The organism is Mesorhizobium sp. ESP7-2, from assembly GCF_020164715.1.
Taxonomy (GTDB): Bacteria; Pseudomonadota; Alphaproteobacteria; order Rhizobiales; family Rhizobiaceae; genus Mesorhizobium.
The window spans coordinates 1-54903 of record NZ_JAIUGQ010000004.1; the positions used below are offsets into that span (position 1 = coordinate 1).

Below are 54903 nucleotides of genomic sequence, written 5' to 3' on the forward strand. Positions count from 1 at the left end.
CCGCGTCACACCGACAGAGTGCTCACACTACTTCGAAAACTCAGGCTATGACCAAAGCTAATCTCATCCCGCTCTAGTGCGAAAACAGCAACCGTGTCGCAATGGTCATTGCAGCTGCGTTATCCTGACTTGGAAGGGGGCTTCCGCAGAACCATTATTTATGGCCGTCGTTCTCGCTGCGCCTGTTGAACGACGGCTTCGCGCCTATCTTCGACGTAGAGGCCAGTTTTGCTGCTGCTCGGAAGCAGACATTTCCCGGGCGCTATCAGACGCAGGTAGAGACGCGGGGAGCTCTTTGGATTTTTCGCTCCCATGGTCTTCATCATACGGTCGCGCGCAGCCGGGTTGCGAAGTTCCGTGGCTATGATTGTGGGGGAAACTCCACCGCGTCAATCGAGAGGCAATCGGTGACGATTCACGGAACTGAGATACTTCGAATACATGGCGGCGGTTTCAATCAACTGCCAAATTGTTCGTGCATCCCGCCTGTTCACCAGGGTCGAATTCACCTTTGAACAAGATTGTCTCCATCGGCCCCGCCGGATTAGTGATTCTCCTCTCCAGCACTTCGACAAGTGTCCGCCCAACCGCGGCCATGTCGACGGAATGAACGCCGATCTTCGCCGGCAGGAAGCGCGCCAGACGTGTGTTGTCGCGGGCGACGATGTGGACGTCGCGGCCCGGCTCAAGGCCCCGCCGGCCGAGTGCGTGCAACGCTCCAAGAAGGCCCAGTTCATTGGCGCATGCCAGGCCAGTCGGCGGATCTGACGATGCCAGCAGGCGATCGAACCAAGCTGCGCTCGATTCTATCGTGAATGTGCCGTGGCCGATCAGCGATTGGTCGACCGCAATGCCGGCCTCGGCAATCGCTCTTTGATAGCCTGCCAGACGCTTGGCGCTCGCCTGGTCTTTCGGCACGAGAAGTTGCAGCGCAATACGTCGGCAGCCCTTGCCCATCAGCCGTCGGGTCGCCTCGTAGGCGATCTGCTCATTGTCGATATCGACATAGGGATAGGCGATGTCCAGATCGGTTCTGCCGAAGGTGACGAACGGCATGCCCCGGTCGAGCAGCAGCTTGACGCGCGGATCGCCCGAGACCATGCGCGTGATGACCAGTCCGTCCGCGCTGTGCGCCTGGAGCAGGCGCCGCATGCTTTCGACCGGATCGTCGTCTGGTGTGGTGGAATATATGGACAGGCTATAGCCCGTTTGCCGCGCCGCCAGCGTCATGCCCTCGATCAGGGGAAGCTTGGCCAGATCGGACAAGTAATCGCTCGTCTCCATCGGCAGCACTGCCGTCAGCGTCATGGTCCGTCCGGTTTTGAGCGCGCGACCGTGATGATCCGGCACGTAGCCGACGCGCTTGGCCACCTCCTTGACCCGCGCCACGGTCGAGGGATGCACTTCCGGCCCGTCCTTCAGAGCGCGCGATACGGTGGTTACCGAAAGAGAAAGTTCCGCCGCTATCTGTTTTAGATTGGCCATGTCGCCCGACTTGATTTGCGGAAGCGTCGGCTGATTTTGCCGAGCTTCGTAACGTTACCGGATTCGACCTGACGGTCAAATCCAACGCCACCACAACCGAATGGTCCATTTGAAAGCCGCTTGACTCCATTGCATTTCACTGCAATCGTAACGTTACGATTAATAAAAACCCCACCTAAGCGACATTTTGATGAATCCTGGAGGAGGAGAACCCATGTCCTGGCTACCACGCATTTCCCTGGCCTTGATCGCAGTCTCGGCTGCCTTGCCCGCCTATGCTCAAACGGTCACCATCACCACCGCCGGCGGCGACTACGGCAAGGCCATGAAGGAAGCCATGTGGGAACCCGCCGCCAAAGAGCTTGGCTATGATGTCCGCGAGGAGACGCAGAGCGACGGCCTTGCCGCGTTGAAGATGCAGGTCACCTCGGGTGCGGTCACCACCGACATCATCCATCTCGGTTCACCGGAAGGCGCGCAGGCGGCTGCACAGTCGCTGCTGGAGCCGCTTGACTACAAGATCATCGATCCCAAGTCCGTGCCGGCCGGCGCAAAGTCGGACTATTGCTATCCGTTCGACTCCTACGGCACCGTCATGTCTTGGAATACCAAGACCTTTGGCGAGAACCCGCCGAAGACCTGGGCGGAGTTCTGGGATGTCGCCAAGTTCCCGAACCGTCGCGCTCTGCGCGCCAATGCGCAGGACTTGATCGAGATCGCACTGCTCTCCGACGGCGTGACGCCGGCGGACGTCTATCCTGTGCTCAGCACGCCGGAAGGCCTGCAGCGCGCCATCAAGCGGCTTGAGGCGATCAAGCCAAGCGTCTCGGTATGGTGGACCTCGGGAGCTCAGTCGGCGCAGTTGCTGAAAGACGGCGAAGCGGATCTGGTCGTTACCTGGAATGGACGGGCCCAGACGGTCAAGGCAGATGGCGGCGCCGTCGACTACACGTTCAAGGGTTCCGTAATCGGCACGGACTGCCTTGGTGTGCCGAAGGGAGCCCAGAACAAGGATGCGGCCATGAAGCTCATTGCAGCGATGACGCAGCCCGCGCGCGTGGCAAAGCTCACCGACTTCATCGCCTATGGTCCGGTCAACCCTGCCGCATATGAAGGGGGCCTTATCCCAAAGGACCGCTTGAAGGCCCTGGCGACGGCGCCCGAAAATGCCGGCACTTCAGTGTTCTCGAACGCCGACTGGTGGGTCAAGAACGGCGAAGCCGCACAAAAGGCCTTCGATGAAATGATCAGCCGCTGACGCTCCAATGCATCAACTGCAGGGCCGGAGCGCATGATGAAATCGCTTCCGATCACCATCGACAGCGTGCGTAAGGCCTATGGGTCTTACGTCGCGCTGGACGATGTTTCGCTCGATATTAGGGCCGGCGAGTTCCTCACGCTGCTGGGCCCGTCCGGATCGGGCAAGACCACGTTGCTCATGGCTCTGGCCGGTTTTGTCCGGCCCGATGCCGGAAAGCTCCTGTTGGGTGATCGCAACATCACCCGCCTGGCCCCCAACAAGCGGGAGATCGGCATAGTATTCCAGAACTACGCCCTGTTTCCCCACATGAACGTCCTCGCCAACGTCGAGTATCCGCTGGCGCTGCGCAGGATACCGAAGGCGGAGGCGCGTCAGCGGGCGCTTGACACCTTGGCTCGCGTGAAACTGGAAGGTCTGTCGGAGCGCAGCGTCGCCGCCCTGTCCGGCGGCCAGCGGCAGCGGGTGGCATTGGCGCGGGCGATCGTCTTCGAACCTCGCGTGATGCTGATGGATGAGCCGTTGTCGGCGCTCGACAAGAATCTGCGCGAGACCATGCAATACGAGATCCGGCGCCTGCACGACGATCTGGGGATCACCACCATCTATGTGACCCATGACCAGCGCGAGGCATTGACCATGTCCGACCGGATCGCGGTGATGAATTCCGGCCGCATCCAGCAGATCGATGCGCCGCAGCGAATCTATGATCGTCCATCGACCCGCTTCGTCGCGGAGTTCATGGGCGAGGCCAATATCGTGGCGCCGGGCCTGGCGCGCAGGATCGACGGTGCCGAAGCGCAGCGCGAGACCCTGATGATCCGTGCGGAAAGCCTGCATCTCGATGCGAGTCTGGTCGGCCGGGACGGAGTGGCGCTCGAGGGGACGCTGCGCGCCAAGGCATTTCGCGGCGACAACTGGCTATTGACGCTCGCGCTTGACGGTGGGCAGGAAATCCTTGTGTGTATTCCGGCGGCACTGGCTGGCGGCTGCGCCGAGCTTGCGGCCGGTCAGCGGGTGACCGCCTATGCGCCAGCGGAGAAAGTTCACGCGCTTCCGGGAGCGATTGCGTGACCATCGCCGCCGATCCCGTTCTTGCCGCGGACGGCCGACGCGAGCGGCGGTTCTTCCTTTCGCTGTCGCTTCCGGCGCTTTTCATCGTTGGACTGGCGGCGATACTGCCGCTCCTTTGGATCATCCGGCAATCCTTCCTGACTACGGCTGGGGAATACACCGTCGGCAACTACGAGAAGGTCCTGTCGAGTGGGCTGACGTGGGCGGCGCTTGTCACAACCCTTGAACTGTCGCTGGGCACGCTGGCGGCCTGCATCCTTCTCGGCACTCCGCTGGCGCTGGCTCTGGCCAGTGCCAGACCAAGGGTGGCCAACGTGCTGATGGCCTTCGTCATGCTGCCTTTGTGGACCTCTATTCTTGTGCGCACATATGGCTGGCTCGTGCTGTTGCGGCGTGATGGCTTGATCAACGCGGCTTTGACGGGTTCAGGGCTGACCGCGGAGCCACTGCCGCTGGTCTACAATTTCACCGGCACGCTCATCGGCATGGTTCACTACATGCTGCCGCTGTTTCTGCTGCCCGTTTACGCCGCGATGCGCGATATCGACACAAACCTCATTCGCGCCGCTGCCAGCATGGGCGCTACGCTCGGGCAAGTGATCCGCACGGTCATTCTGCCGCTTTCGGCCGGCGGCATCTTCTCGGGTTCGATCATTGTTTTCATCTACACGATCGGTTTCTTCATCACGCCAGCGGTGCTTGGCGGCGGCAAGGTGAATCCGCTGTCCATCCGGATCGAACGCACGCTGTCGACTTTCCAGGATTGGGGCTCGGCGAGCGTCCTGGGCATTTTGCTCCTCGTGCTCATGGCGATGATCGCTGTGATGTTCCTGACGGCAAGACGGCTGATGGCACACAACAAGATGGGCACGGCCCATGCTTGAGGCCTATCTGGACAACAGGCTCGCTCGCGTCCTTCTATGGGGCTTTTCCGCGCTTGTCATGGCGTTCTTGATACTGCCGACGCTTGTCGTCGTGCCGCTCTCCTTTTCGGCGTCCGACCTTCTCGAGTTTCCGCCGCGCGCCTATTCGTTGCGCTGGTATGAGAACTTCTTCGGCTCAGCCACATGGATGGCCGCGCTGAGGACGAGCCTGATTCTTGGGACCTTGACGGCGGCGGTTGCGGTGCCGCTGGCGCTACTGGCCTGCATCTCGATGAACAGGCTCGGCGGCAAGGCCGCCGCGACCATTCAGGGCGTGCTGCTCACCCCCTCCATCGTGCCGGGAATCCTGCTTGCGATAGGCCTCTTCTTCGTGCTGGCGGCGCAAGGCCTGGTCGGAACGCTGTTCGGCGTGCTGGTCGGGCATGTGGTGCTGGCCGTCCCGGTCGCCTGCATTGTGTTGGCGCCCGCTCTTGCCCGCTTCGACTGGAACCAGGTTCAGGCGGCGCGCAGCCTGGGCGCCGACTGGACCAGATCCATTGGCGGCATCATCGTTCCGCAACTTCAAATCAGCCTGTTGTCGGCGACATTGATGGCCTTCCTGACCTCGCTCGATGAGTCTGTCATCTCGATCTTCGTCGCGAGTGGTCGAAACAGCACGCTGCCGAAACTCATGTTCCTGTCGCTGCGCGACCAGATCGATCCGACCATCGCGGCGATCTCGACATTGTGGACCGCCATTGTCGTGGCCGTCATCCTGATCGTTACCCTTCGCCAAAAATCCTGACTGAGACCGAAAACCATGCCAATCAATCCTATCGCAGCCGATCATTCGACAGACATACCCAAGGTGGGGCTGGCGATCATCACCGGCTCGGCAAACTGGGGACTGGCCTTTCCGGAGGATGTCGAAGTCGACGGCGTGCGCACCTTACAGCGCGATATGAGCTTTGAGACACCCTTTGGCCGCACCGACCACTGGAAGCTCATCGAGTTCGATGCCTCGATTACCGCCGAAGGCAAAACGAAACAGGCGCTATGTATGTATTCGCACGGCAACCCTCGCGACCATATCGACCATTCCTGCCATCGCCGCGCGTTCTGGGTGTTGATGCGAGCTGGTGTCCGGCAGGTTCTGTCCTGCTCGACCATTGGCGCCGTCAACAAGGCGATCAAGCCCGGCGACATGGTGGTGGCCGCCGATATCATCGAACTGACGCAGACGCCGTTTTCACTGCTTCCCGGGCGCCAGAGTTTCGACTGCTCGGGCAAGCAGATCGTATGCCCAAGGTGCGCGGCCGTTCTGGTGGAAACCGCCCGCCGTCATTGGCCGCGCGAATGCCGTGTTCATGGTATCGAACAGCAGTTGGTGGCTGCCCACTGTTACGGGCCGAGGCTGACAAGTCCGGCCGAAGCCCTGGCGTTTCGAAGCATGGGGGCTGATGTGCTCAACCATTCGATTGCCCCCGAAGCGACCTTGTCGCGCGAGATCGGTGCCTGTTTCGTGCCTTGTGCGTTCGTGACGGCGGGCTTCAACGATTATATGGACCGCAATCGCCAGGAATTGCTTCAGGACGACGTGTTGCCAAGCCTCTCTATGACAGCATCGCGAGTTGCGCTGGAAACTGCCGCAAGATTGCCGGCTGATCCGGAGTGCTCATGCCAGGGTTTGAAGTCGCCACAACCCGCAGAGCGCCTTACCCGGTTCTGAGGCAGCGAGGGAGTTTGACTGGTCACTCACGAGGAGCGCCTATATCGTCAAACCAGTTGCGTCTGCGGGCGACCGCACCAAAATTGAGAGCGCCCCAAACGGCTTTCCGCGATCGGGACGTGTTACCGACCTCTCAATGATAGCCTCGCGGGTAGCGCTTGAGACTGCGGCGCGGCTTCCTGCAAATCCTGAATCTTGCCAGGGCCTGAAGTCGCCTCAACCAGCAGAGCGTTCCAGCCGTTTCCGAAGCCAAGGTCCGGTTCGAGCTACAGCGCGCCGGTCTATAGCTGTTGGGTCAGGAGCCAATGTCGACTTTCAGTTGGAACATCATTGTTCGTCGTCGCGCGAGCGTCCGAACACCAATAGGCGACTTCGCGGCGGTCAGAACGCCTCCTTCGCACGGAACAGATGCCTACCGGCACCTGCCTGGCGTCACGCGGATCCGCGCACGACCAGTCGTCCGGGAATGATCACCGTCTTCTTGGGCTCGCGGCCCAAGATCATGGCAACGGTTGCCTTCACCATTGCCTCGACGGGTTGTTCGTATGTCGTTAGATCATAGGCCGGCGCGGCAGCGAACAGCGTGTTATCGAAGCCCGCCACGGCGATGTCCGCCGGCACCTTCAAGCCGAACTCGCTGCGGATGACGTCCATCGCCCCGAAGGCCAGGACATCGTTTTCGCACAGCAGGACGTCAACGCGATCAGCGGGCGATACCTCGTTCAGATAGCGCCGCACAGCCTCCGCGCCCGAGGCCGCGCTATAATGGTGCGCCACCAGTTCCGGCATCTCGGCGATGCCGTGAGCCTTCCAGAATGCCTTGAAGCCCCGATGCCGGCCAAGCGCGGTCGACAAAGTCTTTGGTCCGGCCATGAAGCCCGGGCGTCGGTATCCTTTTCCATGCAGATGCCTGCACAGGTCCTTGATGGCCAGGGTGGTGTCGCAGTTGATCGCAGGCACGCCGGGGATCTGGCTGTCGCGTGCCAGAACGAACATCGGGGCCGCTCCGTCCAGCCTGATATCCTGCAGCATTTCGGTTCTGAAAGCGGTGCCGCACATGATCACGGCATCCAGCTGGCGCTGATCGGCGTTGAGAAGCGCATGCACGTGGTCGAAATGCTCGTTGATGTTGATCAGGACGGCAACGAGACCTTCCGATTGAAGTTCGAGAGTTAGCCGCTCGAGGAACGACAGCTTGTAGGGATTTTCGAAGTCGTCGACGAGAACGGCCACTTGATGCGTAAGATTGGTCGCAAGGCTTCGGGCGAGCAGGTTGGGCCGGTAGTTCAGCCTTTCCGCGACAACCATGACCTTGGCACGGCTGCTCTCGGTGATCGACGCCCCCGGCGTGAAGGCGCGAATGACCGTCCATTTGGAGACGCCCGCCTGTTCCGCGACGTCTCTTGCAGTCGCCCTCTTAGCCATCACTCTTCCCGCCCGCGTCGTCATATGGAATGCCTATTTCATTTTACGGCAAAATGAAATGGACGTTGACATTCCTTCGCCCGCCGCTATGAATATGCACGTTTGCTACCGGTAGCAAAGAGGTAGCCAGACGGGAGCATCGGCGCGTGTGAATGCGCCGAAAGATGGAGGAGGGGCGCCGCTAAGCTGCGCCCATTTGGAGGAATCGAAATGAAATCGATAGTGAGGAAGCTTGCCTTTGGCGCGGCCGTGCTCGGCTGCCTTGTGACTGGTGCCCAGATCGCTTCGGCAAAGGACGTCAAGATCATCGTCGTCAGCCATGGCCAGGCCAACGACCCGTTCTGGTCGGTCGTAAAGAACGGCGTGACGGCGGGCGCCAAGGATGTCGGCGTCAAGGTCGACTATCGCGCGCCCGAGACGTTCGACATGGTGGCGATGAGCCAGCTGATTAACGCGGCGGTCAATCAGAAGCCGAACGGGCTGATCGTCTCGATTCCGGACGCTTCCGCGCTTGGGCCCTCGATCAAGAAGGCGGTCGCTGCCGGAATCCCGGTCATCTCGATAAATTCCGGCTCCGATGTTTCGCAGTCGCTCGGCGCTCTCCTGCATGTCGGCCAGGACGAGTATAGCGCCGGCAAGGCGGCGGGAATGAAGCTGAAGGAGATGGGCGGCAAGACGGCCATCTGCGTCAACCAGGAAGTCGGCAATGTCGCGCTCGACCAGCGCTGCAAGGGCTTCGGCGACGGCTTTGCAGGCAAAGTGAAGGTTCTGCCGGTTTCCAATGATCCCGCCGACGTCCGCGCCAAGGTGAAGGCGGCATTGAGCGCGAACGGGGACATCGACACGATCATGGCGCTCGGCGCCAGCACCGCCGGCGAACCGTCGCTGGCCGCCGTCAAGGATGTCGGCAAGCTCGGCAAGATCAATGTCGCCACCTTCGACCTTTCGGCGGACTTCCTGAAGGCGGTCGCGGCAGGCGACGCCGCCTTTGCCATCGACCAGCAGCAGTTCCTGCAGGGATATCTGCCGGTCGTCTTCCTGGCGAATTATGCGAAATACGGCCTGATCCCGGGCGGCAACGTGCCTTCCGGTCCGAACCTGATCACCAAGGACAAGGCGGCGCAGGTCGTCGAATTGTCGGCCAAGGGCATTCGCTGAATCAAGCATCCGATTGTCGACGGTCCCTCCCCGGTTTCGGGGAGGGCGCTCGACCGCCAGCCGCAAGTTCCGCAACACCGTCCGGACACGAGCACCTCGGCAACTTCGCACGCTATCGGGAGGAATCATGGCTCAGATCGAACAACAGAGCGCCGCTGCCGCGAAACCCGATGAGCGGATCAGGCAAGTCGGTTTTCTCACACATATGATGCGCCGGCCCGAGCTCGGCGCCGTCGCCGGGCTGGTCCTGGTGGTGGTGTTCTTCTTCTTCACCGCCGACCCCTCGATGTTTTCGCTTTCCGGCCTGATGACCATCCTGGCGCCGGCGTCGCAACTGGGGATCCTGGCCATCGCCGCCTCGCTCTTGATGATCGGCGGCGAGTTCGATCTTTCGATCGGCTCGATGGTGGCCTTCACCGGCCTGATCTTCGGCGCGCTGTTGACCAATTTCGGTCAGTCGCTTTGGATCTCCATCGTCTTCACGCTGCTGCTTGCGGCCGTCATGGGCGCGGTCAACGGGCAGATCGTCATCAGGACGCGGCTGCCCTCGTTCATCGTTACGCTTGCCTTCCTGTTCATCCTGCGTGGCCTGACCCTGGTCGGCCTCAAATGGGCGACTGGCGGCTCGACCCAACTGCGCGGGATAGAGGATGTCGTCGGCGACGGATTGCTGAAGCAGGTGTTTTCGGGCGTCGCCTTCCAACCCTTGTTCAACTGGCTGGCCGAGCATGATCTCATCGAGAAATTCGACAATGGCGTGCCCAAGGTGACGGGTGTGCCGGTCTCGGTTCTCTGGTTCGTCGGGATCACGGGGGTCGCCACCTGGATGCTACTGCGCACGCGCGTCGGCAACTGGATCTTCGCGGCAGGCGGCGATCCGGTCGCGGCGAGAAATTCCGGCGTGCCTGTCGACCGCGTGAAGACGGGGCTCTTCGCCCTGACGGCGTGCGCGGCGGCGCTCGTTGCCATCATCACTGTGCTGGATGCAGGCTCGACGGACGCGCGCCGCGGCTTTCAGAAGGAATTCGAGGCCATCATTGCGGCCGTCATCGGCGGCAGCCTGCTGACTGGCGGCTATGGCTCGGCGATCGGCGCCTTCTTCGGCGCCATCATCTTCGGCCTCGTCTCCATCGGCCTGACATACACCCAGTTCGACTCCGACTGGTTCCAGGTGTTCCTGGGCTCGATGTTGCTTCTGGCCGTCCTCTTCAACAACTTCATCCGCCGCAAGGTGACAGGGGAGCGCTGATCATGGCTGATGGCAAGACAGTGACCTCGCCGCCCGTCATCGAGGTCAACAACATCGTCAAGCACTATGGTTCCGTCATCGCGCTGTCGGGCGTTTCGATGAAGGTGTCGCAAGGCGAGGTGCTGTGCCTGCTGGGCGACAATGGCGCCGGCAAGTCGACGCTCATCAAGACGCTTTCCGGCGTTGTTCGTCCGACCAGCGGCGACATCCTCGTCGAGGGCAAAAGTGTCACCTTCAACAGCCCTCGCGACGCGCTCGATGCCGGCATTGCCACGGTCTATCAGGATCTGGCGATGATCCCGCTGATGTCGATCACCCGCAATTTTTTCATGGGCCGCGAGCCGCTCAAGGGCATCCCGCCATTCCGTCACATCGACTTCAAGCACTGCAATGCCGTGACGCATGAGGAGATGCGCAAGATTGGCATCGACATCCGCGACCCCAACCAGGCGGTCGGCACGCTCTCGGGCGGCGAGCGGCAATGCGTGGCCATCGCGCGCGCCGTCTACTTCGGGGCCAAGGTCCTGATTCTCGATGAACCGACTTCGGCGCTGGGCGTCGCCCAGACATCGATGGTGCTGAAATACATCCATCAGGTTCAGCAGAAGGGCCTAGGCGTGATCTTCATCACCCACAATGTCCGTCATGCCTATGCTGTCGGCAGCCGGTTCACCGTGCTCAACCGGGGCAAGACGCTTGGCACCTGCGCCAAAGGCGAGATCGGCATCGATGAACTGCAAAACATGATGGCCGGCGGCAAGGAACTGCAGACCCTGTCCGACGAGCTCGGCGGAACGATCTAACCTCGAACGGGATATTGATGATGACAACGGCCCTTGAGACCGCGGGACCCTTCACCTTGGCGGTTTGCGCGGAGATGGTGTTCCGCTCGCTACCTGTGCTCGATCGCCTCGCGCGGATCACCGAACTTGGCTTCGCCGCCGAGATCTGGGACTGGACGAAGCACGACATTGCCGCGCTTGCCAGGTCTGGAGCCTCGTTTTCCTCGATGACCGGCTATGTGACAGGCACGCTCGCCGATGACGCGGTTGCGGACGAGCTGATCAGGACGGCGAAACTCTCCATACCGGTCGCCAAGGAGCTGAATTGCCCGCGGCTCAACCTTCATGGCACGGGGCTCGACGGGCAGGGGCTGCCGGTCGTCAAGTCCGAAGTCGTGACCGGCCAAATGTGGCTCAAGGCCCGCGATACGCTCAATCGCATCGCCGACCTTGGCGAGCAGGAAGGCGTGACCTTCGTGCTCGAGAACCTCAACGAGGCTGTCGACCACCCGAAAACACCGTTCGCCAAGGCGGCCGACACGATCGCGCTCGTCGCGTCGGTCAACCGGCCGTCGCTCAAGCTCAACCTCGACCTCTACCATGCGCAGATCGGCGAAGGGAATCTGATCGAGCTCTGCCGCCTTGCGCTTCCCCACATCGGGGAGATCCAAGTGGCCGATGTTCCCGGCCGCAACGAACCGGGTACCGGAGAAATCAACTACCCCGCCATCGCCCGCGCCCTCTACCAGATGGGCTACCGCGGCGTCATCGGCATGGAGGCCTGGCCGTCGGGCGACGACGAGCTCGCGCTCAGTCGCTTCCGCCAGGCTTTCACCTGCTAGGCCACCCTTTTCTCGTCAATTGAATTTCGGAGTATCAAATGCCTGCCCAACGCCCCGTGAACATCGCCCTGATCGGGGCTGGCCGCATCGGTTCCTTCCACGCTGAAACCGTTGTGCGCCGGCTTGTCGACGCAAATCTGGTCGCGATCGCAGATCCGGCCGAGGGCGCGGCGCAGGCACTCGCCAGAAATCTGGACGTGCCAACCGCCGCGACCGACGTGTCGTCGGTGCTCGCCGATCCGGCGGTCGAAGCCGTCATCATTGCATCGCCGGCACGCTTCCACACCAGCCTCGCCGTTCAGGCGGCCGTGGCCGGCAAGGCCGTCTTCTGCGAAAAGCCTATGGCACTGACCCTCGAAGAGGCCGATCGCGCCATCGCCGCCGCGTCCAGCGCTCGCGTGCCGCTCCAGGTAGGCTTCAACCGCCGCTGGGATCAGGCTTTCGCCGAAGGACGCGCCGCGATCGATGCGGGCAAGGTGGGTACGCCGCAATTGATCCGGTCGCTGACGCGCGATCCCGGCCCTTATGGCGGCAATCCGGAAAAGACGCCACGGTGGACGATCTTCTACGAGACGTTGATCCACGACTTCGACACGCTTATCTGGCTCAACCCCGCAGCTCGGCCGGTCGAGGTCACGGCAATCGCCGATGCGCTCGTGCGCCCCGATGCCAAGGACAAAGGCTTCCACGACACGGCCGTCGTCACAATCCGCTTCGACAACGGGTCGATCGCCGTAGCCGAAGCCAATTTTTCCGCCCTGTACGGCTACGATATTCGTGGCGAAGTCTTCGGTTCGGGCGGCATGATCACCATGGGCGACGTGCGCCGCTCGAGCATGACCCTCTTCGACAAAAACGGCGTCTCCAGCGATACGTGGCGGCGCGACACCGATCATTTCGTGCACGGCTACACCGCGCAGCTTGCCTCCTTCGTAGGCGCGGTTCGCAGCGGCGTGGTCAAAGGGCCGACCGGTCAGGACGCGCGCACCGCGCTTGCGATCGCTCTGGCATGCATCAAGTCGGTGGAAGAGCGGCGCACCGTGTCGATTAGCGAGATCTGAAGGATTGCGCGAAGGTGGTGGGACATGTCGGTTTCAGATCACGGCACCAATCGGTCGGCGACCTTTGCGGATCTGAAAGGAGGGATTGCTTGTCGCGAGCTCGTTTTCCCGCCGCAAGTCGAAAAACTCGCCGCCGTCGCCTTTTCGCGTCCTGAACTTCTGGCTTTCGACAGTGCGCTCGAGATTGCTGCCAGCGCCGGCGTCTCGAAGACGACCGTCGCCAGGTTCGCCAGGCTTCTCGGCAAGCGCAGCCTGAAGGAGGCAAGAAGCGTTTTCCGCGAGGAACTCCGACGGCGTCACGAAGCGGACGCTAGGCGGGCAGGTCAGTAGCTGCCATAGCGACAGGTCGATCACTTCCTTTCAGCAATTTCAGGCTTCGGTGATCACGCAGTCACCGCCGGGGGTGACGATTTCGTCGTGCGTCAGTCTGCCGCCGGCTGCCATGAATTCCCTGAGGAGAGCGTCGCGATTGGCGCGAGGGTGTTCGGCCGACCGCAGCGCCGACTTTAGCTCATTCGCCGTCAGTTCCGTGCAATAGGCCGGGGTGCCGGGCTGCACCGCTGGCATCGGTGAACACGCGCCATTGATCCGGCACGAGATCTGCGCGTCAGCCGCATGGCTTGGGGTCGAGCTCGATGATGATTGGAATCGGAAAGGTGCACGGAGTGTCAGCGCGCGACATTCCCGCGTCGACATTCTCGTCGTTCCGGCTGACGAGGAACAGCCCGTGGCTCGCGCGCTGAACACCGTCTGAGTGGTCCGCAAGCTGCTGGGGCCGCTGCCGCACCTTACTTCGGCAACTTGGCGCCACGCTTGCGCTGGACCAGCACGAGTGTTGCGTCATCCGGGTCCGTCGTGATTGTGAAGCCCATCTCGCGCTCGAGCTCGATTGCTGCGTGGTTTTCCCGGTTTTCGATCGACTCGATCATGTCGAGACCCTGATCATCCGCATGGCGGGCAATGTGGGCGAGCAACTCCCAACTGACACCCAGGTGCTTGCGGTCGTCGCGAATGCAGATTGCGACCTCGCCACGCCGGTCGGCCGGATCGCTGGCGAGCGTCGCTACCGCGATCAACATTCCGTCTGGTGCAAATGCAAGGAAGTTATGGATATGAGCATCATCCGAGCGCGTCATGGCAACCAGCCGTTCGTGCGAAACTTCCCGCACGGCGCCGAGAAAGCGGAAGCGCAGATCTTCAGGCGTCACATGGGTGAAAAACTCGGCCAATGCCGGCTCGTCCTCGGGGCGCGCGCCGCGCACTTGGAAACGGAATCCCGTGTGGGTGGTGAGCGTCTTGTTCATTGCATCTGATCCTTGGTCTGTGGTCTGGCTTCATCGCAGCGGCGAGGGCGGTTATTCGCCCATGTCCAAAAGCACGTCCTGCTTGAGGATTTCGATGCTGCGCAGGCCGAGCAGGCGAATGACGCCTTTGTCCTTCAGGCGGGTGAAGACCCGCGACACGGTCTCGATGGTGAGGCCGAGATAGTCGCCAATATCCAGGCGCGACATCGGCAATTCGACCTGGCGCAAGCCGCCCTGACGTTCCGTCATGTCGACCAGGAATGCGGCGACCCGTTCGATGGCGTTCTGGCGGCCGAGGACCAGCAGATGCTCCTGGGCTCTGATCAAACCCTTGAGCGCCAGCGGCAGCAACTGGCGGGACATGTCCGCGGCCGCGGCGATCCGGACAACGCGGATACCGGTCGCGTTGATTGCCTCTGCGAAGAAATGATGCGTGGCGTCGGCCTCGAAGCCAAAAGTCTCTCCGGCCATATGAAAGGCGCTGATCTGCCGGCGGCCGTCAGCCAGCAGCCGGTACACACGCACGGCGCCGAACTCGACCTGGTAAAGAGGCCCGGCCTTTTCGCCCTGGGCGTAGATCTCCGTGCCGGCCGGGAAGAAGCTGACTGGTTGCGCCATAGCCCCGTCGAGGAGAGCGAAAGGGCTCGGCTGTGTCGGCAGTTCAATCTTGGCGATCTGTCGAGCGTACATGGCTGTCTCCCCGGTTGGTCCGTGACACAGCAATCGCGCGAATCCGCAGATCGCGAAATTCGGTTATGTCCCTAAGGGATACTACCTAGTCAGTTCAGCCCGATTCGATGCACTGGCGACTGCATGGCCTTCCAGGGCCGCCCAATTTTGCAGAACTTGACGCACACACCTTGTCGAGCGTCTTCGACCATGGCTAGTTCCGCGATGCCATGCAGCCGGCCGATTGAGGAAATCGGCGTAAGGCAGGGCAGGCTCCGACCCTCGCGCCAGCCGTGCTGGCGGACGTCACCCACGCTTGGCTTTGGCCGTTTTCGTCTCGGGGTCGCAGTAGATGCCGTAGAGCGTCTGGAGTATGCGTTCCACCTCCTCCGAAGCCAGGCGGTAGTAGACCTGCTGGGCGTCGCGGCGGGTGTCGACCAGCTTCAATGCCCTGAGCTTCGACAGTTGCTGCGACAGCGCCGACTGGTTCATCGCGACAAGGTCCGCCAGTTCGTTGACGGACGTCTCGCCGTCCAGCAGGTGGCACAGGATCATCAGCCGTTTTTCATTGGCCATTGCCGCGAGCAGTTCGGATGCCTCGCGCGCCCTCTTGTCCAATTCGGCGACTTTCTTATTGCGCATATGAACACATTAGAATATTAACAGTTGCGCATAATATTGGCCCGATGCTGTCGCCTGTCAAGCCGACGGGTCGATGACCCTGCGGGAAATCCACACTGGCAGGATCGTTTGACCCGCATCAAGTCGCAACCGGTCGCAAGGGCGCAAGATGAGCCAACGTCGCTGTCTGCGGGAGCGGCAAACATCGGCTCTGCACGCAAGCACCGCCGCAATGGGAGGATAGAGCATGGCGCATGTTGTGGTCCTGGGTGCCGGGCTGGGTGGTACCATCATGGCCTACGAGCTTCGCGACGAACTGGCGAGCGAACATCAGGTTTCCGTGGTCAACAATGGCAGCCACTATTCATTCGTGCCGTCCAACCCCTGGGTCGCCGTTGGCTGGCGCGACCGGCAAGCGATCGAAATCGACCTTGTTCCGGTGCTGGCGCGGCGCAACATCGGCTTTCATCCGCAAGGTGCCAGGCGCGTTCACCCGGTCGAGCGCACGGTGGAACTCAATGACGGCTCATCCGTCACCTACGACTATCTGGTGATCGCCACCGGCCCCGAACTGGCATTCGACGAGATCGAAGGCTTCGGGCCTGAGCACAACACCCAGTCGGTCTGCCACATCGATCACGCACTCAAGGCCAAGACGGCCTTCGACGCGCTCGTCGCCAAGCCCGGTCCGGTCGTCATCGGCGCGGTCCAGGGCGCGTCCTGCTTCGGGCCCGCCTATGAGTTCACCTTCATTCTCGACAAGGCGTTGCGCGACGCCAAGGTGCGCGATCGCGTCCCAATGACCTTCGTCACCTCGGAACCCTATATCGGCCATCTCGGCCTCGACGGCGTTGGCGACACCAAGGGCCTGCTCGAGAGCGAGATGCGCCAGCATCACATCAAGTGGATCTGCAACGCCAAGATCGACAGGGTCGAGCCGGGCAAGATGTTCGTCCAGGAAATCGCCGACGATGGGTCGGTCAGACAGGCGCATGAATTGCCGCATGCCTTCGCCATGATGCTGCCGGCGTTCCGTGGCGTGGCGGCGGTGCGCGGCATCGAAGGCCTCACCAATCCGCGCGGCTTCATCCTCGTCGACAAGCACCAGCGCAACCCAGCCTTCCCCGACATATTCGCGGTCGGCGTCTGCGTTGCCATCCCGCCGATCGGCAAGACGCCGGTTCCGGTAGGCGTGCCCAAGACCGGCTTCATGATCGAATCCATGGTCATCGCGACGGCCCGCAACATCGGCCGGCTGGTCAAAGGCATCGCGCCCGATGCCCAGGGCACATGGAATGCGGTTTGTCTCGCCGATTTCGGCGATTCCGGCGTGGCCTTCGTGGCGCAGCCGCAGATCCCGCCGCGCAACGTCAACTGGTCGTCTTCCGGCAAATGGGTGCACACCGCCAAGGTCGGCTTCGAGAAGTATTTCCTGCACAAGATCAGGACCGGCAAGGCCGAACCCTTCTACGAACGCCTGGTGCTGCAGGTGCTGGGCATCGACAAGCTCAAGCAGATCAAAGTCGAGGCATCCGTGGATGTCCCGGCTGACTGACCAAGGTAAGCCGGCGATGGGGCCGGTTGGCGGGCAAGCGACAACCAGCGGTCGCCTGCGGCAAATTCAACACGAGCCCTTGCAGTCAATGATAAGTATTCGTATATTAAAATATAATCATATACAAATGGAGATGACAATGTCCATCGACCGTTCCGTTCTGGCCTTCGCGGGCACCATGGTGCTTTTGTCCGTCGCGCTTACCGCTTTTGTCTCGCCGCTGTTCGTCTGGCTGACGGTCTTTGTCGGCCTCAACATGCTGCAATCGGCGTTCACCGGCTTCTGTCCGGCGGCGATGATCTTCCGCAAGCTCGGCGTCAAGCCTGGATGCGCGTTCTGAGGAAGGTCAAGATGCGCTCGTCTGTTCTATTCGCCGCGTTGCTGGCTACCTCTCCGGCGCTTGCCGGCACGCTGACGCTGGCGCCGACCACGGTGACCGAATGGAAGGCGGTCTATGGCCGTGTCGAGGCGCGCGACACCGTTCCGGCGCGCGCCCGCATCGGCGGCGTTGTCATGGAGCTGGCGATCACCGAGGGCGACATGGTCAAGGCGGGGCAGAAGATCGCCACCGTCCAGGACGACAAGATCGCCTTTCAGGTCGCCGCGCTCGATGCCGAGCTGCGCGCCCTGCGGGCACAGCTGGATACGGCTCAATCCGAACTCGAACGCGGCCAGACCCTGGTCGACAAGGGCGTTATTACCGCGCAGCGTCTCGATCAGCTGCGCACCGAGGTCGACGTCGCGCGCAACCAGCTTGCCGCGACCGAGGCGCAGCGTTCGGTGATCGTGCAGCAGGGCGCCGAGGGCGATGTCCTTGCTCCCGGCGATGGCCGCGTGCTGAACGTGCCGGTGACGCGCGGCGCCGTCATCATGGCCGGTGAAGTGGTGGCCACCATCGGTGGCGGTGGCGTGTTCCTGCGGCTGGCTGTTCCGGAGCGCTACGCGGGGTCGCTGAAGCAGGGAGCCGTCATCCGCATCAATGCCGGCGGCAAGGAGTCCGCCGGCCGGCTCGCCAAGATCTATCCGCAGATGGACAATGGCCGTGTTATCGCCGATGTCGAGGTCGACAATCTCGATACCAATTTCATCGATGCCCGGGTCCTGGTCGAGCTGCCGGTCGCCGAGCGCTCCGCGCTGCTGGTGCCGGCATCGGCGATCGAGACCCGTTCGGGGATCGATTTCGTGCGCGTCGCCGCCGGCGGCGGCGATGCCGAACGTGCGGTGGTCGCCGGCGAGCGGACCAAGCGCGCCGGCGGCGACTATGTCGAGATCCTGACAGGCCTCGCGGCCGGCGATGTCGTGATCACGCCATGAAAGATCCAGCATCGTTCGGTATTGCCGGCGCGCTGACGCGGGCCTTCATCGGCTCGCCGCTGACGCCACTGTTCCTGGTCGCGGCTTTCGCCTTCGGGCTGGTGGCGCTGCTGACGCTGCCGCGCGAGGAGGAGCCGCAGATTTCGGTGCCGATGGTCGACATCTTCGTGCGCGCGGACGGGCTGAAGGCCGACGATGCCGTCAAGCTGATCACCGAGCCGCTGGAGACGATCGTCAAGGGTATCGACGGCGTGGAGCATGTCTATTCCCAGACCCGCGACGATCAGGTGATGGTCACCGCCCGGTTCGTCGTCGGCACATCGTCGGACGCCGCGGTGCTGCGCGTCCACGACAAGGTGCGCGCCAACATGGATCGCATTCCCATCGGTGTGCCCGAGCCGCTGATCGTCGGCCGCGGCATCGACGACGTCGCCATCGTCACGCTGACACTGTCGCCGAAGCCGGAGGCGGCCGCGCGCATGACTGCCAACGACCTCACCCGCATCGCGCGCGAACTGCGCACCGAGATTGCCAAGATCGACAATGTCGGCCTTACCTATCTGGTCGGCGACACCGGCGAGATCATCCGCGTCGGCCCGAACCCGGAGAAGCTCGCTCTTTACGGCGTCACCCTGCAGCAGCTCGCGGCCAAGGTTTCCGGCGCCAACAAGGCTTTTCCGACTGGGCGCGTGCGCAATCAGGGCGAGCAGATCGATATCGTCGCCGGCGAGACGCTGGCTTCGCCCGACCAGATCGGCAACCTGCTCTTGACCTCGCGCGACAACCGGCCCGTCTATGTCCGCGACGTCGCCGACGTCGCCTTCGCCACCGACACCGGTGAAGCGCTGGTATCCACGGTCACCAGGGCCGGCGCCGGCGTGGAGCGCGTGCCGTCGGTCACGCTCGCCATTGCCAAGCGCGCCGGATCGAACGCGGTCGCCGTCGCTGATGCTATCCTGCATCGGGTCGCCCTGCTCCAGGGCGGACTGATCCCCGGCGATATCTCGATCGACGTGACGCGCAACTACGGTGAAACCGCCAACGACAAGGCCAACGAGCTCCTCTACCACCTCGGCCTGGCCACGATCTCGATCATCGTGCTGGTCTGGGTCGCCATCGGCCGCCGCGAAGCCATGGTCGTGGCCGTCGTCATTCCAGTGACCATCCTGCTCACGCTGTTTGCCTCGCGCGTCATGGGCTACACGCTGAACCGCGTCTCGCTGTTCGCGCTGATCTTTTCCATCGGCATCCTCGTCGACGACGCCATCGTGGTGATCGAGAACATTTCGCGCCACTGGGCCATGGGCGGCGGGCGCGATCGTCGGCAAGCGGCGATCGAGGCGGTGGCCGAAGTCGGCAACCCGACCATCGTCGCCACCTTGACCGTGGTCGCAGCCCTGCTGCCGATGCTGTTCGTCTCGGGAATGATGGGCCCCTATATGAGCCCGATCCCGGCCAATGCGTCGGCGGCGATGATCTTCTCCTTCTTCGTCGCGGTGATGGTGACGCCGTGGCTGATGCTCAAACTCGCCGAACGGGCGCCGGTGCACGCCCATCAAGACCATGGCAATGGCGGTCCGCTCGGCCGCGCCTACACAGCCGTCGCCCGGCCGATCCTGGCCTCGAAGAAGGCGAGCTGGGCTTTCCTCCTTGCCGTCGGCGTGCTGACGCTTGGCTCGCTTGCGCTGTTCTACACCGAGCACGTCACCGTCAAGCTCCTGCCCTTCGACAACAAGTCCGAACTGTCGGTCACCATCGACCTGCCGGAAGGGTCTTCCGTCGAGGCGACCGATGCGGTGGCGCAGGCCGTCGCCGCCAAGGTTCTCGAGCTGGAGGAGGTCCGAACGGTCCAGACACATGCCGGAACGGCGGCGCCCTTCAATTTCAACGGCCTCGTCCGCCATGCCGTCCTGCGCACCGAGCCGCAGCAGGGCGACGTTGCGCTCAACCTGCTGCCGAAAGCGAACCGTACCCGCTCCAGCCATGAGATCGCGCTCGATGTGCGCCAGCGCATCGCAACGATCCCGGTGCCGGAAGGTACCAGCCTGAAGGTCGTCGAGCCGCCGCCCGGCCCGCCGGTGATGGCGACCCTGCTGGCCGAGATCTACGGACCTGACGGCGAGACGCGCCGCAAGGTCGCCGCCAGGATCGAGACGGCGTTTCGCTCCGTGCCTTTCATCGTCGACGTCGACAATTCCTGGGGCCAGCCCGCGCGCCGACTGCGCGCCACGATTTCGACCGACGATGCGGAGTTCTTCCATGTCGAGGAAAGCGACGTCTTCGACACGCTCGCCATCCTCAATGGCGGGAGGACCGTCGGCTATTCGCATCGCGGCGGCGGCCGCCAGCCGATCCCGATCCGCATCGAGCGGCCGAAGGGCGAAAAGACGCTCGACGAGCGCTTCCTGACCACGCCAATTCCGTCGAATGTCCTGCCCGGCGACCGCGGCGTGGTCGAACTCGGCGATGTCGTGCGGGCGACGCCGGAGCGCGCTTCGTTCCCGGTGTTCAGGCACAATGGCCGCGCCGCCGAAATGGTGACGGCCGAGCTTGCCGGCAGCTTCGAGGCGCCGCTTTACGGCATGCTGGCTGTCGGCAAGGCCATCGACGCTCAAGACTGGACCGGCTTGCAGAAGCCCGCGATCGCGCTGCATGGCCAGCCGGAGGATGAAAGCCGGCCGACCCTGTTGTGGGATGGTGAATGGGAAGTCACCTGGGTGACCTTCCGTGACATGGGGGCTGCCTTCGGGGTCGCGCTGCTCGGTATCTACATCCTGGTTGTCGCGCAGTTCGGGTCGTTCAAGGTGCCGCTGGTGATCCTCACCCCGATCCCATTGACCTTTATCGGCATCCTCGGCGGGCACTGGTTGTTCGGCGCGCCGTTCACGGCCACTTCGATGATCGGGTTCATCGCGCTGGCCGGCATCATCGTGCGCAACTCGATCCTGCTGGTCGACTTCATCCGCCACGCGGCGTCGCCTGAAAGGCCGCTAAGCGAGGTGCTGATCAAGGCTGGAGCCATCCGGTTCAAGCCGATCCTGCTGACGGCACTCGCCGCCATGATCGGCGCGGCAGTGATCCTGACCGACCCGATCTTCCAGGGGCTGGCGATCTCCCTGCTGTTCGGCCTGGCGTCCTCGACGCTGCTGACGGTGCTGGTCATCCCCGCGATCTACCGGGTGCTGCGCACGTGAACGGGAACAGAGCGGCCTGTCGATGCTTTCCTGTTGTCGGATCGATTTCAAGTGGCGCCGGAATGCAACGTCGTCGATTCGCGTCAGATCAAATAGACGCGCAGCGATTGTCGCTACGGTGAGGTGGATGGAGCTTCGCTCGCTGCCGTCCTTCACCAGCGACGAGTCTCTCGCAAATCTGGTAGCCTACAATTGAGCCATCTGGCCGGCACAATTGGTGGCATCTGCCATTGGGATCCTTGCAGTAGTCATTCTTGTCTGGCGACCAACGATGGCGGATCGCGATCGCTCAAGGAGGGGTTGAGATATGTCGACGTCCTTCCAGGCGATGCGGGCCAATTTTCGCGTGCAGGAGCGCCCGCTATGAGACGAATCGGCACATTCCTGCTGGTCATGCCCATCACCATAGCGGTTATGGCCGGTGTGGCTTTCTTGAATTACAAGAACGAGCTTGGCCGTCAGCGGGACGCGGTCAGCCGAGGCAGTCTAATCGCCTACCTCGACATCGGCCCGATCGAATACGCCGACAGCGGTGCGGGCATTCCGCTGCTGTCGATCCACGGTGCCGGCGGCGGCTTTGACCAGGGTCTTGCCCTTGCCGCCGATCTTGTCGGGGGCGGCTTTCGGGTCATCGCGCCGTCGCGCTTCGGCTATCTTCGCACGCCCGTTCCCAGGGACCCCTCTCCAGCCGCGCAGGGCGACGCCCACGCGGCCTTGCTTTCTAGACTGAAGATTCCAAAAGCGGTGGTTGTCGGTGTTTCGGCGGGCGCCCGTTCAGCGGTCCAGCTGGCACTGCGGCATCCGGACAGGGTCGCCGGTCTCATTCTGATAGTCCCAGCCCTCTATTCACCGAGCAGTCCGGTTGCCATCCACGTGGGTCGCGGCAGCAAGTTTGCATTCTGGGCCGTCAGTGCAGGAGGCGATTTCGCTTGGTGGGCCGCCGAGAATATCGCACCGTCGGCACTTGTTCGGTTTGTCGGCGTTCGACCGGCACTACTGGCGGCTGCGCCGCAAGCGGAGAGGGTCCGCGTCATGAGCTTCGTCAGGAGCGTTGAACCGCTGTCGCTGCGCTTCGCCGGTATCAACATCGACAGCACGCCCGAGCTGCATGAGTTGCCGTTGGAAAAAATCACTGCACCCACGATAATCATCTCCGCGCGCGACGATCTGTTCAATACGCTGCCCGCTGCCGAATTGACCGCCGATAGGATCCCCGATGCACGGCTGGTCGTCTACGACACCGGCGGACATCTCTTGGTCGGACGGCTGCAGCAGGTTCGCTTAGCAGTCCGCACCTTTCTAGTTGCCGCTGGCGTGATCCCTCCATCAGATCTGTGACCAATGTCGCCTTGGCGCCGGTTGGGTGCTGTCGCCCATTGAAAGCAACGGTTGGGCCGAGGGTAGAGCGTCATGCCGGCGCTCGCTTTCATAGCGACTGCCGAGCTGAGATTGCCGAAGCTAATGCATGTCGCCCGGAAGTGTCCTCGGATCCGGGATAACGACATGCATAAAATCAGAAGCTTACAGCAGGTCGGGCGAATCCTATTCGCCGCGACATGCTGTAGGGACGTACTCAAATCCGAGTCGGAGCGATTGGCCAGGACCGGGCTTGCTGCGAGGAAATGTTGATATGCTCTCAGTTCCCTGCGTCACAGCAGTTCAGCATTTTGCAAGAAGCAGCGGGCAGGCCGCAGCGCTGCCTTCGAACCACGTACCGCGCTCGCCTTCAACAATTTGCACGGCGTCATCGAGTTGGCCGATCGCGGCTGGCTTGCCCGTCGCGTCAACGAATTCGATCGCGGCGGCGACCTTCGGCCCCATCGAGCCGGCGGCAAAATCTCGTCCGGATATCTCCGTCGTGGCTAGCCGGCGGAGGGCACGGGCTGTGGCGGTGCCATAGTCGGCATAAACGGCATCGACGTCGGTCAGCAGCAGAAGCATGTCGGCCTTCAATTGGCGGGCAAGAAGGGAACTCGCCAGATCCTTGTCAATGACGGCTTCCACGCCGCAGAGGCTGCCGTCATCCATGGCTATCACCGGAACTCCACCGCCGCCCGTGCAGATGACGATGACGCCGCGCTCGACAAGGAACGAAATCACGGAGGCTTCCAGAATCTCAAGCGGCCTCGGCGAAGGTACGACGCGGCGCCATTTGTCGCCATCGGGCGCGATCGGCCATCCGCGTTCCGCGGCAAGCCGAAGCGCCGTCGCCTTCTCGTACACCGGGCCTATCGGCTTGGTTGGTCGAGCGAAAGCCGGGTCGCGAGGATCCACCCGCACTTGCGTCAGCAGGGTGGCGAACAGCCGCTCCTTGAGGAGATTGCCGAGCTCCTGTTCAATGACGTAGCCGATCATCCCCGCGCTTTCGGCGCCAAGTACGTCGAGTGGAAAGGCTCCGCCGTCAGGATGGGCTGCCGCTGCTTGCAGCGCGAGCAAGCCCACCTGTGGGCCATTGCCATGCGTGATTACGATCGAGTGCCCTTCGCCGATCAGCGCCGCCAACACGGATGCGGCACGCTTGATGTTGGCGCGCTGGTTGTCGGCGGTCATCGGCTCGCCGCGCCGCAGCAACGCGTTCCCGCCAAGCGCGGCCACGATAAGCATTTCAGTTGCCAATCGTCGCGACTAGCAGGGCCTTGATCGTATGCATGCGATTTTCCGCCTGATCGAATACGATCGACGCGTCCGACTCGAATACCTCGTCGCTGACCTCCATGCAGTCGATGCCATATTCGCGCGCAATGAATGCACCGATCTCGGTATCGGTATCGTGGAAAGCCGGCAGGCAATGCATGAATTTCGCGTGCGGATTGCCGGTGGCCGCCATTACGTCGCTCGTCACCCGGTAAGGTGTCAAAAGGCGAATGCGCTCGGCCCAACCGGATTTGTCCTCGCCCATCGACATCCAGACATCGGTGTAGACGAAGTCGGCATCCTGGACGCAGTCCTTTACGTCTTCGCCCAATCTGAAGCGCCCCCGGCTGTTTTGCGCCAGGTCCCTGATGTGAGCGCTGAACGCCTCGTCGGGCCAGAGTTCGTTGGGCGAAGCAATGCGCATGTCGATACCGACTTTGGCCGCGCCCAGCGCTAGTGACATCGCGACGTTGTCGCGCCCCTCGCCGACGAAAGCGACAGTCATGTCCGAGAGGTGCTTATGGGTGAACTCGCGCATGGTCATGAAATCGGCAAGAATCTGCGTAGGATGCGCTTCGTCCGTCAGGCCATTGTAGACCGGCACCCCGGCATAGGTGGCCAGCACTTCCGCCTGTTGCTGGGCAAAACCGCGATACTCGATGGCGTCATACATTCGGCCAAGCACACGTGCGGTATCCTTCATGGATTCCTTATGGCCGATATGGCTTCCGCTCGGACCGAAATACGTGACATGAGCGCCCTGATCGTAAGCCGCCACCTCGAACCCTGTGCGCGTGCGCGTCGAATCCTTTTCGAAGATCAGTGCGATATTTTTTCGGGAAAGGCGCGGCACTTCGTGTCCAGCGTGCTTGGCGGCCTTGAGATCCGCTGCAAGCCTCAACAGAAATCGAATCTCGTCACCTGTCAGATCGTCCAGCGTGAGGACGGACCGGCCGTGCAGGTTGATCGACATTGTGAAGTTCCTTTCAGATTGGGTCGCGCGCCAGGGGACAGGTCATGCAGTGCCCGCCGCCGCGCCCACGGCTGAGTTCGGCGCCCTCCACGGTAATTACTTCTATTCCAGCCCTGCGCAGAAGGGTGTTGGTGTAGACGTTTCGGTCGTAACCGATGACCACGCCCGGCTCGATCGCGACGACGTTATTGCCGTCGTCCCATTGTTCCCGCTCTGCTTCATAGCGGTCGCCTCCCGTGGCGATGATCCGCAGCGACTTCAATCCGAGCCCGTCGGCGACAACAGACGTGAATGGCTCTCTTTCCTCCGTTACCTCGACTGCCGCGTCTCCGTCACCGGGTCGCAGCGAAAAGGAACGCAGGCGTTCGACAACGGGCGGATACATGGTGACCAGGTCGCGATCACAGAAAGTGAAAACGGTGTCGAGATGCATGAAACCGCGATCTCTCGGCATCAGGGCTGCAATCACACGGGTCGCTTCGCCGCACGCGAACAATTTTCGTGCAAGGTCGCCCACCGCTTGCGGCGTCGTGCGTTCTCCCATGCCGACGAGCACCGTTCCACCACCGATCGGCATGACATCCCCACCCTCCAGGCTATTACAGGTTCCCAGGTCAGGCGACACGAAGGGAATGCTACTGTCTCGAAAGCGAGGATGAAACCGATACACCGCTTCGACATTGGCGGCCTCCGGGCGGCGCGCGGCCCAGTACATGGGATTGACCGAGACCGAGCCATGGATCCAGCAGGAACTGTCGCGCGTGAAAAGCTGGTTCGGCAACGGTGGCAGCACGAACTCCTGAGGGGCGAACGTCCTGCCGGTCAGTCCCGCGGGCTCGAAGGGTAGCTCGGCACGAGCGATGCCGCCGACAAGCACGGTCGCGAGGTGATCCGATGGCATCTCATCGAGCCAACCCCGCATTTCGCCGACCATGTCGAGGCCGACGACACCGGCGTGAATCCTGCGGTCGAGGAGCCAATCGCGGGCCTTGGCCAGGCTCATCGTCTCTGCCAGGAGTTCTCCGAAGGAATGCACCAGCACACCGCGTTCACGCAAGGCATCGACGAAGACATCGTGCTCCTGGCGGGCCCGCTTGACCCACAGCACGTCGTCGAAAAGCAGCGCCTTGCAGTTTCCCGGTGTCAACCTGCGCAGGCTGAGATCGGGTCGATGGACCATCACCTCGCGCAGACGGCCGACTTCGGAGTGGACACCCAGCTTCGTCATCGAGCGCTCTCTTCAAAGCGGACTGATGGCGCCGGTCCACATTTCGTAGACAGCGAGAATGGCGACTGCGACCAGGGCTACGGCGAGTGCCGCTTCGGCAGGACGGAATAGACGCTGACTGGTTTCGCGGCGCGCCCAGATGTAGAAGATGATGCCGGGAGCATAGAGGATCGCGCACATGAACAGGTAGGCAGGTCCAGCCGCGTAGACGAGCCAGAGCCCGTAGACCGTTGCTAGTAGTCCAGCGAAGAGAGGACCTGTTCGCTGCTCGCCAGTCGTATAGCTCTCTCCAGTCAATGCCAGCTTGGCCGCGTAGGCGCCGGAGAAGATGTAAGGCACAAGAATGGCCGCCGACGCGATGTAGAACAGGGCCTGATAGGTGCTCTGGGCGAAGAGCGTTATCACCAGGAAAGCCTGGACCAGCAGGTTGGTGATCAGAAGCGAGATCGACGGCACGCCGCGTTCGCTTTCCTGGCCGAAGAATTTCGGCATCGTCCCATCCTTGGCGGCGACATGCGGAATTTCGGCCGCCAGCAGCGTCCAACTGAGGAAGGCGCCGACCACCGACACGACAAGCGCGATGTTGATGAGGATTGCACCCCAGGGCCCGACAACCGCCTCCAGAACGCCGGCCATGCTCGGGTTTTTCAGCGCGGCAAGTTCCGGCTGGTTCAGGATGCCGAGCGACAGCAGCGACACCAGGGCGTAGAGCGCGAGGCAGGTGAAGAAGCCGAGAACCGTCGCCGTGGCGATGTCCTTGCGGCGCTCGGCACGGCCGGAGAATACGCTGGCACCCTCGATGCCGATGAAGACCCACAGCGTCACCAGCATCGTGCTTTTCACCTGTGCGGTGATCGAGCCGAGGCTGGCGTTGCCGAGACCAGTGAAGTCGAGAGACCAGACCTGAAGCCTGAAGGCAACGGCAACAACCCCAACGAACAGAACGATCGGAGCGATCTTTGCCGCCGTGACGATGAGGTTCACGACCGCCGCCTGCCGGATGCCGGCAAGGATCAGGAGGTGTTTCAGCCACAGCAAAACCGATGCACCAAGCACCGCCTGCCAGGTATTGCCATCGCCGAACGCCGGAAAGAAATAGGACAGCGCGCTGAACACGATCACCGCGTAGGAGACGTTGCCGACCCAGGCGCTGATCCAGTAGCCCCAGGCGCTGTTGAAGCCGATGAAAGGACCGAAGCCGGCCTTGGCGTAAGCGTACGGGCCGGCGTCGAGTTCGGGCTTGCGGGTCGCTAGCGACTGATAGACGAAGACCAGTGCCAGCATGCCGACGGCGGTGATGGCCCAGCCGATCAGGATGGCGAGGGGACCCGCACCAGCCGCCATGTTCTGCGGCAGGCTGAACACGCCGGAGCCGACCATTGAACCGATCACGAGTGCAGTCAAGGAACCCAGTCGAAGTCTCGCTGGCGCCGCGGTCTCGACTTTCATAACAGCAATATCGATATCAGCCGTAGTCATGATGCGCTCCCGAATTTGAAGGCTCTGATGGGAGGCAATGAATAGGAAGACGAGGCTTCCAGCTTTGATGCCGGTCAAATTGAAACTTGATTTCCAAAGGTGTGAGTTGAGGGGTCACTCATCTCGCTCGACCAGAGATCGTTTGATCCTCATCAACGTCAAGACGAAATCGCCTCTGCATATTCAGGCCGTTCAATAAACCGAGCGCGGCCCGCTCCCATGCAGAGGTGCAATCATGAACAACAATATTCTGAGGCAGGACATCATCGATGAGCTGGAGTTTCAGCCGAGTATCGACGCGGCCAATATCGGCGTCGCCGTCGACAACGGCGTGGTCACCCTGACCGGCCATGTGTCGACCTATGCGCAGAAGGCAACCACGGAAGAGGCGGTACGCCGCGTCAAAGGTGTAAAGGGTATCGCGCAGGAGATCGAAGTGCGGCCTGTCGGCGGCAACCTGACGGCCGACGACGAGATCGCCAAGCGCGCCCTGCACTCTATCAGCTGGAATACCGTCGTCCCCGACGGAGCGGTACAGGTCAGGGTCCAGAATGGCTGGGTGACACTCACCGGCAAGGTGGAGTGGCAGTATCAGAGATCCGCGGCGTTCGCCGCGATCCGATATCTGGCTGGCGTTCTCGGCGTGCATAACAGCATCGAGGTGTTGCCACAGGCCACGGCGTCCAATGTGAAAAAGTGCATCGAAGACGCCTTGAAGCGCAGTGCGGAAGTCGAGTCGAAAGCGATAGAAGTCAACGTGTCCGACGGCAAGGTTACACTGAAAGGCAAGGTCAACAGCTGGGCCGAACGTCGCACGACAGAGCGCGCGGCCTGGGCCGTGCCCGGGGTGCGCATGGTCGAAGACCACCTTACAATCGCTTAAAGCGTCGGAACGTCAAAGGGAAGCGAGCATGGCACGCCGGCGCCCATGCATATGCGGGGTCCCTTCGCCCGCGTCGCATCGCGGGCGCAGCGGTCGATGTCGAACAAAGCCCGACCCACGCACGTCTCCGAAGTCGGCGAGGATCGGGCTTGGTGCACTGACAGATCGTCAGGCGATGTCGGCCGGTTCGGCCTTGCGTTTTCGCCCGGTGATCATGGCCCGGACCAGGTTTTCACGGTGCCGTAGGCTTGCCAACGCGACACCGCCAATGTGCAGCAAGACAAGCAGCAGCAGGCCGTGCGCAGCCAGGCTATGCGCCAATTCGACCCACGACACGCCGAAATAGGCGTCCGTCGTCATCAGCCAGCCGGTCAGCGCGGTTGAGCCCATAGCCGCCATCAGCACAATCACCATCACACCGCCGGCCGGATTGTGGCCGAGGTAGCGGGCTTCGCGGCCGCTCAGTATTGCCGCGAGATAGCGCAGCACCGTCGCCGGATCGCGCACGAATTGAGTGAACCGCGCGTAGTGCGTGCCCAGGACACCCCATAGGAGCCGCATTGCGACCAGCGCGGCAGCAGCGTAACCCGCCAAATGGTGAAGGACCTCCGAAGAATGGGAGGTGAGCCAGGCGGTGATGAAGCTGAGCGCCAGCGCCCAGTGGAAGCCCCGCACGACCCGGTCCCAGACGCGCACCATCTCCGGCGATGGCTGCGCGTCCGTGATCGCTGAAGTACTCAGATCAATTTTCGCCGGCTTCGGCATTGTCGAGCTTTTCAAGGGTCTCGGCATTGTAAGCCCAGTTCACTTTCTTGCCGGCCTTGTCGACCGCGTAGACTTCGTAACAGCCCTTCTCGACCTTGATCTGGCGGACCGTGAGGCCTTCGCCGGTCAACTGGGCCTCGAGCGTTGCCTTGGGCTTGAACTGCGATTTCGGAGCGGTGCTGCAGCTGCCGCCGGCGGCGAGGGCTGGCGCGGCAATTAAGCCCGCCAGGGCGGCCAAGGTGAGTGTACGGTACATGATGGCTCCATTCTGAAGGCGCGGATGTTGCGCCCGTGGGTGGGATTCGGATCGGCTTTGTTGGACGGCGATGTGACCGTCATGGTGCGACATAGCCAATTCAAGCTGACAAACAGCTGACGGTTGCACGGGCAGCGACATCGACTCCGAAGATCGGGCTCGCGCCGGGTGGATTGATCTGGCGCAAGGCCGGCGTCTCACAGCGCGAGCAGCATGCCGGTCCGGACTGAGAGCGCTTTTGCCGTCGTCCTGAAGGAGGATTGTCATGAAAACGATATCGAGGAGTGCAGGGCTCGGGCTCGCTGCCGCAATGTTCATGGCCGGTGCTGCCGGCGCCGTCCAGGCCGCCGCGCTTGTTCAAGTCTCGCTGTGGGACAAGGGCGCAAGCATGGAAATGCCGATGGGTCTTGCCTATGCAATGCCAGGCCTTGATCCGGCCAGGGCGACCATGGGCATCAAGGCCTTGCCTGGAGCTGTGAAGGCCGGGAGGTTACGTTCAATGTGAAAAATGACTCCAAGGACACCGTTCACGAGATGATCGTGATGTACCTTGCCGATCCCAGCAAGCCGCTTCCCTACGTTGAAGCGGAAAACAGCGTCGACGAAGACAGGGCCGGCGACAAGGGCGAGGTTTCGGAGCTTGGCCCCGGCAAATCAGGTGCGTTGACAGTCGACCTGAAGGCTGGAAAATACCTGCTCATCTGCAACGTGCCAGGCCACTACGGGGCCGGCATGTGGGCTGAGTTCACCGTCGATCCATAAAGCGGACAGCGGTTCGCGCTGCAGCGGTGGTTGTCCCGGTTCCGACGGTTGCCAGGATCGCCGGTTTTCAGGAATGGTGGCAAGCCGCGGGATCGGAAATGTGGCGATACCGATGGTGCGCCTCATCCCTGGTCGCCTGTCACCATTGTAAGCCCACTGTCAGCTTGGCTGTTCTAGCCGGGCTTTGCGACCGAGGAATGATTCCCCAAAAACAATCGCCTGCGGGGTCGCCGCATGCGATCAGGAGCTATTTGAACATGCAGCTTTTCAAGTCTGGGCTGGTCTTGGTCCTTTTGACAGCGTCGGCGCCCGCCTTCGCCAACACGACCGTTAACGTCAAGCTATGGGACAAGGACGGCGTCGTGAACACCGACGCGAAGATGGGAATGGGCATGCCGGCGAACATGAGCATGGCAACCATGAGGGTCAAGCTGGACCAGACCGTCGTGCCGGCAGGCAAAGTCACCTTCCAGGTGAGCAACACCTCCAAGGACACGGTCCACGAGATGATCGTCGTCCCGGTCGCGGATGCCAAGAAAGCCGCGTTGCCATATGCGCCGAATGAAAATCGGGTCAACGAGGATGCGGCAGGCCATCTCGGCGAGGTCGCGGAGCTTGATCCGGGCACGACCGGATCGCTGACGCTCGACCTCAAGCCCGGCAACTACGCAGTCTTTTGCAATATCCCCGGCCACTTCATGAATGGAATGTGGGCGACAATCCTGGTCAAATAGGCCGGGATCGATGAAGGGCCCGCCGCGCCAAAGCTGCGGCGGGCTTTCGATTGGTTCGCGCCGCCGACCCCTCAGCTTTCCGACGCGATCCAAAAGCGAAATCGCGTCATCTGCCCAGGTTGAGCCGTCACGGCCGTTCCACCCGGGCAACCTGATAGGTATGCATGGCACCGTTGCGCTCGACCGACACATATTCGCCAGTCACGAACAGTTCGTCGCCGAGATGGAAACCGATCTCGTCGTCGCGATCGCCATCGGCATAGTCGAAAAACCACTGGCCGCCTGGCTTGCGCCTCAGCCGGCCGATGAGATCTTCCTCGCCGGTACGAAAGCGGCGAACACGGCAAGAGCCCCTGTGCGATCTCCACTCCTGCACATCGATCCGACCTTCGCCGGTCAATGGGGCCAGTAGATCATAGCCTTCCTGACGGTCACCTTCCGGATGACCTTTGTCGCGGGCAAGCAACAACCGTATGTGGCGGAATTTCGACGAGAGATCCTTTGAAGTGGTCATGGCGAACTCCTTTCAGGGAATTCTATATCGCGGCAACAGGATGTGGCTCTTGATCCGCATCAAGGAAGCCTCGAAACCTGCGCTTCTTCAGGGGCTCATCCACACCATTGCGCCGCTGGCCAAGGCCATCGCGATCAGGGTGGCGAGGGCCAATGGCGGCCAGAACCTGGCCGGGCCGGCGGAGACAGCAAGTAGCAGGCGGCCAAGCGCATTTGCGGCGAGCGCGGCGAGCACGCCGCCAAAGCAGCCCCGATATGCCGAATGTCGGAATGCCGGCCGTGCGGCTGCGGTCAGGTGCGTCCCGTTCCTGCCAGCCACGCTCCCGACCGACGAGCAGACCTATTGCCAAGGCGAGCCCAAGCTGGGCAATGAGCGGATCCCATCTACGCGGCGATTTTCAGGCGGCGACAGTCGGCAGGCGGTCGCGAACCCACCTGACGATCTGGCCCGCCGTCATTGCACCGGATGTGCGCGAAAGTTCGCGCCCGCCATGGAACAGGATCATGGTCGGGATGCCGCGAATGCCGAGTCTGGCCGCGACAGCCTGCTCGTTGTCGGAGTTGAGTTTGATCAGGCGAACATGCGGCTCAAGCTCGTTGGCCGCGGACTCATATGCCGGAGCCATCATCTTGCAGGGTCCGCACCAGGGCGCCCAGACGTCGACGACAACCGGCAGGCTGCTGCGCGCGATCTGACAATCGAAAACGCGGGTGTCGACGTCTTCCGGGTGACCCGAAAACAGCCTGTTCCTGCACTTTCCGCATTTCGCCTCCATGGCGTTGCGGGCCGGCGGCAGACGGTTGACCCCGCCGCATTTGCTGCAAACCACCAGATTTTGCTGTGCCATGGCCATTCACCGAACTTGTTCTCGACCCACTATGCGCGCCACGGCTGTCCATCGCCAAGGGCGCGTAACGCGTTCAGGATAACCGCAACGTCAATACCCTCCTGAATCAGCGCACCGGCAACGGGCGTGATCTGCCCCATGGCCGCGGCCGCCATGGCCAGTCCCGACAGCGCCAGCCCTGCAATGATGCTTTGCAAGGCGATCGCCCGCGTTCGCCTTGCAATGCGCACCGCATCGGCTACCGGCTGCAGCCGGTCGGTCAGAACGATGACGTCGGCTGCCTCGGAGGAGGCGGTCGCGCCACGTGCTCCCATGGCTACACCGACCGTTGCGGCCGCCAGGGCAGGGGCATCGTTGATACCGTCGCCGGCCATCATCGTCGGCGCCAGGGCCTTCTCGGCTTCGACAGTCGCGATTTTGTCGGCAGGGGTCGCGTCGGCCACAATGGCGTCGAGGTCGAGCAAAGCAGAAATGCGCTTCGCCGCCACGACATCGTCGCCTGTGAGCATGATCATGCGTGCAATGCCGGCCGAGCGCAGCTTGCCGAGTGCACTCCGCGCATCGACACGCAGAGCGTCCCCCAACGTGAATACACCGGCAAGCCGTCCGCCGAGTGCTACAAAAACCCTTAGCACCGGTTCGTCCCGGTATCTTTCTTCACCGCTCTTCGCCCAACACGGCAATGGCTTTTTGGCCATCACGAGAGCCCGGGATCCCGCCGAGATAGCCATGTTCTCGACCCGGCCGTTCATTCCCGCACCGCGATGCTCTCGCACATCATGCGGATGCGAAAGCATCAGATGTCTGCCGCGCGCTGCCCGGATGATCGAGTCGGCGAGAACATGGTGCGAGGCCTGCTCCAGGGACGCCAACAGTTGCAGCAGATGGTCGGCATCGCGGCCGGGTTCAGCTTCAATCTCGATGAGTTCGGCGCCACCGATGGTCAAGGTCCCCGTCTTGTCAAAGATCGCCGTCCTAACTTGGGCGAGGGCCTCCAGAGCCGCCGAGCCTTTCATCAGGATGCCGGCACGCGCGGCGCGCGATACGCCGCCGATGAAGGCAACGGGCGCCGCGAGGATGAGCGGGCAAGGCGTCGCGACGACCAGCACGGCGAGCGCCCGGATTGGATCGCCCGAGATGTACCAGGCCGCACCGGAAACCAGCAAAGTGGCTGGCAGCAGGAAGAGAGCAAAGCGGTCGGCCATGCGAATGAAAGGCGCTTTGACGGTCTGCGCTGCCGCGACCATGCGCACGATCGCGGCATAGGTGCTCTGGTCCGCGCGTGCGGAGGCCCGCATGCTGAAGGTTTCGCCCGCATTGATGGTTCCGCTGCGTAGCATGTCGCCCGTGTTTCGCCGCTCCGGCAGCGGCTCTCCGGTCACCGCCGACTCGTCTAGCGATGCCGACGGGTCGAGCAAGATGCCGTCCACGGGTAGCAGCTCGCCGGCGCGCACCAGGAGAGTGTCACCGACAGCAACCTCTTCAATCGGGATCATTTCTGTTCCATTTGCCGACTTGCGATGCGCGACACGCGGCGAGCGATCGGTAAGTGCTTTGAGACTCCGCTCGGCGCGGCCGCGGGCAAAGTCCTCGAGCACTGTGCCGCCGGCATACATGATCGCGACCACCACCGCCGCCAGCGGCTGGCCGAGCAGCAGCGCAGCCGACATCGACACAAGCGCAATCGCGTCCACGCCGAAGCGGCCGATCCAGAAATCACGCATAATGGAGATGGCGAGAGCCCCGACCACAGGCAAGGTCGCGATCGTCCAGATCGCGTCGGCCTCAAGCGGGCCGACCCTGGTTTGCCGAACGCCGAAGCCAATGGCGAGGCCCAGGATGGCGATAGCCAGCAATGCGCGGCGAAGGGTGGACTCGTTCATGCGATGTCTTCCGATTTGGTCGATGCTCGCCAATTTTCGTCAGCGCTGACGGGCGCGTCGAACTCGGGCAACAGCTAACCGCAAGAACTGGAGAACGCTTTGATCCAACGCAACGAACGGGCTGGATCGACCAGCGATGATCGCCACGAACAGGAGAAATGAGGGTGACGATCCGAAATCTCGAACATGCGTTCGCGCCGAAGTCGGTTGCTGTCGTCGGCGCGTCGGCGCGTGACGGTTCCGTTGGCCGGGTTGTCTTCGACAACGTCGTCAGCGGCGGGTTCGAGGGCGAGATCTGGCCGGTCAACCCGAAATACCTGCAAGTGGAGGGTCGGCAATGCTATCGCAACGCGGCCGATCTTCCGGGTGTCCCAGACCTTGGTGTCATCGTCACGCCGCCTGAGACAATTCCAGGCATCGTGCGCGACCTTGCTGAAAAGGGCACGCGGGCGGCGGTCGTGATCACCGCCGGCCTTACGCGCGAAAACGGCCTGCGCCAGGCGATGCTCGATGCGGCCAAGCCCACGCTCTTTCGCATCATCGGACCGAATACAGTCGGGCTGATGATCCCGCCAGTCAAACTTAACGCCGGATTTGCGCATATGGCCGCCAGGCCCGGCAACATCGCGCTGCTGTCGCAATCCGGCGCCATCGCCACATCGCTGATCGACTGGGCGGCGGACAACAATGTCGGCTTCTCGCAGATCGTCTCCCTGGGCGACATGGCGGATGTCGACGTAGGAGATTGTCTCGACATGCTGGCGGGGGATGCTCGCACACGCGCCATCGTGATGTATCTCGAAACGATTCCCAATCCGCGCAAGTTCATCTCGGCCGCGCGTGCGGCGGCGAGGATCAAGCCGGTGATCGCAATAAAATCGGGCCGGCACGAGCAATCGGCCAAAGCGGCCGCGACTCATACCGGCGCGCTATCGGGCGCCGACCGCGTCGTCGATGCGGCCTTGCTGCGCGCAGGCATACTGCGCGTCAAGGGCCTCACGGAGTTATTCGATGCGGTTGAAACGACCGCTCGTTTCGTCCCGCTGGAACGAGCCCGCGTCGGCATCGTCACCAATGGCGGCGGCGCCGGCGTGCTTGCTGTCGATCAACTCATCGAAGGCAACGGGGAATTGGCCGAACTGTCGCCAGGAACGATCGCCTGCCTGGATGCCGTCCTGCCGAGCACATGGTCCCACGCCAATCCTGTCGACATTATCGGTGACGCCCCGCCAGAGCGCTATCGAGGCGCGATCGAGGCCGTCGCGGCCGATGCCGGGACCGACGTCGTCCTGGTCATGAACTGCCCGACTGGGCTCGGCTCGCCGCTCGCTGCGGCAAGCGCGGTGGCGGCGCTCGTGCAAGACGGCAAGATTGGCGGCAAACCTGTCCTGACCTGCTGGCTTGGCGGATACACGGCGCGCGAAGGGCGACGTGTTCTTCGGGATGCCGGTATCGCCAGCTTCGAGACGCCAGCGGATGCCGCGATGGCCGTCTCCAACCTCAGCGAATGGTCACGAGCCCAGCGGGCCCTGCTGCGCACGCCGTCGAGCCAGGGCGAGGCCGCCACGAGCGGCCGAGAAGCGGTGCTTGCCGTATTCCGGCAGGTTGCCAAGGAAGGTCGGCGAATGCTGACCGAAACCGAAGCCAAGGCGGCGATTTCGGCCTACGGCATCCCGGTGCCCGAGACGATCATCGCCAGATCTCCTGCCGAAGCGGAGGCGGCGGCCGGCCGACTCCTCAAGGTGTCGGAACAGGTCGTGGTCAAGCTCCTATCCAAGGCGGTCTCGCACAAGTCGGATATTGGCGGGGTTGTGCTCAACATTGTCGATGCCGCAGCCGCAGGGGCGGCGGCACGCACAATCGAGGCGCGCGTGCGCAAGCACGCACCACAAGCCGATATTGAAGGCTATGCCGTTCAGCCTATGGTGGTGCGAAAACAGGCGCAGGAACTCATCCTCGGCATGAACCAGGATCCGATCTTCGGCCCGGCCATTCTGTTTGGAGCCGGCGGCGTCGCCGTCGAGGTAATGGATGATACGGCGATCGCGTTGCCGCCGCTCGATGACATTCTTTCCCGTGACCTGATCGGGCAAACGCGGATTGGCCGCCTGCTGGCCGGATTCCGCGACCGCAAGCCGGCCGATCGGCAGGCGATCATCGCAGCGCTCAACGGCCTGTCGCAGATGATCGTCGACTTTCCGTGCCTCGTCTCGATGGATATCAACCCGTTGCTCGCCGATACCGCCGGCGTGATCGCAGTCGATGCTCGCATCGAGATCGAGCCGGAACGGGTGGACGAGCCGGGTCCGAATCGGGCGCTTACCATCAGGCCTTATCCGTCGGGTTGGGGAAAAGAGTTTTCGGCCGACGGCATGTGTTACCATATCCGGCCGATCGAGCCGGCCGACATCGCGCTCTATCCCGAATTCCTTGCCAGGATTTCGCCTGATGATCTGCGCCTGCGTTTTCTGTCGCCACGCAAAAGCTTCTCCGACCAGATGTTGAAGCGGCTCACCCAGCTCGACTACGATCGTGACATGGCTTTCGTCGCGCTGGAGACGAGCTCCGGTGCGCTGGCGGGTATCAGCCGGATATCTTGCGATCCAGACCACGCCGTCGCCGAATACGCCTTGCTGGTGCGTACGGATATACAGGGTCATGGCCTGGGCTGGGAATTGCTCAGGCAGCTCGTCGATTATGCGAAAGCCGATGGCATCGGACGGATCGAAGGGACAATACTCGGCGAGAATACGAAGATGCTGGCCATGTGCCGCGAGTTCGGCTTCTCGATAAGGCGCCATCCGAAGGAACCCGGTCTTGTCGAGGCAACTCTCGAACTCTGTTGATGCCAATCGCCCTGCTGCAGCAATCAGGAGGCTGTGCGCAGGGTTTCGGACGCATCGCTCTCGGAGTGCCTTCTCAATTCCAAGACGATGTCAGCGAGCTTTCGATCGACGTTGATTCTTCGCCAGCCAGACTGGACGGTATTTCGCAGCAATTGCCGCGAGAGGATATCTATCGTGGCGTCGGAAGGCCCCCCCTTGCGCTCGTCGACCCGCTGCCAAAGGACGAGAGGGTCCGCTTCCAGCCAAAATCCGTGGAAGTCGATAGCCCGGCTGCGCGCCGCTTTCTCGATCCGCTCATGATCGGCTGGTCTGTCGAAAACGGCATCGGCCACGACCGAACCGCCCTGCGAAAGGATCAAGCCCGCCCGCCATGCCATTTCGCGGTAGACGCGATCGGAGACTTCCGGCCGATAGGCTTTGTCCGGCAGCCTGGTCTCGGCCGGCACTCCGTGCATGGCCTTGCGGATACGGTCGCTTTCGACAATGCGCGCGCCGGGCGGCGCACCGATATGGGCGGCGAGCGCCTCGGCAATAGTCGTCTTGCCGGAGCCACTGAGGCCACCGATGGCAACGAGCCGCGGAGGCTTTTCCTGGAGCAATGCTTGCGCAAGGTCGAAATAGGATCTGGCTTCGGCAGTCAGTTTGTCAGTATCGGCACTGCCTTCCTCGACCTGGGTGGCAGTAATGTGCGCGCGCACTGCAGCCCGCACCGCCATGAAAAAAGGCAGCAGGATGAACCCGTCCTCGTCGTCGGCTTCGTCGAGATAGCGGTTCATCACAAGATTGGCGAGCTGCGGAAAGCCGCGGTGCCACAGGTCCATCAACAGGAAGGCAAGGTCGTACAGGACATCGATGCTGGCGATCTGGTCGTTGAATTCGATGCAATCGAAGAGGCGGGGCTCGCCGTCGAAAAGGCAGATGTTGCGCAGATGCAGGTCGCCATGACACCGGCGGATCTTGCCCGCGGCTTCGCGGCGGTTGAGCAATTCGGAATGGCGGGCGAGTTCTGAGCAGAAGGCCCCGGCAAAGGTCTCGATCTCTGCTTTTTTGAAGACATGACTGGTGGCGAAGCTGGCCTCGTTGATATCAAGCACACCCGCCAGATTGAACGAGCCGCTGCCATCATGAACCGTCGGCGCGGCACGGTGGTATCCGACGATCATGCGCGCAACAGCGGTCATCAGTGCCGGCGTCAATTCTCCCGCGGTGGCCATACGATCGAGAAGCTTGGACTGATCAAAGCGGACCATCTCGATCGCTGCGTCGACCACCTGCCCCGCGCCATCAAAAGCCAATTTGCCGTCGGCTTCGCGTGTGATGTGACGCACCCCCAGGTAAAGGCCGGGTGCGGTCTTCGAGTTGAGCTCCACCTCTTTCTCGCAAGCGGCCAGCCTGAGGGCTGGCGTCGAGAAATCGACGTAGGGCAGCTTCACCGCCCGCTTCATCTTGTAGGCGCTTTGGCCAACGAGGAAGATGCGTGAAATGTGGGTCTCGATGGCCTCGACCGGCCCCGTGGCGCCATAGGAGGAGGGATCAAGAAGGAACTCGGCGGCGGCTTGCTGGTCGTCGACAATCATGGCCGGCCTTCCCATTGTATCCTGCGAAATTCGTTTCCTCGATCCGCGCTCATTGCTGCAATGTCTGGACATAACCTGCCAATTCATGAATGCGTTCCCTGGTGACGATTTCGCCTGCGTTCAGGCCGTATCTCTTCACGTCGGCAGGCAAGAACTGGCTGCCCCATACTGGCATGTCGCGCTCGCCATGCGCCGGCACCATCGCGCGGCCGTCGATCACGGCATAGACACGCCAATAAGGGAATTCGCCACCATTGCGCCTGGAGATGCGCGTCAGGTCGCTCGGCCGCTTCAACAGTTCGTCGCCCAACGGTCCATCGCCCTTGCCGTCCGGGCCATGGCAGACGGCGCACGAGTTCATGTATTCGGCCTTGCCGCCGCCGAGGTCCTGAGCACTGGCCGTATGGAAGGTCATGCCTGCGAGAACCGCCGCGACCAGAAGTTTCATTGGCGTTGTCCCGATTGATCAGTTGAACCTACAGCTCTGATGTGCCGTGACGTTGATGCGGATCAAACGCCGCGCACAAAGTGTTTGATTCAGCGCAATGAACGCGGTGGCCGCATCGGCTATGGCTTCGACACCGAGTGAACCTTCACCCGAAGTGAGGAGGGAGTTGCCATCATGGCGTTCAAGACACTGCTTACGGTTACCGGACCGAACCAGGGCGAGGGCGATCTGAAGCTCGCCGCCAATCTTTGCGAACAGGTCGGCGCCCATCTCTCCGTGCTCGTGCTCGAACTGGCAGCACCGCCCTCGGGCGGCGAGTATGCTGCTGTCGTCTCGCCTGCCTGGCTCGAGGAACGGCAGGCCGAGTTGAAAAGGCTCGAGAAAAGAATTTCTGACGTCGCCGGCTTTCTCTCTCAGAGCGCCATATCGGCTGATCTGAGCGACGACTATCCAGACACGGGATGGGCGGACGATGTCATCGGAAGGCGTGCCCGTTACGCTGATCTGACCATTCTGGGACCGGATCTGCTGGCAAGCCATGCGCTGAAAGATAAAGTCATCGAGGGCACTCTGTTCTCATCGGGGAAGCCCATTCTGATCGTTCCCGAGGGCTCGCCCCCGACGCTGAAGCCGAAACGCATCCTCGTTGCATGGGACGCCCGCCTCGAGTCGTCGCGCGCCGTCCGCGAGTCTCTCGATATGCTGAAAGGCGCCGAAGATGTTCGCCTTGTCATCGTCGATCCCATTGAAGATGAGTTCCATCATGGCGAGGAGCCGGGTGCAGATGCCGCGGCCTATCTTGCTCGGCACGGCGTGAAGGTTACGGTCGAGCGGCTGCCGAGCGCGAACCATTCGGTTGCCGACGTGCTTCGCCAGCATGCCGGCGACGTTGCGGCCGAGTTGATGATCATGGGCGCATATGGTCATTCCCGATTGCGCGAGCGGATTTTCGGCGGGGTCACCAAGTCGATGCTCGAGGGTCAATCGCTGCCGGTCTTGATGGCGCGATAGCAATTCAACGGTAGGAAAAGGGCCGGTGCAGATTGCACCGGCCCTTTTCATTTCTCGCAAGACTTGATGGTGCGACTACTCGCTCGCTTCCCGTCCGGATAGCTGTTCGATCAGGATCCGAAAGAAAACGTGCGGTGCACTGTCGGCTGTGGGAGGAACGACGGGCTTGAGCGCGCCAGGTTCCCACCAGTCGGCGTGCTTGCTCAACACGGACCACGCATGATCCCGCTGAAGCTTGTGGCCGATCCGGTCAGGCAGTTCTTCGTATCGGCCGTCGGCAATGACACTTTTCCATCCTCGCCCCTGGCCATGTTCATCTACCTGAACGGACACCAGCGGATTGGCCCGCATCCATTCGATCTTTTTGCCCGGCATAGAAAACGCGTAAAGATGAGCATCCGAATGGGCGTAGTAGAAGGGCACGACGTAGGGCTGCCCATCCTTTGCGCATGCCAGGCGACCCACGCGATTGGCCGTCAGCAATCTGGTACATTCCAAAGCAGAAAGCGTGCGGATCTGCATTAGTGCGATCTCCTGTTCTTCACGGCTTTTGAACTGGGCCGGAAACGTGCCGCTGGCCAGTTTTGTACGGTTGCGCAGCCTCGTCCATAGCGGAGACAACGTCGTTGTCGGAGAGCTGCGGGAACCGCAGATAGTGGTGGCCCAAGGCCCCGAACTGTCCTGGCTGGCTAAGGCAGACCACATGGTCCGCTTCCTGTTCCAGCGCGGCGACCGTTTCGGGCGGCGAAACAGGAACAGCCACGACGATCTCCCTCGGTGACCGGCGCTTGAGGGCGCGGATCGCGATTTTCATGGTCGTACCGGTCGCGGCCCCGTCATCGACGATGATCGCCGTCTTTCCCGCTATCGACATCGGTCTAATCTTACCTCGATAGGCAACGCGCCGGCGTTCGAGTTCCGGACGCTCATTTGTAATCAAGACACGCAAGGCGTCGTCGTCGAGGCCATAGGTCTCGACAATTCCACGGTTCAGCACGACCTCCCCAGGATCGCCATCGACGATAGCGGCGACGGCCAGCTCGGGATTGCCGGGGGCGCCCACCTTGCGGACGATCAGCAAGTCGAGAGGAGCGTTGAGGGCTTTGGCCACTTCCACTGCGACGGGCACGCCGCCACGCGGCAATGCCAGTACGATGGGCCGACGCAGTTGAAGCCTGCTCAGTTCCAGGCCAAGCTTCACTCCAGCATCTTCCCGGTCACGGAACATCGGTCAATCCACCGGCCACAGTTTTCGCAGCGACTTCTTCATCGAGTTTCTGACCTGCACGATCTCACCATGCGAAAGGTGACGGTCGAGAAGCTTGAACACGGCACTGATCGCGACATCGAAATCGATCTCGTCATCGTAGCCGAAACTGTTTCTGACGCTGACAATGAAGTCGCGCTTGGTGCGCTCATGCGTTGACGCCGAAGGATTCCAGCCTTCGAAGTAGAGGCCACGGACCAAAACAGGCAGTTGCGCCGAGAGGTCGGCCATTTCCGCCGGCGACAGCCAATCCCGCACCGTGTGCAGAACAGACCTCAGCAGACGACACGCGCTCGACTCGCTCCAGCAGAGGTCCTTGGCGAGCTCCTTGAACCATTGTTGCGCCTGCTGGCCAGCGTGCGTGAAGTCAGCAAAGGATGTGTGGGAAATATGACCCATGGCGATGCTCCTCGAAGATTTGAACTCCATTCTCAGGCATCGAAAGACCTTGAGCATTGAGCAGGATCAAATCGTTCAAAAGTGCATCGCCCCGATTGTTTTTCCACCGCCGCCTCGACCAGCTCGAGGAAGCGGCAAGCCGGCTGGCAAGATGGATAAAGACTGTTTGAGCAGGTGGCGGACTTAACCGCCCGACTTGGGCACCAGCAGCGGAATGATGCGGTCGCTCTTGGCCACTGAAGGCCGTCCCGCTGAACCATAGGGAATGCCCAGCGCGTCCCAGGTTTCGACCAGCGCATCCTGCAATTCGGCGATCAACGCGTCCGAATGGAACGGCGTCGGCGTGATGCGCAGCCGCTCCGTGCCGCGCGGCACCGTCGGGTAGTTGATCGGCTGGATATAGATACCGTGCACGCCGAGCAGGCGGTCGCTGGCCATCTTGCACAGTTCCGGATCGCCAACCAGCACCGGCACGATATGGGTTGGTGACTCCATCACCGGCAGGCCGGCGGCGGACAGGATCTGTTTGGTTCGGCTCGCCTGCTGCTGCTGGGCGTCGCGTTCGGCCTGCGAGCGCTTGAGATGCCGGATCGACGTTGTGGCGGCGGCGGCGATCGCCGGCGGCAGCGCCGTGGTGAAGATGAAGCCCGGCGCATAGGAGCGCACCGCGTCGATGACGGCGCTGGTGCCGGTGATGTAGCCGCCCAGCGTGCCGAACGCCTTGGCGAGCGTGCCTTCGATGATGTCGATACGGTCGGCCAGGCCTTCGCGCTCGGTGATGCCACCGCCGCGCGGCCCGTACATGCCCACCGCATGGACCTCGTCGATATAGGTCATGGCGTTGTAGCGCTCGGCGAGTTCGACGATCTCCTTGATCGGCGCGATGTCGCCATCCATCGAATAGACGCTCTCGAAGACGATCAGCTTGGCGCGTTCGCGCCCGGCCGTCTGCAACAGGCTTTCCAGATGCGCGACGTCATTGTGGCGGAAGATCTTCTTCTCGGCGCCCGAGCGCCTGACACCTTCGATCATCGAGGCATGGTTCAGCTCGTCCGAGATGATCAGGCAATTGGGCAAGAGCCGTGCGATGGTCGAGATCGAGGCTTCGTTGGAGACGAAGCCGGAGGTGAAGACCAGCGCCGCCTCCTTGCCGTGCAGGTCGGCAAGCTCATGCTCGAGCTCGACCAGCGGGTTGGACGTGCCCGAGATGTTGCGGGTGCCGCCGGCGCCGGAGCCCATCTTGCCGGCCGCGTTCTGGAACGCGGCGATGACATCGGGATGCTGGCCCATGCCGAGATAGTCGTTGGAACACCAGACGGTGATTTCCTCGGCGCGGCCGTTGGAACGCCAGATGGCGCGCGGAAACTTGCCGGCGATGCGCTCGAGGTCGGTGAAAACGCGGTAGCGACGCTCTGCATGCACCTGGTCGATCGCGTCCTCGAAGAAACGCTGGTAATTCATGTCCGAATTTCCTTTGGCTTGAGCGATTCAGGTGCCGCCGCACCGCCCCCGCTGCTGGAATTCTTCCATTGTCGTGGGGACAGTACGACGGCCACTCACCAAGTTCTGGCGCCAGCGTGACCTTATCGCTGATGCCCGCGTTTACTCGCGGGCTCTGTGCTGCGGGGTATCGGCCACACCCAACTCGGCGAGGCTTGAACGTAAGCGGTTGCGCGAGAAGACGGCCTTGATTCAGATCAAAACCACGGCTCGGGAAGTCACTCCTTAGAGCGGTATGAACCGATGCATCGATCCGCTGCGCAGCACGGAAACGCGTCACGCCGGGAACGGTCATTTCACGGACGCGACTGTAGCCATAACCACCGACGACAATCAGATCCGCAGCGGTCTCCCGGCCAATCTGAAGCAGCAGTTCGCCCGGGTCAGAGCGGCGCGCGTCCAAAACTTCCGATCGGCTGACGGCTCTGCATTTCCGGCAGAGTCAAACGGTTGATCTCGATCAAGGACATGGACAGGAATGGTGTCAATTTGACAGTTGGCGACCATCGTTTGTACGTCGTCGGAACGGAGCAATCGATAATGCAAACTACGTCCGTACTGTCGTCTTTGGACATGCCATTGTTGCCGACCACGGAAAATGGCCAGAAATTCTTCCTCGCCATCGCGTCGCTTCAGGTGCATGCCTTCAAGGCCATGATGCGCTACAATGTTGAAACGCTGGGGTTTCTGAAGCACCGCTGTGAACAGGACCTGAAGCTGGCCGATGACTTGATCAGTGGTCCGCAGTTCAACGACGCCTTCGACATCGTCGCGGCTTTCCTGCAGAATGCGACGTCGCAGTATATGACCGAAGGGGGCAAGGTCGCCACACTGACCTCCAAGTTCGCTTCCGAAACGGCCAGACATGTGCGCAAGGGCGCCAGGATCGCGATCGAAGATGGCGCAGCGAAGACAGTCGCGTAGACCGCAATGCGGAGGTCGTCAGACAACATGAACGCCGTTTGCCGACATGGTCGTCTCAAGGCTTCCGCAATCGGACTGGTGCTCCTCGCATGTGTGCAGTCAGCCTTGGCCGACAGCGTGACTGAGCATGGAAAGGCGTTGGTTGAGGTCAACTGCGCCCGCTGCCACGGCGTCGGAAAAACGGACAAAAGCAGCCATCCCGACGCTCCGCCATTTCGCACGCTGTCAAAGCGCTATCCGATCTCTGACCTAGAGGAGGCCCTCGCTGAGGGCATTTCTACGGGGCATCCGGACATGCCTGAGTGGATTGCCAGCCCCGATCAGATCGAGGCAATCATCACCTATATCAGCACGCTGCAGGGTCCGTGATGCAAGCCCAAAATGCTGCCGGCGATCGAGCCTGAACGCCTGCAGTGCGTCTTCAACGCGAACGTCGGCTATGCGTTCTCCGGCATTGATCGAGGCGCCGCCGGTAAGCAACCATCGCTCAGGCTGCTCGCCCGTAGGGCTTCATCGACCTCGATATACCGCATAGCGTTTCTCCCTGTCCTGCCGAACCTATGCCCCTCCGCGCGGTCCTTGGTCACATCAAACGGCGTGTGACGCAGATGCCGCGAACGCGAGGCGTTTGACGCTGATCAAATTGTGGTTCGGCAGCCGGCTTAAGATGGCTGACCATGGCCGGAGCGAGGTCATGAGGTAATTCAGGGAAAAGAGACCCATCGCCATGGACGTCGGATCAGGTATCGGTGCTGCGATCGCGATCAATTGCACTGCGCGCGGCGCCCATGCAATTGCGACCTGTATGGCGTCTGCCGTCGGAACCGTGGTCGGCTTCAGTTCGACGCAGACGATCGCATCGGCCCGGCCGGCGATTTCAGAAAATGATGCAGATCAAGGCGCACCACACCGTTTGCGAAGATTTTGATGCGATGTGGAAACCAATCCCAAGCGCTCCGTTTGGTCGCGATCTGGAACTGGCCGTCATCGACGAAGACGGTGAGCACGCGCTCGTGTTTGCCTGCAGAAGGGTGAAGGAAGGCTGGAAGAATGCTGCCAGTGGTGCCCGTCTCGACATCCGGCCGACCCACTGGCGCGATTGGGGTCGGCAAAGGGCCGACACCAGAATTCGCAAACCTTCCGAATTCTCCCCCTAGGGTCTGGACTCCACGATCAACGCCATGCGCACCAGGTGTGACAGGCTGCTCGCCCCCATTTTGCTCATGACATTGGCCCGGTGGATTTCGACCGTACGCGGGCTGATTCCCAGATCGTACGCGATCGTCTTGTTGGGCAAACCGGAAACAAGTCCGTCCAGCACCTGGCGCTCCCGCTCTGATAAGGTGGACAGACGTGTGCGAATATCTAAAGACTGGGGATGCGCCGCGTTCGCTTGGTTCCTGTTGGCCAGTGCGGAGCGGATCGCTCCGATCAGCATCTCGTCGTCGAACGGCTTTTCGATGAAGTCGGCAGCGCCTTCCTTCATGGCCTGAACGGCGAGCGCCACGTCGGCGTGGCCTGTCATGACAATGACCGGAATCGTATGGCCGCGCGTTCTGAGTTGCCGCAGCAGTTCGATACCGTCTATCCCCGGCATGCGCACGTCGGTAACAATACACCCGTCGAGATGGCCAGTCGCCGTCGAGAGAAAAGCGGTGGCCGATTCGTGCAGGCGTACAGCGAAATCGGCTGTCGCCAGCAGAAAGCCGAGAGATTTGCGAACATCGACATCGTCGTCGACGACGTGCACTAGGTCATTGCCGGCCATTTGTGATCTCGTCTTTCTCAACTATGCGCAAGGTAAACCGAAAAGCGGTGCCGCCCATAGGCATTGCCTCGGCCCAGATGTGACCGCCATGCGATTCGACAATGGTGCGACAAATGGAGAGGCCGACTCCCATGCCCTGCTTCTTTGTGGTCACAAATGGCTGGAAAAGCTGTGCCGAAACCTCCGGGGCAAGACCCGGGCCCGTATCGATTACGCTCACCTCGGCCATGCCATCGTCCCGGGCGACCGTTCTGATCGTCAATTCGCGGCGCGGCGCGTCTTGCATCGCCTCGACGGCGTTGCGCATCAGATTGAGAAGAACCTGCTGAATCTGAATGCGGTCGGTCAAGACCAGTTCCGCGGCCGGATCGAGCGTGTAGCTGACCTGGACATTGATCTCCCTTGCACCGACCAGCGCGAGCGACGACGCTTCCTCGATCAGCGCCGGCAGTCGTTCGACCTGACGCTCGCTTTCGCCCCTGGCGACAAAATCGCGCAGATGACGAATGACATCTCCTGCCCGCAGGGCCTGCTCGGCCGCTTTTTCCACTGCATCCCGCAGCATCGGCGCATTCTTTTCCTCGCTGCTCTCGAGGAGTCGGCGGCTGCCCTTCAAGTAGTTCGTGATGGCTGTCAGCGGTTGGTTGATCTCATGGGCAAGCGTCGAAGCCATCTCGCCAAGTGCGGTAAACCGCGCCATGTGCAGGAGTTCCTGTTGCTGTTCCTGTATTCGTGCTTCCGCGCGGTGCCGTTCGGTCAGGTCGCGGCAAAAGCCGGTGAAGAAACGACCAGTTCCCGGATTCATTTCTCCAACGGAAAGCTCCATCGGAAAGGTTGAGCCATCCTTGCGGATCCCGGTCACGATGCGTCCGAGCCCTATGATCCGCCGCTCCCCTGTCGCCAGATAACGATGAAGATAGGCATCATGCTCGTCGCGATACGGCGCCGGCATCAGCATTTTGACGTTCTGCCCGATGATTTCGCCCGACTGGTAACCGAACAGCATTTCGGCGGCGGTGCTGAAGGATTGGATACTGCCTTGCTCGTCGATGACCACCATTGCATCGGGCACGGTCGCCAGGATCGAACGCAGATGGTCTTCGCGCAACAGAAGCGCCGCGTTCGCGAAAGAGAGATCGCTGACATCCGCGCCTTCAATGAAGATGGCAGTTATTCGGCCATCGTCGGCCCTGATCGGCTGATAGACATAATCCAGGATACGCTCTTCAATTGGCCCATCGCGGTTGTTGCGAAGACCGATCTTCACGCCTTTACCCCTGTATGGCTCTCCGGTCGAGTACACACTGTCCAAACGCTCGAGGAATTGGTGTCCCTCAAGTTCGGGAAAGGCCTCGCGCGCCGACTTCCCAATAACTTGCCGGTCGCCGACAAGTCGCTGGTAGGCGGCATTGGTCAGCACGAATACATGGTCGGGCTCGCGTATGAGCGCCATGAATCCCGGAGCCTGATCAAACATTTGCGACAACAGTGATTTCAGTGTCGTGCCGCCAGGCGACAAACTGAGTGCTTCGTCTTGGATCACCTGCGGTTCCTAGGCTCGAGACACATCAAAGAAAACCTAACTATCACTTCCCCGTTCAGAGGCAAAACGGAACGAGACCAATGGATTTGCCTGAATGCAATTGGACGGTTGTTTGACGCGCATCAAGGAAGCCAGCGCCCGTGAATGCAATTCATGGCATTCGAATCGCTTCAGTGAAAGGTGCGTCCAATGTCCTACAAGTCAATAATCGTGAACCTTGCCGTCGATGCGCCTCCTGCTGCCATCGTGAAGGTGGGTATCGAGCTCGCGCAACGTTTTGGAGCCCATCTCATCGGTCTGGCGGCGGCGGATGTTCCGCCTTTGGTCGCCACCGGCGACGGCATGGTCTACGAAGGCGAGGTCATGCAAATCCAGCGAACCGAGATCGAAAAGCGGCTTGCCGAATTGCGTGCCGAGTTCGAAGGCCTGGTTCCGGCTTCGATCACAAGCGAATGGGGACAAGCCGTCTGCAGTCCGACCCGGTTCCTCAGCGTTTTCGCCCGCGCAGCCGACCTTGTCGTGACCGGCGAGTCGGGAGACAACGTGTTTCGTGCCGTGGATCTTGGCAGCCTGGCGCTCGGCATCGGCCGGCCAGTCCTGGTCACGGGCACCAACGTGGAACACGTCCGCGCCAAAACGGTCCTGGTTGCCTGGAAAGATACCAGGGAGGCGCGGCGGGCGATGGCAGATGCCTTGCCCTTCTTGGCCAACGCCAATGAGGTTGTCGTCGCCACGATCGCAGCCAAAGGCGACGACAGCGTTCGTGATAGCCTCGCCGATGTGGCCGTCTATCTCGAGCGCCATGGCATTATGGCCCGGACGGAACTGATAACCGGTGAAGTCGATGGCGAGCAGTTGGTGACATTCGCACGCTCGATCCATGCCGACATGATCGTCTCGGGCGCTTATGGCCATAGCCGCCTGCGCGAATGGGCGTTTGGCGGCGTCACCCGCACGCTGATCGAAGAGAGCAGCATCAACCGCTTCCTGTCATACTGATGGCATCGAATATCGTGCCCCCTGGCGTGGACCAACAATCCGCCACCGCGGTCGCAGAACCCTATTGGTCGATCAGCAGCGAGGAGCTCGTGCGACGTCTGGCGACGTCCGCCACGTCGGGGCTGGCAGGGCCCGAGGCCGCCTCGCGGCTCGCCAGATACGGCGCAAATACTCCGGCGTCGAAGTCAAGCACGTCGGCGCTTGCTGTGTTCGTTCGCCAGTTCCGGAGCCCCCTTGTCCTGATCCTGATCTTCGCAGCCAGCGTTTCGGCCTTCGTCGGCGAAGGTCAGGAGGCCACAATCATCGTCGCGATCGTACTGGCGAGTTGCGTTCTCAGCTTCACCCGGGAATATGGGGCGTCGCGAGCGACAGAGGCACTCAAACAGCGTATCTCGCGCAAGGCTATCGTGCTGCGCGATGGCGTCGAATCCTCCGTTTCTGCTGAAGAAATCGTGCCGGGGGATCTCATCCGGTTGTCGGCCGGAAACCTCATACCTGCCGACGGCATCATCCTTGACGCGCGCGACTTCAACGTCAGCGAGGCCGTGCTGACCGGCGAAACCTTCCCCGTCTTGAAGATGGCGGGGCATTCAGACCCTGATGCCTCCGTCGCCGAACGCAACAATGCGGTGTTTACCGGCACATCCGTGCGCAGCGGCACTGCAACCGTGCTTGCGGCAGCGACCGGCGCCCGCACAGAATTCGCTTCCATCGCCGCGGCACTGGAGCGGCAAATCCCGGAAACGGGTTTTGCCCGAGGGATCAGGTTGTTTGGTTATCTGATGACAGAGATCATGCTGGCGATTGTCATCATGGTGTTTTTTGCCAACCTGATGCTGCATCGTCCGCTGATTGAATCGCTGTTGTTTTCGCTGGCACTCGCGGTCGGCCTTACACCGGAACTGCTCCCGGCCATTATCAGTGTAACGCTTGCTCGAGGCGCGCGCGCCATGGCTGCCAATGGCGTTATCGTGCGGCGGCTCGATGCCATCGAGAATCTCGGCAGCATGGATCTTTTGTGCACCGACAAGACAGGAACGCTGACGGAAGGTGTGATCCGCCTCGACGGATGGTTCGATGTCGATGGCAATCGGTCAGAGGAGATCCTTCTTTGGGCCCGGCTCAACGCCAGCCTGCAGACCGGACTGAAGAACCCGCTGGATGAAGCGGTTGCCGGGACCCCGGGTGGGAACGCGTCATTGGGTGCTTTCACGAAGGTGGACGAAGTGCCCTACGATTTCATTCGCAAGCGCCTCTCCGTCGTTGTGCGGAGCGAGGACACCGGCGATCTCCTGATCACCAAGGGCGCGGTACAAAATGTTCTCGAAACCTGCAGCGTTGTCTTCACAGCGAAAGGCCTGGAACCTCTCGAAGACGCGCACCGTGCGGTGATCGACAAGAAGTTTCGGCTCTGGAGTTCGGACGGCTATCGGGTTCTGGGGCTAGCGACGCGTCGGTTTGAAAGCCGAAGTGCCTATGGCAGGAAGGACGAGGTCGATCTCGCCTTCGCCGGCTTCCTGCTTTTCCTCGACCCGCCCAAGGAAGGCGTAAAGAACACGCTTGCCGAACTCGCCCGTCGCGGCATCGCGGTGAAGGTCATTACGGGCGACAACCGCTACATTGCCGCCCATCTTGCCCAAGCGGTCGGCTTGCGCATCGCTCGGATCATGACCGGAGAGGATCTGTCGAAGCTGACCAAGAGCGCGCTGTTTGCGGGCGTTCAGGACGCCGATCTCTTCGTCGAGATCGACCCCAACCAGAAAGAACGCATCGTCCAGGCCCTGCGGAGCAGGGGCCATGTCGTTGGCTATCTTGGCGACGGCATCAATGATGCCCCCGCGCTTCATGAGGCCGATATCGGGGTGTCCGTCGACACCGCATGCGATGTCGCGCGCGAGGCCGCCGATATCATCCTCCTCAAGCAGGACCTCGCCGTGCTGGTGCGCGGCGTCGACGACGGCCGGAAAACCTTCGCCAACACCATGAAATACATCTCGATCACCACCAGCGCCAACTTCGGCAACATGATCAGCATGGCCGTCGCCTCGCTGTTCCTGCCTTTCCTGCCGCTTCTGGCAAAGCAGATCCTGCTCAACAATTTCCTTTCCGACGTTCCCTCACTCGCCATAGCCAGTGACAACGTCGATCAAGACCAACTGCGACGGCCTCGCCACTGGGACATCGGCTTCGTGCGACGGTTCATGATCAGCTTTGGCCTTGTGAGCTCGCTGTTCGACTTCGCAACCTTCGCCTTCCTGCTTCTGTTCGCGCACGCCACGGCCGCCACGTTCCAAACCGCCTGGTTTGTCGAATCCTTGCTGACGGAGCTCGCCATAGTGCTCATAGTGCGCACGCATGGGGCTTTTTGGGCGAGCCGCCCAAGCCCCTTGCTTGCCTGGCTGACGCTGGCCGTCGGATTTGTCGCGGTCGCGATCCCCTATCTGCCGTTCGCGCCATGGTTCGGCTTTGTACCGCTGCCGCTACCGGTGCTGGCCGGACTTGCCGTCATCACTGCACTCTATCTGTTGGCGTCGGAGGCGACCAAGCGCTGGTTCTTTGATCGTGGCCGGCCCGGAGGACACAAGTCGATTTTTGCGAAGCTTCGCAAAAGCAGGAAAATCCTCGGCTCTCAATACTGAATTGCCTTGCGGGACCAAGCTCAGTGAAGGCGCCAATGAAGTCGTCTGGAGGGGAGGTGATCTCGGCGATGGCGAATATGACGAATTCGTCTTTCGCGGCTACCTGTCCTCGGAGCTCAAGGTCGGCGGCATGCTCTATTTTCCGGTTATCCAGGGATGTCCGGAAGGCAAAGTTGAGCGACGGATCGAAATCCCCGCTGCTGGCCAGACAGACGACGATCTCGAACTGCCTGCGCCCACCTCAAGCTGGTGAAGGCGTCATATTGGAAAAAGGAAGAGAGTCAAAAAATGGACAACGTCCGGAGCAAAGAGGTGATCGAAGTGTGGCCAGGCCTGGTTTACCGCGCTGAGGCGGCCAGCGCCGCGAAGGCCGGCAATTCATTGTTGCCGATGCTGATCCTTGGCGTGGCTCTGATTGTCACAGGCGGGACTGTGGTGATGGCCTTCGTCTAGGAGAACATCCCGTGACCATCAGGATAGATAGCAAGAGGCAGCGCGCATGAATGGTATCCAACGAAGCAAGCCAACGGTCATTGTCGACGGCGTCGAGCTTTCCCCGCTTCTCGACGAGACGATGATCCGAAAGGTCGTCCACGGTTTTTACGATGAAATCCGCCGCGACCCGCTTCTTGGCCCCGTTTTCAATGCAGCCATCAGAGCGGAGGCGTGGCCGTCGCATCTGGCGAAGATGTGTGATTTCTGGTCGGCCACACTGCTGAGAACCTCTCGTTACGCGGGGCGGCCGTTGCCGCCGCATCTGGTTATTCCCGGTCTGGGAGAGGAGCACTTCCGGCGCTGGCTTACGTTGTTTCGGGCGGTGGTGAAGCGCATCTGTCCGCCCGACGTCGCTGCAATTTTCATGGCACGGGCGCTCCGCATTGCCCACAGCTTCCGCCTAGCTGTCGCCTTCAACGGAGGCGAGAAGACAGTCCAGATCGAACCGATCATCGAGGACGGCCTTTGACCGCGATTGTGGCTGCGACTCCTGTCCGGCTCTGACGACCTGCAGTCTTGCGTGGACCTTCAGCTCGGCTCAGATCACCAAGAAATTGGAGAGGCTCGGCGTCATCGCAATGCCGACGCCGACGCAGCGTGTGTTGACCGAGATCAATGTGATGTGGCTGCCGGAAGCGCAAAGATTGGCGACACGTGCGGGGAGAAGCCACATGACCTTTCTCGACTATCTGGTTTCAGTTGATGCCAGGACGGCGCTGATGGATCGCATGATGCGGACTCTGGGCGTCGACCGGCAATTGACGGTCGTCGCGGGCCACGCAGCTGTCACCAATCGGGCCGTTAATCGCTGCCGCTGCTGCGGCCATCAAGACGAATGCTCGGCCTGGCTTGACAATCATCACCACGCCGACGAGCCGCCAGCCTATTGCCTCAACAGCGACCTGATCGCCCGACTGCAACACGTGTATGGCAATGGCTAGGTCGTCGAGCTCGCCTCCGGGTCACTGAAGGCGGGTGGCTCATCCCGAATGTGTGGCAATTCATTGGCGGGGCAGGGGCTCTGCCCCAGTCGGAAGAGCCATGATGTTCTGGGTTATAACCCCACTGCTCACACTGGCAGCCCGCTAACAGGCGCTTGTGCCGTTGGCCGGTGGCATTGAGCCCGTTGCATTGGCAGGCGATCACGACCTCAAAGTTTATCGCGATCAGCTTTCTGAACTCGATCGCGACGTGGCGGGTATTCAAGGATTTATTGCGCTTGTCGGTCCACGCGGACCTTTGATTCAGCCCTACTCCGGCGCGGTGGTGGAATGGCTATGATACGAGGATGACGGACAGCGGATCGGCGCAAAACAGATTATCCTGGACAAACCTGACGCCTGCGACGTTTTCAGCGGCGACGATGGCTGCCTGACGCTCGCGTTCGTCGAAAATGGCGCCGTTGAGTTTCACCACGCCCTTCTCCACCGCCACGTTGATCAGCGCTTTGCTAGCCCATTTCTGCGTCGCAAGCTCGGCAATGATGTTCTGTCGTATCCGTAGATCATCGACCGCTGCCTGTTCGGCGTCCGGAAGGACGCCGAACAATGCCCGCAGAATGTCAGAGCGGGTAATGATGCCGGCGACTTTTCCATTGTCCACGATTGGAATGCGTTTGACATGGTGGTGCATCATAAGATCCACGATCTCGGCGAGCCACGCGGCCGGAGATGCTGTGACGACGTTGTCGGACATCACCTCTGCGATCTGTCGACCATTGGCTCGGACATATTCGTCGGCGGCTTTGCCAGGGCTGACCAGCAGCTCCAGCCAGCGCGAGCGCTTCTGTTGAGTGCCCAGTTCTGCTCGCCGCAGGAAATCGCCTTCGCTGACAATCCCCGCCAACGTGCCGTCGCCACGAATGACAGGGAGGCCGCTGATCTCTTTGGACAGCATCAGCCCGGCCACCTCGGCGATGGACGCCGACGGATATGTGCAGATGACTGGCTTGCTCATTATGGCTTCGGCTTGCATGTACGCTCTCCGGAGATATTCCCATTCCCCGGCTTCTTAGATGCCTAATGAGCAGTTGAGCCTTGATCTGAATCATTTTGCCGTCGAGAAAAATGGCCCAAAGCTGGGGCTTCAGATTGCCGCGCGCGTGCTCGTCAACCGGCGACCGCGGCCTTGGCGACATTTACGCCAAGTTCGTAGACAAGCAGTCCACCATAATAGGCCGTCGCAGTGACCAGAATAGCGCCGCCAATTTCGACCAGAGGAATGGCGATCGCGAGCACGCGAGACTCTCGATTTCGCATCCAAAACGCGAGCCTCGCAAGCCCCCAGATCAGGAAGGTGAACGCAGTGACACCCCCCAGGCTTTCATGGATCTCTGCTATGTCACTGCTGAAGCCGGCCGCTTCGGCATGATCGAGGGCAAGTCCGCCATAGAACCAGGTTCCGATGGCGAAAACTCCGGCTGCCAGCGCGACAAAAGCGGAAATCGTCCCCGCGCCAGAACGCTTGGTCACCGCGTTGCGGTGAGCGAGCAACACAATGTCGATTATCACCAGTGTGTAGATGAGAACGATGGGAAAATGCACAAGCATGGGATGGATGTGCTGGGCTGGTATCATAGCGGGAGAATCTCCGGAGGTCAGACGAGAGCTGCGCGGCCTTGCAGGACGCCAGCTGAACGGTGGGCGGGGGGTCATCTGGGGCGCGGCGACAATGACAGATGTCGCGGACAGCCATCGGAAGGTTTAGTCGTCGTCTCCGAGAGCGTCGCCTTCGTCCTCGCCGACGAGAGCGGCTCTTTCGCGGAGGTGGTTGCCATCACATTCGACATCGCCAATACCTTTGATGGCTTTCGTGGCGGTCGTGTCCTGCATCGGTATGGCCTGGAGGTCGATCGGCCCGGGCGGCGTCCCGGAGGATTGCACGCCGCATGACTCTTCGTCGGATGCAGCGGCCGCAGGCAGGGCAAAGCTCGCCAGGCCCGCGAAT

The 54903-nt window shown here is 61.6% G+C and carries 60 protein-coding genes and 1 pseudogene (1 of these 61 only partly in view); 32 read left to right on the forward strand and 29 right to left on the reverse strand.

Annotation, left to right across the window (positions count from 1 at the left end):
* Nucleotides 1–453 precede the first annotated feature (453 nt).
* A complete protein-coding gene (locus tag LB543_RS05515; RefSeq protein ID WP_224613341.1) occupies nt 454–1485 on the reverse strand; it encodes a LacI family DNA-binding transcriptional regulator in 1032 nt (343 codons plus the stop codon).
* Nucleotides 1486–1699: 214 nt separating this feature from the next.
* Here LB543_RS05515 and LB543_RS05520 point away from each other — a divergent pair, with 214 nt between their 5' ends.
* The 5 genes from LB543_RS05520 to LB543_RS05540 all read left to right on the forward strand — a co-directional run bounded on the left by LB543_RS05520 (nt 1700) and on the right by LB543_RS05540 (nt 6409).
* Nucleotides 1700–2743, forward strand: coding sequence for an ABC transporter substrate-binding protein (locus tag LB543_RS05520; RefSeq protein ID WP_224613342.1), 1044 nt, complete (start codon nt 1700–1702; stop codon nt 2741–2743).
* 36 nt (nt 2744–2779) lie between these two features.
* Nucleotides 2780–3817, forward strand: a complete 1038-nt coding sequence (locus LB543_RS05525) for an ABC transporter ATP-binding protein (RefSeq protein ID WP_224613343.1) — start codon at nt 2780–2782, stop codon at nt 3815–3817.
* A complete protein-coding gene (locus LB543_RS05530) occupies nt 3814–4701 on the forward strand; it encodes an ABC transporter permease (RefSeq protein ID WP_224613344.1) in 888 nt (295 codons plus the stop codon). The genes LB543_RS05525 and LB543_RS05530 overlap by 4 nt, the downstream gene beginning before the upstream one ends.
* Complete coding sequence (locus LB543_RS05535) at nt 4694–5485, forward strand: ABC transporter permease (RefSeq protein WP_224613345.1); 792 nt, start codon at nt 4694–4696, stop codon at nt 5483–5485. Before LB543_RS05530 ends, LB543_RS05535 begins: the two co-directional genes overlap by 8 nt.
* 63 nt (nt 5486–5548) lie before the next feature.
* On the forward strand, nt 5549–6409 hold the full coding sequence (locus LB543_RS05540; RefSeq protein WP_224613346.1) for a 5'-methylthioadenosine phosphorylase: 861 nt from the start codon (nt 5549–5551) through the stop codon (nt 6407–6409).
* 432 nt (nt 6410–6841) lie between these two features.
* On the opposite strand, the gene LB543_RS05545 is transcribed toward LB543_RS05540, so the two are convergent.
* Entirely contained in the window at nt 6842–7834 is a 993-nt protein-coding gene (locus tag LB543_RS05545) for a LacI family DNA-binding transcriptional regulator (protein ID WP_224613347.1), read from the reverse strand.
* Between the two features lie 210 nt (nt 7835–8044).
* Here LB543_RS05545 and LB543_RS05550 point away from each other — a divergent pair, with 210 nt between their 5' ends.
* From LB543_RS05550 to LB543_RS05570, 5 genes are all read left to right on the forward strand, one after another.
* Nucleotides 8045–8992 carry a sugar ABC transporter substrate-binding protein gene (locus LB543_RS05550; RefSeq protein ID WP_224613348.1) on the forward strand — a complete coding sequence of 316 codons (948 nt, stop codon included), beginning with the start codon at nt 8045–8047 and terminating at the stop codon, nt 8990–8992.
* A gap of 127 nt (nt 8993–9119) precedes the next feature.
* Nucleotides 9120–10241, forward strand: a complete 1122-nt coding sequence (locus tag LB543_RS05555; RefSeq protein WP_224613349.1) for an ABC transporter permease — start codon at nt 9120–9122, stop codon at nt 10239–10241.
* A gap of 2 nt (nt 10242–10243) precedes the next feature.
* Nucleotides 10244–11044, forward strand: a complete 801-nt coding sequence (locus LB543_RS05560) for an ATP-binding cassette domain-containing protein (RefSeq protein WP_224613350.1) — start codon at nt 10244–10246, stop codon at nt 11042–11044.
* 20 nt (nt 11045–11064) lie between these two features.
* The gene (locus LB543_RS05565; protein ID WP_224613351.1) at nt 11065–11865 is read left to right on the forward strand and encodes a TIM barrel protein; all 801 of its coding nucleotides are present in this window, start codon (nt 11065–11067) and stop codon (nt 11863–11865) included.
* A gap of 38 nt (nt 11866–11903) precedes the next feature.
* Nucleotides 11904–12926 (forward strand): Gfo/Idh/MocA family oxidoreductase, encoded by a 1023-nt coding sequence (locus LB543_RS05570; RefSeq protein WP_224613352.1) that lies wholly within the window; start codon nt 11904–11906, stop codon nt 12924–12926.
* Between the two features lie 33 nt (nt 12927–12959).
* Here the strand turns inward: LB543_RS05570 and LB543_RS05575 are convergent, their stop codons facing one another.
* Entirely contained in the window at nt 12960–13280 is a 321-nt protein-coding gene (locus LB543_RS05575) for a hypothetical protein (protein WP_181178813.1), read from the reverse strand.
* 15 nt (nt 13281–13295) lie between these two features.
* A pseudogene (locus LB543_RS05580) lies at nt 13296–13481 on the reverse strand (hypothetical protein); the annotation flags it as partial.
* Between LB543_RS05580 and LB543_RS05585 the strand changes: the two are divergent.
* The gene (locus tag LB543_RS05585) at nt 13471–13680 is read left to right on the forward strand and encodes a hypothetical protein (RefSeq protein WP_224613353.1); all 210 of its coding nucleotides are present in this window, start codon (nt 13471–13473) and stop codon (nt 13678–13680) included. The pseudogene LB543_RS05580 and the gene LB543_RS05585 overlap by 11 nt on opposite strands.
* A 34-nt stretch (nt 13681–13714) precedes the next feature.
* Here the strand turns inward: LB543_RS05585 and LB543_RS05590 are convergent, their stop codons facing one another.
* The 3 genes from LB543_RS05590 to LB543_RS05600 form a co-directional block, all read right to left on the reverse strand.
* The gene (locus LB543_RS05590) at nt 13715–14230 is read right to left on the reverse strand and encodes a GNAT family N-acetyltransferase (protein ID WP_224613355.1); all 516 of its coding nucleotides are present in this window, start codon (nt 14228–14230) and stop codon (nt 13715–13717) included.
* Nucleotides 14231–14281: 51 nt separating this feature from the next.
* Complete coding sequence (locus tag LB543_RS05595; RefSeq protein ID WP_224596091.1) at nt 14282–14920, reverse strand: helix-turn-helix domain-containing protein; 639 nt, start codon at nt 14918–14920, stop codon at nt 14282–14284.
* A gap of 285 nt (nt 14921–15205) precedes the next feature.
* Nucleotides 15206–15541, reverse strand: coding sequence for an ArsR/SmtB family transcription factor (locus tag LB543_RS05600; protein ID WP_140764933.1), 336 nt, complete (start codon nt 15539–15541; stop codon nt 15206–15208).
* 226 nt (nt 15542–15767) lie between these two features.
* Between LB543_RS05600 and LB543_RS05605 the strand changes: the two genes are divergently transcribed.
* From LB543_RS05605 to LB543_RS05625, 5 genes are all read left to right on the forward strand, one after another.
* Nucleotides 15768–17075, forward strand: a complete 1308-nt coding sequence (locus LB543_RS05605) for an NAD(P)/FAD-dependent oxidoreductase (RefSeq protein WP_140764935.1) — start codon at nt 15768–15770, stop codon at nt 17073–17075.
* Between the two features lie 139 nt (nt 17076–17214).
* Entirely contained in the window at nt 17215–17415 is a 201-nt protein-coding gene (locus LB543_RS05610; protein ID WP_140764937.1) for a DUF2892 domain-containing protein, read from the forward strand.
* 11 nt (nt 17416–17426) lie between these two features.
* Complete coding sequence (locus LB543_RS05615) at nt 17427–18389, forward strand: efflux RND transporter periplasmic adaptor subunit (protein ID WP_224613356.1); 963 nt, start codon at nt 17427–17429, stop codon at nt 18387–18389.
* Nucleotides 18386–21583: an efflux RND transporter permease subunit gene (locus tag LB543_RS05620; protein ID WP_224613357.1), complete on the forward strand. Its 3198-nt coding sequence runs from the start codon at nt 18386–18388 to the stop codon at nt 21581–21583. The genes LB543_RS05615 and LB543_RS05620 overlap by 4 nt, the downstream gene beginning before the upstream one ends.
* Before the next feature lie 363 nt (nt 21584–21946).
* A complete protein-coding gene (locus LB543_RS05625) occupies nt 21947–22921 on the forward strand; it encodes an alpha/beta fold hydrolase (RefSeq protein WP_224613358.1) in 975 nt (324 codons plus the stop codon).
* A 321-nt stretch (nt 22922–23242) separates the two neighbouring features.
* Here the strand turns inward: LB543_RS05625 and arcC are convergent, their stop codons facing one another.
* Genes arcC through arcD form a run of 4 tightly spaced genes read right to left on the reverse strand, consistent with a single transcriptional unit; the run spans nt 23243 to nt 27897 of the window.
* Nucleotides 23243–24187 carry a carbamate kinase gene (gene arcC, locus LB543_RS05630; RefSeq protein WP_224613360.1) on the reverse strand — a complete coding sequence of 315 codons (945 nt, stop codon included), beginning with the start codon at nt 24185–24187 and terminating at the stop codon, nt 23243–23245.
* A gap of 1 nt (nt 24188) precedes the next feature.
* Complete coding sequence (gene argF / locus LB543_RS05635) at nt 24189–25190, reverse strand: ornithine carbamoyltransferase (RefSeq protein WP_140813420.1); 1002 nt, start codon at nt 25188–25190, stop codon at nt 24189–24191.
* 13 nt (nt 25191–25203) lie between these two features.
* Complete coding sequence (locus LB543_RS05640) at nt 25204–26418, reverse strand: arginine deiminase (RefSeq protein WP_224613361.1); 1215 nt, start codon at nt 26416–26418, stop codon at nt 25204–25206.
* A gap of 12 nt (nt 26419–26430) precedes the next feature.
* Complete coding sequence (gene arcD / locus LB543_RS05645; RefSeq protein WP_224613362.1) at nt 26431–27897, reverse strand: arginine-ornithine antiporter; 1467 nt, start codon at nt 27895–27897, stop codon at nt 26431–26433.
* Nucleotides 27898–28132: 235 nt separating this feature from the next.
* Here arcD and LB543_RS05650 point away from each other — a divergent pair, with 235 nt between their 5' ends.
* Nucleotides 28133–28780 carry a BON domain-containing protein gene (locus LB543_RS05650; protein WP_140764950.1) on the forward strand — a complete coding sequence of 216 codons (648 nt, stop codon included), beginning with the start codon at nt 28133–28135 and terminating at the stop codon, nt 28778–28780.
* 168 nt (nt 28781–28948) lie between these two features.
* On the opposite strand, the gene LB543_RS05655 is transcribed toward LB543_RS05650, so the two are convergent.
* Both LB543_RS05655 and LB543_RS05660 read right to left on the reverse strand, forming a co-directional pair.
* Entirely contained in the window at nt 28949–29545 is a 597-nt protein-coding gene (locus LB543_RS05655; protein WP_318012953.1) for a cytochrome b/b6 domain-containing protein, read from the reverse strand.
* On the reverse strand, nt 29523–29801 hold the full coding sequence (locus LB543_RS05660; RefSeq protein WP_181178814.1) for a PepSY domain-containing protein: 279 nt from the start codon (nt 29799–29801) through the stop codon (nt 29523–29525). Before LB543_RS05660 ends, LB543_RS05655 begins: the two co-directional genes overlap by 23 nt.
* A 265-nt stretch (nt 29802–30066) precedes the next feature.
* Between LB543_RS05660 and LB543_RS05665 the strand changes: the two genes are divergently transcribed.
* From LB543_RS05665 to LB543_RS05675, 3 genes are all read left to right on the forward strand, one after another.
* Entirely contained in the window at nt 30067–30306 is a 240-nt protein-coding gene (locus LB543_RS05665; RefSeq protein WP_224613364.1) for a hypothetical protein, read from the forward strand.
* Entirely contained in the window at nt 30303–30563 is a 261-nt protein-coding gene (locus LB543_RS05670; RefSeq protein WP_224613366.1) for a sulfocyanin-like copper-binding protein, read from the forward strand. Before LB543_RS05665 ends, LB543_RS05670 begins: the two co-directional genes overlap by 4 nt.
* 362 nt (nt 30564–30925) lie before the next feature.
* Complete coding sequence (locus LB543_RS05675) at nt 30926–31297, forward strand: plastocyanin/azurin family copper-binding protein (RefSeq protein WP_224613368.1); 372 nt, start codon at nt 30926–30928, stop codon at nt 31295–31297.
* Between the two features lie 127 nt (nt 31298–31424).
* Here LB543_RS05675 and LB543_RS05680 read toward each other — a convergent pair whose 3' ends face one another.
* From LB543_RS05680 to LB543_RS05690, 3 genes are all read right to left on the reverse strand, one after another.
* A complete protein-coding gene (locus LB543_RS05680; protein ID WP_140764962.1) occupies nt 31425–31811 on the reverse strand; it encodes a hypothetical protein in 387 nt (128 codons plus the stop codon).
* Nucleotides 31812–32208: 397 nt separating this feature from the next.
* Nucleotides 32209–32658 (reverse strand): thioredoxin TrxC, encoded by a 450-nt coding sequence (gene trxC / locus LB543_RS05685; RefSeq protein WP_140764965.1) that lies wholly within the window; start codon nt 32656–32658, stop codon nt 32209–32211.
* 29 nt (nt 32659–32687) lie between these two features.
* Entirely contained in the window at nt 32688–34541 is a 1854-nt protein-coding gene (locus tag LB543_RS05690) for a heavy metal translocating P-type ATPase (RefSeq protein ID WP_224613369.1), read from the reverse strand.
* A 164-nt stretch (nt 34542–34705) separates the two neighbouring features.
* Between LB543_RS05690 and LB543_RS05695 the strand changes: the two genes are divergently transcribed.
* Nucleotides 34706–37387: a GNAT family N-acetyltransferase gene (locus tag LB543_RS05695; RefSeq protein WP_224613371.1), complete on the forward strand. Its 2682-nt coding sequence runs from the start codon at nt 34706–34708 to the stop codon at nt 37385–37387.
* A gap of 23 nt (nt 37388–37410) precedes the next feature.
* Here the strand turns inward: LB543_RS05695 and LB543_RS05700 are convergent, their stop codons facing one another.
* From LB543_RS05700 to LB543_RS05710, 3 genes are read right to left on the reverse strand one after another with little or no spacing between them, the layout of a single operon-like run.
* Nucleotides 37411–38964: an AAA family ATPase gene (locus tag LB543_RS05700; protein ID WP_224613373.1), complete on the reverse strand. Its 1554-nt coding sequence runs from the start codon at nt 38962–38964 to the stop codon at nt 37411–37413.
* Between the two features lie 49 nt (nt 38965–39013).
* Nucleotides 39014–39412, reverse strand: a complete 399-nt coding sequence (locus LB543_RS05705) for a c-type cytochrome (protein WP_224613374.1) — start codon at nt 39410–39412, stop codon at nt 39014–39016.
* Nucleotides 39413–39430: 18 nt separating this feature from the next.
* Entirely contained in the window at nt 39431–39682 is a 252-nt protein-coding gene (locus LB543_RS05710) for a hypothetical protein (RefSeq protein ID WP_224613547.1), read from the reverse strand.
* On the opposite strand from LB543_RS05710, the gene LB543_RS05715 reads away from it, so the two are divergent.
* Nucleotides 39587–40423 carry a universal stress protein gene (locus LB543_RS05715; RefSeq protein ID WP_224613375.1) on the forward strand — a complete coding sequence of 279 codons (837 nt, stop codon included), beginning with the start codon at nt 39587–39589 and terminating at the stop codon, nt 40421–40423. The two genes, LB543_RS05710 and LB543_RS05715, sit on opposite strands and share 96 nt — an antisense overlap.
* A gap of 75 nt (nt 40424–40498) precedes the next feature.
* Here LB543_RS05715 and LB543_RS05720 read toward each other — a convergent pair whose 3' ends face one another.
* The 4 genes from LB543_RS05720 to hemA all read right to left on the reverse strand — a co-directional run bounded on the left by LB543_RS05720 (nt 40499) and on the right by hemA (nt 43550).
* Nucleotides 40499–40945 carry a pyridoxamine 5'-phosphate oxidase family protein gene (locus LB543_RS05720; RefSeq protein WP_140813428.1) on the reverse strand — a complete coding sequence of 149 codons (447 nt, stop codon included), beginning with the start codon at nt 40943–40945 and terminating at the stop codon, nt 40499–40501.
* Nucleotides 40946–40964: 19 nt separating this feature from the next.
* Nucleotides 40965–41651, reverse strand: coding sequence for a phosphoribosyltransferase (locus tag LB543_RS05725; protein WP_224613376.1), 687 nt, complete (start codon nt 41649–41651; stop codon nt 40965–40967).
* A gap of 3 nt (nt 41652–41654) precedes the next feature.
* The gene (locus LB543_RS05730; protein WP_224613377.1) at nt 41655–42089 is read right to left on the reverse strand and encodes a DUF2267 domain-containing protein; all 435 of its coding nucleotides are present in this window, start codon (nt 42087–42089) and stop codon (nt 41655–41657) included.
* Between the two features lie 183 nt (nt 42090–42272).
* Nucleotides 42273–43550, reverse strand: coding sequence for a 5-aminolevulinate synthase (gene hemA / locus LB543_RS05735; protein WP_224613378.1), 1278 nt, complete (start codon nt 43548–43550; stop codon nt 42273–42275).
* 489 nt (nt 43551–44039) lie between these two features.
* On the opposite strand from hemA, the gene LB543_RS05740 reads away from it, so the two are divergent.
* The 3 genes from LB543_RS05740 (at nt 44040) to LB543_RS05750 (ending at nt 45670) form a co-directional block, all read left to right on the forward strand.
* Nucleotides 44040–44513 carry a phasin family protein gene (locus tag LB543_RS05740; protein WP_224613379.1) on the forward strand — a complete coding sequence of 158 codons (474 nt, stop codon included), beginning with the start codon at nt 44040–44042 and terminating at the stop codon, nt 44511–44513.
* 27 nt (nt 44514–44540) lie between these two features.
* Nucleotides 44541–44882 (forward strand): c-type cytochrome, encoded by a 342-nt coding sequence (locus LB543_RS05745; protein ID WP_140813432.1) that lies wholly within the window; start codon nt 44541–44543, stop codon nt 44880–44882.
* Between the two features lie 515 nt (nt 44883–45397).
* A complete protein-coding gene (locus LB543_RS05750) occupies nt 45398–45670 on the forward strand; it encodes a hypothetical protein (protein ID WP_318012955.1) in 273 nt (90 codons plus the stop codon).
* On the opposite strand, the gene fixJ is transcribed toward LB543_RS05750, so the two are convergent.
* Both fixJ and LB543_RS05760 read right to left on the reverse strand, forming a co-directional pair.
* Nucleotides 45667–46281, reverse strand: a complete 615-nt coding sequence (gene fixJ, locus LB543_RS05755) for a response regulator FixJ (protein ID WP_224597107.1) — start codon at nt 46279–46281, stop codon at nt 45667–45669. The two genes, LB543_RS05750 and fixJ, sit on opposite strands and share 4 nt — an antisense overlap.
* Nucleotides 46268–47824 carry a PAS domain S-box protein gene (locus tag LB543_RS05760; RefSeq protein WP_224613380.1) on the reverse strand — a complete coding sequence of 519 codons (1557 nt, stop codon included), beginning with the start codon at nt 47822–47824 and terminating at the stop codon, nt 46268–46270. Before LB543_RS05760 ends, fixJ begins: the two co-directional genes overlap by 14 nt.
* Nucleotides 47825–48013: 189 nt before the next feature.
* On the opposite strand from LB543_RS05760, the gene LB543_RS05765 reads away from it, so the two are divergent.
* From LB543_RS05765 to LB543_RS05785, 5 genes are read left to right on the forward strand one after another with little or no spacing between them, the layout of a single operon-like run.
* On the forward strand, nt 48014–48823 hold the full coding sequence (locus LB543_RS05765; RefSeq protein WP_224613381.1) for a universal stress protein: 810 nt from the start codon (nt 48014–48016) through the stop codon (nt 48821–48823).
* Complete coding sequence (gene mgtA, locus LB543_RS05770) at nt 48823–51462, forward strand: magnesium-translocating P-type ATPase (RefSeq protein ID WP_224613382.1); 2640 nt, start codon at nt 48823–48825, stop codon at nt 51460–51462. Before LB543_RS05765 ends, mgtA begins: the two co-directional genes overlap by 1 nt.
* Complete coding sequence (locus LB543_RS05775; protein ID WP_411908740.1) at nt 51416–51715, forward strand: DUF1775 domain-containing protein; 300 nt, start codon at nt 51416–51418, stop codon at nt 51713–51715. Before mgtA ends, LB543_RS05775 begins: the two co-directional genes overlap by 47 nt.
* A 35-nt stretch (nt 51716–51750) precedes the next feature.
* Nucleotides 51751–51915 (forward strand): hypothetical protein, encoded by a 165-nt coding sequence (locus LB543_RS05780; RefSeq protein WP_224613383.1) that lies wholly within the window; start codon nt 51751–51753, stop codon nt 51913–51915.
* A 46-nt stretch (nt 51916–51961) separates the two neighbouring features.
* On the forward strand, nt 51962–52426 hold the full coding sequence (locus tag LB543_RS05785; RefSeq protein ID WP_224613385.1) for a group III truncated hemoglobin: 465 nt from the start codon (nt 51962–51964) through the stop codon (nt 52424–52426).
* Between the two features lie 69 nt (nt 52427–52495).
* Here LB543_RS05785 and LB543_RS33855 read toward each other — a convergent pair whose 3' ends face one another.
* Nucleotides 52496–52630, reverse strand: coding sequence for a hypothetical protein (locus tag LB543_RS33855; protein ID WP_263498604.1), 135 nt, complete (start codon nt 52628–52630; stop codon nt 52496–52498).
* On the opposite strand from LB543_RS33855, the gene LB543_RS05790 reads away from it, so the two are divergent.
* Both LB543_RS05790 and LB543_RS05795 read left to right on the forward strand, forming a co-directional pair.
* Entirely contained in the window at nt 52629–52898 is a 270-nt protein-coding gene (locus LB543_RS05790; RefSeq protein WP_224613386.1) for a DUF6455 family protein, read from the forward strand. The genes LB543_RS33855 and LB543_RS05790 overlap by 2 nt on opposite strands.
* Before the next feature lie 163 nt (nt 52899–53061).
* Entirely contained in the window at nt 53062–53238 is a 177-nt protein-coding gene (locus LB543_RS05795; protein WP_224613387.1) for a hypothetical protein, read from the forward strand.
* Here the strand turns inward: LB543_RS05795 and LB543_RS05800 are convergent.
* The 3 genes from LB543_RS05800 to LB543_RS05810 form a co-directional block, all read right to left on the reverse strand.
* The gene (locus LB543_RS05800; RefSeq protein ID WP_224613389.1) at nt 53233–53931 is read right to left on the reverse strand and encodes a CBS domain-containing protein; all 699 of its coding nucleotides are present in this window, start codon (nt 53929–53931) and stop codon (nt 53233–53235) included. The genes LB543_RS05795 and LB543_RS05800 overlap by 6 nt on opposite strands.
* Nucleotides 53932–54065: 134 nt before the next feature.
* Entirely contained in the window at nt 54066–54533 is a 468-nt protein-coding gene (locus LB543_RS05805; RefSeq protein ID WP_224613391.1) for a DUF2231 domain-containing protein, read from the reverse strand.
* Between the two features lie 126 nt (nt 54534–54659).
* A protein-coding gene (locus LB543_RS05810; RefSeq protein WP_140760934.1) for a hypothetical protein crosses the window boundary here: on the reverse strand, nt 54660–54903 show its 3' portion. The gene runs 29 nt beyond the window's last position; 244 of the gene's 273 nt are visible here — the last part of the coding sequence; its start codon lies off the right edge, out of view; it ends in the stop codon at nt 54660–54662.

What these genes read in the sequence shown, in the direction of transcription:
- LB543_RS05515 (WP_224613341.1), bottom strand. Translation starts at nt 1,485, where the DNA reads ATGGCCAATCTAAAACAGATAGCGGCGGAACTTTCTCTTTCGGTAACC.
- LB543_RS05520 (WP_224613342.1), top strand. Translation starts at nt 1,700, where the DNA reads ATGTCCTGGCTACCACGCATTTCCCTGGCCTTGATCGCAGTCTCGGCT.
- LB543_RS05525 (WP_224613343.1), top strand. Translation starts at nt 2,780, where the DNA reads ATGAAATCGCTTCCGATCACCATCGACAGCGTGCGTAAGGCCTATGGG.
- LB543_RS05535 (WP_224613345.1), top strand. Translation starts at nt 4,694, where the DNA reads ATGCTTGAGGCCTATCTGGACAACAGGCTCGCTCGCGTCCTTCTATGG.
- LB543_RS05545 (WP_224613347.1), bottom strand. Translation starts at nt 7,834, where the DNA reads ATGGCTAAGAGGGCGACTGCAAGAGACGTCGCGGAACAGGCGGGCGTC.
- LB543_RS05550 (WP_224613348.1), top strand. Translation starts at nt 8,045, where the DNA reads ATGAAATCGATAGTGAGGAAGCTTGCCTTTGGCGCGGCCGTGCTCGGC.
- LB543_RS05555 (WP_224613349.1), top strand. Translation starts at nt 9,120, where the DNA reads ATGGCTCAGATCGAACAACAGAGCGCCGCTGCCGCGAAACCCGATGAG.
- LB543_RS05560 (WP_224613350.1), top strand. Translation starts at nt 10,244, where the DNA reads ATGGCTGATGGCAAGACAGTGACCTCGCCGCCCGTCATCGAGGTCAAC.
- LB543_RS05565 (WP_224613351.1), top strand. Translation starts at nt 11,065, where the DNA reads ATGACAACGGCCCTTGAGACCGCGGGACCCTTCACCTTGGCGGTTTGC.
- LB543_RS05570 (WP_224613352.1), top strand. Translation starts at nt 11,904, where the DNA reads ATGCCTGCCCAACGCCCCGTGAACATCGCCCTGATCGGGGCTGGCCGC.
- LB543_RS05590 (WP_224613355.1), bottom strand. Translation starts at nt 14,230, where the DNA reads ATGAACAAGACGCTCACCACCCACACGGGATTCCGTTTCCAAGTGCGC.
- LB543_RS05595 (WP_224596091.1), bottom strand. Translation starts at nt 14,920, where the DNA reads ATGTACGCTCGACAGATCGCCAAGATTGAACTGCCGACACAGCCGAGC.
- LB543_RS05600 (WP_140764933.1), bottom strand. Translation starts at nt 15,541, where the DNA reads ATGCGCAATAAGAAAGTCGCCGAATTGGACAAGAGGGCGCGCGAGGCA.
- LB543_RS05605 (WP_140764935.1), top strand. Translation starts at nt 15,768, where the DNA reads ATGGCGCATGTTGTGGTCCTGGGTGCCGGGCTGGGTGGTACCATCATG.
- LB543_RS05610 (WP_140764937.1), top strand. Translation starts at nt 17,215, where the DNA reads ATGTCCATCGACCGTTCCGTTCTGGCCTTCGCGGGCACCATGGTGCTT.
- LB543_RS05615 (WP_224613356.1), top strand. Translation starts at nt 17,427, where the DNA reads ATGCGCTCGTCTGTTCTATTCGCCGCGTTGCTGGCTACCTCTCCGGCG.
- LB543_RS05620 (WP_224613357.1), top strand. Translation starts at nt 18,386, where the DNA reads ATGAAAGATCCAGCATCGTTCGGTATTGCCGGCGCGCTGACGCGGGCC.
- LB543_RS05625 (WP_224613358.1), top strand. Translation starts at nt 21,947, where the DNA reads ATGAGACGAATCGGCACATTCCTGCTGGTCATGCCCATCACCATAGCG.
- arcC (WP_224613360.1), bottom strand. Translation starts at nt 24,187, where the DNA reads ATGCTTATCGTGGCCGCGCTTGGCGGGAACGCGTTGCTGCGGCGCGGC.
- argF (WP_140813420.1), bottom strand. Translation starts at nt 25,190, where the DNA reads ATGTCGATCAACCTGCACGGCCGGTCCGTCCTCACGCTGGACGATCTG.
- LB543_RS05640 (WP_224613361.1), bottom strand. Translation starts at nt 26,418, where the DNA reads ATGACGAAGCTGGGTGTCCACTCCGAAGTCGGCCGTCTGCGCGAGGTG.
- arcD (WP_224613362.1), bottom strand. Translation starts at nt 27,897, where the DNA reads ATGACTACGGCTGATATCGATATTGCTGTTATGAAAGTCGAGACCGCG.
- LB543_RS05650 (WP_140764950.1), top strand. Translation starts at nt 28,133, where the DNA reads ATGAACAACAATATTCTGAGGCAGGACATCATCGATGAGCTGGAGTTT.
- LB543_RS05655 (WP_318012953.1), bottom strand. Translation starts at nt 29,545, where the DNA reads ATGCCGAAGCCGGCGAAAATTGATCTGAGTACTTCAGCGATCACGGAC.
- LB543_RS05660 (WP_181178814.1), bottom strand. Translation starts at nt 29,801, where the DNA reads ATGTACCGTACACTCACCTTGGCCGCCCTGGCGGGCTTAATTGCCGCG.
- LB543_RS05665 (WP_224613364.1), top strand. Translation starts at nt 30,067, where the DNA reads ATGAAAACGATATCGAGGAGTGCAGGGCTCGGGCTCGCTGCCGCAATG.
- LB543_RS05680 (WP_140764962.1), bottom strand. Translation starts at nt 31,811, where the DNA reads ATGACCACTTCAAAGGATCTCTCGTCGAAATTCCGCCACATACGGTTG.
- trxC (WP_140764965.1), bottom strand. Translation starts at nt 32,658, where the DNA reads ATGGCACAGCAAAATCTGGTGGTTTGCAGCAAATGCGGCGGGGTCAAC.
- LB543_RS05690 (WP_224613369.1), bottom strand. Translation starts at nt 34,541, where the DNA reads ATGAACGAGTCCACCCTTCGCCGCGCATTGCTGGCTATCGCCATCCTG.
- LB543_RS05700 (WP_224613373.1), bottom strand. Translation starts at nt 38,964, where the DNA reads ATGATTGTCGACGACCAGCAAGCCGCCGCCGAGTTCCTTCTTGATCCC.
- LB543_RS05705 (WP_224613374.1), bottom strand. Translation starts at nt 39,412, where the DNA reads ATGAAACTTCTGGTCGCGGCGGTTCTCGCAGGCATGACCTTCCATACG.
- LB543_RS05715 (WP_224613375.1), top strand. Translation starts at nt 39,587, where the DNA reads ATGGCGTTCAAGACACTGCTTACGGTTACCGGACCGAACCAGGGCGAG.
- LB543_RS05710 (WP_224613547.1), bottom strand. Translation starts at nt 39,682, where the DNA reads ATGGGCGCCGACCTGTTCGCAAAGATTGGCGGCGAGCTTCAGATCGCC.
- LB543_RS05720 (WP_140813428.1), bottom strand. Translation starts at nt 40,945, where the DNA reads ATGCAGATCCGCACGCTTTCTGCTTTGGAATGTACCAGATTGCTGACG.
- LB543_RS05725 (WP_224613376.1), bottom strand. Translation starts at nt 41,651, where the DNA reads ATGTTCCGTGACCGGGAAGATGCTGGAGTGAAGCTTGGCCTGGAACTG.
- LB543_RS05730 (WP_224613377.1), bottom strand. Translation starts at nt 42,089, where the DNA reads ATGGGTCATATTTCCCACACATCCTTTGCTGACTTCACGCACGCTGGC.
- hemA (WP_224613378.1), bottom strand. Translation starts at nt 43,550, where the DNA reads ATGAATTACCAGCGTTTCTTCGAGGACGCGATCGACCAGGTGCATGCA.
- LB543_RS05745 (WP_140813432.1), top strand. Translation starts at nt 44,541, where the DNA reads ATGAACGCCGTTTGCCGACATGGTCGTCTCAAGGCTTCCGCAATCGGA.
- LB543_RS05750 (WP_318012955.1), top strand. Translation starts at nt 45,398, where the DNA reads ATGATGCAGATCAAGGCGCACCACACCGTTTGCGAAGATTTTGATGCG.
- fixJ (WP_224597107.1), bottom strand. Translation starts at nt 46,281, where the DNA reads ATGGCCGGCAATGACCTAGTGCACGTCGTCGACGACGATGTCGATGTT.
- LB543_RS05765 (WP_224613381.1), top strand. Translation starts at nt 48,014, where the DNA reads ATGTCCTACAAGTCAATAATCGTGAACCTTGCCGTCGATGCGCCTCCT.
- mgtA (WP_224613382.1), top strand. Translation starts at nt 48,823, where the DNA reads ATGGCATCGAATATCGTGCCCCCTGGCGTGGACCAACAATCCGCCACC.
- LB543_RS05780 (WP_224613383.1), top strand. Translation starts at nt 51,751, where the DNA reads ATGGACAACGTCCGGAGCAAAGAGGTGATCGAAGTGTGGCCAGGCCTG.
- LB543_RS05785 (WP_224613385.1), top strand. Translation starts at nt 51,962, where the DNA reads ATGAATGGTATCCAACGAAGCAAGCCAACGGTCATTGTCGACGGCGTC.
- LB543_RS05790 (WP_224613386.1), top strand. Translation starts at nt 52,629, where the DNA reads ATGACCTTTCTCGACTATCTGGTTTCAGTTGATGCCAGGACGGCGCTG.
- LB543_RS33855 (WP_263498604.1), bottom strand. Translation starts at nt 52,630, where the DNA reads ATGTGGCTTCTCCCCGCACGTGTCGCCAATCTTTGCGCTTCCGGCAGC.
- LB543_RS05800 (WP_224613389.1), bottom strand. Translation starts at nt 53,931, where the DNA reads ATGCAAGCCGAAGCCATAATGAGCAAGCCAGTCATCTGCACATATCCG.
- LB543_RS05805 (WP_224613391.1), bottom strand. Translation starts at nt 54,533, where the DNA reads ATGATACCAGCCCAGCACATCCATCCCATGCTTGTGCATTTTCCCATC.